We start from the raw sequence: 57671 nt of genomic DNA, 5'->3' as shown, positions 1-57671 counted from the left end.
CCCGCTGCCGCGAGTCGGTCCTGCGGCACGTCGGTGAGTTCGAGGCGCTCACCGAGCGGATGGGCTACTGGATCGACCTGTCGCACCCGTACGAGACGATGTCGCCGGAGTACGTCGACTCGGTGTGGTGGTCGCTGGCCAAGATCCACGCCGATGGTCACCTGACCGAGGACTTCCGGGTCGCTCCCTACTGCCCGCGCGACGAGACCACGCTCTCCGATCACGAGGTGGCACAGGGCTACGAGACGGTCACCGACCCTTCGGTGTACGTCCGGTTCCCGTTGGCCGCCCCCCTGCGCGGCCACGACGATGTCGACCTGCTGATCTGGACCACCACGCCGTGGACGCTGGTCGCGAACACCGCGGTGGCGGTCAACCCCGAGGTCACGTACGTGGTGGCACGCTCCGAGAAGGGCACCTTCGTGGTGGCCGAGCCGCTCGTCGGCGCGGTGCTCGGCGGCGAGGCCGAGGTGCTGGCGACGGTGCCGGGCGCCGACCTGGCCGGCCTCGCGTACCGGCGGCCTTTCGATCTGGTGGAGATCCCCGACGCGCACATCGTCGTGCTGGCCGACTACGTCACGGTCACCGACGGCACCGGGCTGGTCCACCAGGCGCCCGCGTTCGGCGCCGACGACCTCGCCGTCAGCCGCGCCAACCGGCTGCCGGTGGTCAACCCGGTCGGGCCCAACGGTCACTTCCACGACGAGGTGCCGCTGGTCGGTGGCATGTTCTTCAAGGACGCCGACCAGGTCCTGATCAAGGACCTGAAAGACCGTGCGCTGCTGTTCCGGTCCCAGCGGTTCGAACACTCGTACCCGCACTGCTGGCGCTGCCACACGCCGCTGATGTACTACGCGCAGCCGTCCTGGTACATCCGGACGACCAAGGTCCGCGACGCGCTCGCCCGCGAGAACGAGGCGACCAACTGGTTCCCCGAGCACATCAAGCACGGCCGGTACGGCGACTGGCTGAACAACAACATCGACTGGGCCGTGTCGCGCTCGCGGTACTGGGGCACCCCGCTGCCGCTGTGGCGGTGCGAGAACGCCCACGTGACCGCGATCAGCTCGCGGGCCGAGCTGGGCGGGCTGGCCGGCCAGGACCTGTCCGACCTCGACCCGCACCGCCCCTTCATCGACGCGATCACCTTCGACTGCCCCGACTGCGGGCAGACCGCCACGCGGGTGCCCGAGGTGATCGACGCCTGGTACGACTCCGGCTCGATGCCGTTCGCCGCGCTGGGCTACCCGCACGTGCCCGGCAGCAAGGAGAAGTTCGAGGCCACCTACCCGGCCCAGTACATCTGCGAGGCGATCGACCAGACCCGCGGCTGGTTCTACACGCTGATGGCGGTCGGGACCCTCGTGTTCGACAAGTCCTCGTACGAGAACGTGGTCTGTCTCGGCCACATCATGGCCGAGGACGGCCGCAAGATGAGCAAGCACCTGGGCAACATCCTGTTGCCCATCCCGCTGATGGACGCGCACGGCGCCGACGCCCTGCGCTGGTTCATGGCGTGCTCGGGCTCGCCCTGGTCGCAGCGGCGGGTCGGTGACGGGCCGCTGGAGGAGATCGTCCGGAAGGTCCTGATGACCTACTGGAACACCGTGTCGTTCTTCTCGCTCTACGCCAGCCACACCGCGTGGAACCCGGGCTCGGCCGCACCGGCGGCGGAGCGCCCGCTGCTCGACCGGTGGATGCTGGCCGAGGTCAACGCCCTGGTCGGCGCCGTCGACGAGCGGCTCGAGAGCTACGACACGGCCGGCGCCGGCCGGTTGCTGGCCGAGTTCGTCGACGACCTGTCCAACTGGTACGTGCGCCGGAACCGGCAGCGGTTCTGGAGCGGCGACCACGACGCGCTCGTCACCCTGTACGAGACGCTGGAGGTCCTCACCCGGCTGCTGGCCCCGATCGTGCCGTTCATCACCGAGGAGGTGTGGCAGCGGGTCGTCCGCCCCGCCGACGCGGACGCGGCCGAGTCGGTCCACCTGGCCGGCTGGCCCACTCAGCACGTCGACCTGCTCGACGCCACGCTGACGGCGCAGGTCAAGGCGGCCCGGGCCCTGGCCGAGGCCGGCCGCGCGGCGCGGAAGGCGAGCAGCATCCGGATCCGGCAGCCGCTGGCCCACGCCCTCGTCGGGTTGCCGGCCGGGACCGAGGTGCCGGCCGCGCTGCTGGACGACGTGGCCGACGAGCTGAACGTCAAGGAGCTGGCCCTGCTGGAATCCAGCGCCACGGTGATCGACGTGACCATCAAGCCCAACTTCCGCGAACTGGGCAAGCGCTTCGGCAAGCAGACCCAGGTCATCGCCAAGGCGATCGCCGCCGAGGAGCCCGGATCGCTGGTCGAACGGCTGCGCGGCGAGGGCAGCGCCACGGTCACGGTGGACGGCGAGCCGGTCCCGGTCGGCCCCGACGACGTGCTGGTCACCGAGGTGCCACGAACCGGCTGGATCGTGAAGTCCCAGCGCGGTGTCACGATCGCCCTGGACACCCAGCTCACCCCCGAGCTGGAGGCCGAAGGCGTGGCCCGGGACGTGGTCCGGGGCATCCAGCAGGCCCGCCGCGAGGCCGGGTTCGACGTCTCCGACCGCATCGCCGTGTCGGTCACCGGCGGCGACGCGGTGCTGGCGGCCGTGCGGTCGCACGAGGACTTCGTCAAGGGCGAGACGCTGGCCGACACGCTGACGCTGAGCACCGAGGCGTCCGGGGCGTACACGGCGCTGGTCGGCGACGGCGAAGAGGTCCGCGTCGACGTCGAGAAGGTCTGACCCGGGCGGCGGCCTGCCGGCGTACAAGAGCCGGCGGGCCGCCGAAGGGCGTGCGGTCAGCCGGCCGGGGTCAGGCGGTGGACCAGGCCGGCCGCGTCGTCGCTCAGGTAGATCGCGCCGTCCGGGCCGGGGATCGCGTCCACGCTGCGGCCCCACCGGCTGCCGTCCGGGTTCTGGAAACCGGTGACCAGCGGCTGCGACGGCGTGAGGGTGCGGTTCCGGTTGTCCCAGGGGCTGTAGACGACGTACGGCTCGCGCGGGGGCTGGCGGTTCCACGATCCGTGTGCGGTGATCAGCGCGCCGCGGGCCAGCGACCTCGGCAGGGCGGAGCCCTGGGTGAAGGCGAAGCCGAGAGGTGCGCTGTGCGCGGGCAGGCCGAGCGCGGTGCGGTCGACGGTGGAGCAGTCGAGCGCCGCGCCGTCGGGGTTGTTCGCCGGCTGGTTCACGTAGCCGATATCGGTGAGGGTCGTGTTCCCGGTGGTGTCGGGCACGCAGTAGGGCCAGCCCAGTTCCGTGCCGGGCGTGACCCTCGCGACCTGGTCGACCGGGTTCTCGTTGATGTAGGACGGGACCCGCCGGCCGTACTGGCCGGTCTCGTCGCGGAACGGGTAGGGCTGGTTGTCGGCCTGGTTGACCGCGGTGAAGAGCGTGCCGTCGGGGGCGAAGGACAAACCCGAGCCGTTGCGTACGCCGGTGGCGATGGTCCGGTTGCCGGTGCCGTCGAGTCCGACCTGGGCGATGGTGGCCCGCTCGGGCGTGGACGTACGGTCGATCGGGTTGTCGTTGGTCAGCGATCCGACGTCCTCACCTCTCATCAGCCGGGCAACGCATCGATGATAATGAAACTCCGGACCGCCCGGGGAGACCCGGTCCGGGTCCCCCTGCCGTCGCGGGACTAGGGTCGGCGGAGTCGCGTTCCGAGCAGCGCGCCGGAAGGACACTCCTGTGCACCCGCGGATCGCCGAGCTGGCCTGGGCTCCCACTCACATCGGCGAGATCAGCCTGCGCCGGCGCCTCGAACCCGTCACCAAGACCGAGGTGTACGAGGTCAAGCTCGGCGACGAATACCTGATGTCCAGCCTGTTCACGGTGGCCGAGGAGGAACTGGCCCGGCTCACCCTGGCCGTGCTGCCGGATGCTCCGGTGGACGCCGTGGTCGGCGGCCTCGGCCTCGGCTACACCGCGCGCGCCGCCCTGGCCGACGACCGGATCCGGTCCTTGACGGTGGTCGAGGCGCTGGCGCCGGTGATCGACTGGCATCGCCGCGAGCTGCTCCCGCAGGCCCGCTCGCTCACCGCCGACCCCCGCGCTGTCCTCCTGGAGGGTGATTTCTTCGCGCTGCTGCGCGACGGATCGGGTTTCGACCCGGCCGATCCCGACCGCCGCTTCGACGCCATCCTGGTCGACATCGACCACTCACCGGTCAACGTCCTGGACCCCGCCCACGCCGACCTGTACACGCCGGCCGGACTGAGCCGGCTCGGCCGCCGCCTCCGCCCGGGCGGAGCGTTCGGGCTGTGGTCCGACGACGCGCCCGACGAGGCCTTCCTGACCGTCCTGCGGCAGTGTTTCGCGACGGCGACGGCCCATGTGGTGTCGTTCGCCAATCCGCTGACCGGGGGTAGCTCGGCCAACACCGTGTACGTCGCCACCAGCGCCGGCTGACCGGCCGGTCAGCGGCGGCGGCCGGTGGACAGGGCGACCAGGAACTGCCCGCCGCCCGGCTCGACGCTCGCGGTCACCGGCAGTCCGGGCGCCAGCCGGGAGAACCGGTCGACCAGCCAGTCCGCCGCCTCCTGGGCGTCCTTGCGGCCGGGGCAGCGGGCGACCAGCTCGCGGCCGCCCTTGCGTTCGAGGCGCTCGGCCACGGCGATCAGCGGCGCCGGCTCGACCACGTGCAGGCGGTCCGGCCAGGCGATGACCACCTTGACCGCGCCCTTACGGGTGTTGCAGGCGCGGTGGGCGAGGCGCTCGGCGACCTTGGCCTTCTTGTCGGCGGTACGGCTGTCGACGCTGGGGCCACGCGGGTCGTTGACGGACATGCCGGCGTCGACCGGCTCGTCGCACACCCAGCATCGCCAGCCGTCACGCTTCGCCACGTCGTCGAGAAGACTCATCCGAGCAAGGTAGCGTGCGACACAGCGTGCTGAGCGGTGGGCGTAGGGTGAGGTGAGCTGCCGCTTCATCGGCCGCTGTCGCGGCGGGATGCTGGCGCTGGTGATGCCCGGTCCGAGCCCGTGACGGCCCGCCCAGGCAGGGCCGGAGGCCGCCGTCATGCAGGGCACCTACTCGCAACGTCGCGGCGGATCGGCTAACGATGACTGTTGTGGTCATCATGTCCAGCGTTGAGCACCGGGCCCGGGTGACCCGGCTGGTGGCCGCGCACGGTCCTGATGTCGGCCAGTTGTGTGATGCCTGCGTGGCCGGGCTGCCCGGGGTCGGCGGTGCGGGGCTGGCGGTGATGACGTCGTTGCCGGCCCAGCAGGTGCGGTACGCCAGCGACCGGGTCAGCTCGCGGGTCGAGGAGCTCCAGGTGGTGCTGGGTGAGGGGCCGTGCATGGACGCGTACGCCGCCGGCAGCCCGGTCCTGGCCACCGACCTGAACGACGCGTTCTGGCTGCGCCGGTGGCCGGCGTTCACGCCCGCGGCGATCGGCGCCGGCGCGCTTGCCGTCTTCGCGCTGCCCCTGCAGGTGGGCGCGGCGCGTCTCGGGGTGATCGACCTGTACCGGGCCGGACCGGGCGCCCTGGACGGCGACGAACTGGCCGAGGCGCTGGCCTACGCCGACGCGGCCACCGAACTTCTGCTGGCCGAGCACCTTCCGGGCGGGCAATTGCCGGGCAGCGCCCAGCTGTTCACCCACCGGGCGGTGGTGCACCAGGCCACCGGCATGGTCAGCGCCCAGCTGAGCATCCCGATCACGGACGCCTTCCTGCGGCTGCGGGCACACGCCTATGCGAGCGACCTCGGCCTCGACGACGTCGCCACCGAGGTGGTGGCTCGCCGGCTGCGGTTCGACGACGGCGACGGGGACGAGACCAACCAGTGACGACGACGGTGATCAGGAGGCGGCCATGAGCACGCCACGGGAACAGACTCTGGCCGACGCGTTCGTCGAGCTGACCGACACTCTGGTCGCGGACTTCGACATCGTGGAATTCCTGCACCTGCTGACGCGGCGCTGCGTGGAGCTGCTGGGCGTCGAGGCCGCCGGCATCATGGTCGCCGACCAGCGCGGCGCCCTCCGGGTGATGGCCTCGTCCTCGGAGCAGGCCCACCTGCTCGAGCTGTTCGAGGTCGAGTCCGATCAGGGGCCGTGCGTGGACTGCTACACCACCAGGGCGCCGGTCGCCGACCTCGACCTCGACCACCCCGACCCGAAGTGGCGGGAGTTCGCCGGCCGCGCGCGGCGATCCGGCTTCCGGGCCGTGCACGCCGTCCCGGTGCGGCTCCGCGACGAGGTCATCGGCGTGCTCAACCTGTTCTCGGCCACGCCCGGCCCTCTCGGCGACGACGCGTCCGACGCGGCCCGGGCCATCGCCAACGTGACCACCATGGGTCTGCTCCAGCACCGCGCCGTCGAGTACCGGCAGGTGCTGGCCGAGCAGTTGCAACACGCGATGAACAGCCGGGTGGTGATCGAACAGGCCAAGGGACTGCTGGCCGAGCTCCTCGGCCTGGACATGGCCGCCGCGTTCGACGAGCTCCGCCGCTACGCCGCCCTGCTCGGCCGGCGGCTCGGCGACGTCGCGGCCATGGTCGCCGCCGGCGACCACGGTCCCGACCCGGCCGAACGCGCCGGACTGCCGCGGGTGCTGCTGATCCGCCGCTTCGACATGAACACCCTGACCCGGCTGCGGGACGCGGTCGCCGCCGCCACGGCCCGGCACGGCCTGCGGGAAGCACAGGTCGACCATTTTGTGCTCGCCGTCCACGAGGCTGCCTCCAACGCCGTCCGGCACGGCGGCGGCACCGGACAAGTCCTGCTCTGGCGGCTGGACGGCGCCATCTACGCCGAGATCAGCGACAACGGTCCCGGCTTCGCCGACCGGAACCTGATCACTCCGACCGAGCCACGGATCAGCGCCCCCGGCGGCCTCGGCCGCTGGCTGATCAGCCAGACCAGCACCGTGCGCACGCTCGACACCGGCGGCGCCGGGACGCGGCTGCTGCTGAGCCACCCGCTCGACACGCCCCACTCCGGTCCGGGCGGCCGCTGACCGAACCGGCGTACTGTTAGCTGGTCCCGGTACCGATGGCACCCCGGCTGAGGGTGCCGCGACGCCGGCCGATCCCCCCGGAGGGGGACGCCATGTCGAACGACCTTGACCGGCCCGCCGAAACATCACCGGAAACGACCACCGCCACCCCGAAGCGGCACACCCGCACCGGCGCCGCCTGGTTCGGCATCTGCCTCGCCGCGGTGGTGCTGGTGGTGCTCATCGTCTTCATGCTGCAGAACACCGGCACCGTCGAGGTCACCTTCCTCTGGATGCACGGCAGCCTGCCCCTGGCGCTGGCCCTGCTCGTGGCCAGCGTCGGCACGGCCATCGCCACCATGATCGTCGGTGCCGCGCGCATCACCCAGCTCCGCCGGCAGTCCCGCCGCCAGCTCCGCTGAGGCCGGTCCGCTGAGGCCGGTCCGCCGGCCGTCTCAGTGCCGGGTGGGCCGGTAGATGAGCTCCTGGATGCGACCGTCCAGGGTGCGCTGATCGAGCAGCTCGAGGTCGAAGTCGGCCGCGCCCCGGAAGATCGGGGCCAGGCCGGTGCTGCCGGTGATGACCGGGAACAGCGTCACCTGGACGCGGTCGACCAGGCCGGCGGCCAGCAGCGCCCGGTTCATCGACAGGCTGCCGTGCGAGCGCAGCGGCACGTCGGACTGCTCCTTGAGCCGGGCGACCACGTCGACCGCGTCGCCGTGCGCGACGGTGGCGTCCGGCCAGTCGAGGGGCTCCACCAGGGTTGTCGAGACCACCGTGGCCGGGGTGTTCACCATCCGGGTGACCCACGGGTCGCGTACCTCGGAATCCTCGCTGCTCCCGGCCAGCATGCGGGTGAACTCGCGGTAGGTCGTGGCCCCGAAGACCATGCGCAGCTCGGTGCTGTACTGGGCGAGGCGGTGGTCCAGCAGCTCGGGGCCCTGCTTGCCCCAGTAGCCGGTCCAGTCGCCACGTGCGGCGCCGAAGCCGTCGAGGCTGGAGAAGACGTCGAAGGTGTACGTCGCGGTCATGTCGTGCTCCTCGGTGTTGTCGGGTGGCTGGCTCTCACCCACTCCACGAACGCCGCGCCCTCGTTTCGACACATGGGGCAGTACTTCTTTCGAGGAGTACGCGGGCCTTCGCGGTGCGTGGTTGCGAGCATGCGGCATCCTGCCTCCATGTGATCTTCGATGGAGTTCGCCGGGCTTCGTGGGCTGTTGTGGTGGTGGCGGCGCTGGTGGCCGGCTGTGACAGCGCGCCTCCGGTGAGCTCGCACGCCGTCATCGTCGACCCCGCGCCGTCGGCTTCCGCCCCGTCAGCGCCCGGTTCGTCGTCGCCCAGCAACGCGCCGCCGGTGGGGCTGCCGCCCGGGGCGGTCGCGCTGACGCCGGCCGAGCTGGCGCGGGTGCCGCAATTCGGCGCGCCCCCACCGGCCACGCCGATCGTGCTGCCCAAGGGCGAGTCCGCCGCCTGGCTGAACCGGATTCCGACCAGCCAGAAGGTCGCCTTCATCACGATGGACGACGGCTGGGACAAAGACCCCAAGGCGTACGCGCTGCTGACGGCCGCGCACGTGCCGGTCAGCCTGTTCCTCCAGGTCGACGCGATCAAATCCGACGTGGAGTACTTCAAGCCGCTGATCGAGGCCGGCGCCACCGTGGAGGCCCACACCATCACCCACAAGCAGCTCACCGGCCGCTCGTACGACTTCCAGAAGCGCGAGATCTGCGGTTCGGCCGACCGGCTCGGCCAGTGGTACGGCCGCCGCCCGCAACTGTTCCGGCCGCCGTTCGGGGCGAAGGACGCAACCACCCTGCGCGTCGTGCACGACTGCGGCATGAAGGCGGCGTTCCACTGGAAGGAGGCCACCAACAAGGGCAAGGTCTACTACCAGGAGAGGCACGTCGTGCAGCCGGGCGACATCATTCTCATGCACTTCCGGCCGGCCTTCGTCGACGATTTCCTGGCCGTGCTGAAGGCCATCAAGGACGCCGGGCTCACTCCCGCCCGGCTCGAGGACTACATTCCCGGCGCCGGCTAATAGGTCCATTTCTGGAGCGCGCTGCCGTCGCAGGTTCTGATCAGCACCACGGCCTTGTTGGCGGTCGTCGCGGCGCCCAGGCAGAGGGCCGGTTTCGCGGCCGGCCGGATGGTGCCGTCGGCGTTGAGGTTCCAGGCCTGGGCCGGCGATCGGTTGCAGGTGTAGGTCCAGATCACCCGGCCCGAGGTGAAGGCGCTCGACGGCACGTCCAGGCAGTTGCCCATCACGCGCAGGGACTTGTCGTCGGGTAGCCGTACCAGCGATTGGGCCTTGGTGGTGTTGCACGTGTAGGCCTGCAGATAGGTGCGGATGGCGATGCTCGACGCCGGGACGTCGACGCATCGGCCGGTGCTGTTCCGGACCGGGCTCATCAGCGGCTTCGGGCCCGCGGCGACCTGGACCATCCGGGCCACCGAGGGGACACCGGCGGCGTCCACGATGAACAGCATGTAGTAGCCCGGCGGAGCGACCCCGCCGGTGGGTGGTCCGGTCACCGTCAGCGTCGTGCCCGACGTGGTGAAGGCCAGCGGTACGTAGCGCTGGCCCTGATCGACGCCGTGCGTGACATCGCCCAGGCCGACCAGCGCCACCTTCCGGATGGTCGCCGCCTCCGGGGTCGACAGGGTGAAGGCGCTGTTGACGCCGACGCCGGCGGGCGCGGTGGAGATGACCGGCCGCGGGGCCGGCTGCCCGGTGCCGTCCTTCCGATAGAGGTACGGCGGGGAGAAGTACTCGATGTTCTTCTCCAGGTAGCCCTTCTGCATGCAGACCATGCAGACGCCGCCGCCGCCGGTCATCACCCGGCCGTCCGGCAGCAGCGCGGCCGTCGAGTGATATTGGCGGACGCGGCTCGCGCTGCCCAGCACCGTCCACCGCCCGGTGGCCGGATCCCAGCGCTCGGCCGCCGTGACCGCGTTGTCGAGGTCGACCAGCGGAGACTGGGCCGCGCTGCTCATGCCGCCGGTGGCCAGCACCGACCCGTCGGCCAGCAGGGTGGCGTTGAGCTGACGCCGGGGCGCCGACATCGCCCCGGTCGGCGCGAAGGCCGGCCGCAGCCCGGCGTTGTTCACCACGACCGCGCTCGACGTCGGTGGCTTCCCGCCGCCGACCACGATCGACTTCCCGATGTCGTACGTCGAGAAGCTCCCGTAGTCACGACTGATGGCATCGCGGGTCGCGGTCGCCGTGATGATCCCGTCGCCCGAGGTGTTGATCGTGTACGCGGTGGCATAGGGCCCGAAGAGCGACAGCTGGGTGTCGGGCCGCGACCCGAGGAACGGATAGAGCCGCGCGCTGAATTTCGTGAACCCGGGAAGCGCCCGAATGGCGCCGTCAGCCTGATAGACCTCGGCGGTGGCGGGCCCGCCGCCGACAATGACCTGTTCACCGTTGGCCGTTCCGGCCACCGACGGATACCACCGCGGCGCGGCCATGTCACGGCCACGGCTCCACGTCTCATTCTGCCAATCGAAAATGTACGTTCGAACCGTTCCGTCGAGCTCCGCATCGGCATTCCCGCCGGCCACCAGAATGTTGCCGCCGGGCAGGTGGGCGAACCCCGCACAGAAGATGTTCGACCCCAGCAGATCAACCCGCCGGTACGTATCGTCACTCGGATCCCACACCATGGCGCGGGTGAAATCGTGATCCGGATAGGACTCGGCCGCATTGTCACCGACCGAATCCCAGATCAGCACCTTGCCGTTGGGCAGCACCGCCTGGAACACCGGAACCACCGGCGTGTCGACGACCGGACTCCACGACCCCGCCACCCCCGGATCCGCCGCCACGGCCGCCTTGCCCCGCGCCGCCCCCGGCCTCAGCCCCGTCGCCCGCTGGATCTTCGCCGCGTTCCCGGCCGTCTGCTCCTCGATCACCCGCATCGGCGTCCCCGCCAGATCCTCGGCCGCATGCGAGTGCTCATGACGGTGGGCAGCATGATCGTGGGCCCGCCCACTGGCGAGCGCCGGACTGCCCAAAACTACCAATGTGGACAACAGCCCGAAAGCAACAAAGCGGCGTCGCGTACGCATAAGCAATTCCGCCCTGTCTACTTCGGCCGGTAGGCAGACGCTATCCCCGCGTCGATATCCCGGACAAACTCCTTCCAGTCAGGAATCGATGGCTGATCGGCCGACGAATTGTCGGATCAACGACTTGCGCCGAACCGATCGCCACCGGACCGCCCGGTCACTCGGAGGCGACGGTCGGGTCGCCGAGAGCGCCGGTGGTTTCGCGCTCCTCGTTGGTCTTGGTGTCTCGGGTGGCGCAGGTCATGCGGAGGCTCACCACGTTGGTGAGGGCGAGCTTGACCTCTTTCGGGTGACCCACCGAGACGTTGACGGGCTTGGCCAGCTTGCGGCCGTCCTGGTCGTAGAAGGTGAACTCGACGGTCTTGCCGAAGCTGTTCCCGGTGGCGTCGTCGATGCCGGCCGTGGTGCTGAAGCTGGTCATGCCGGCCACGTTCCACTGCAGGATGCTGTTGGTGACGTCGTCGCAGCCGAAGACGATGCCCCGGCCGAAGCGCTTGGCGGCGAAGGTGACCGGCTTCGGGTCGCGGTAGCCCTCCGTCGTCTCCTCGGTGTCCAGGTACTTCGTCGCCTCGGGGACGGGGATGTCCGAGGCCGGCGGGTCCGTGGGCTCGGACGGGAGGTCGGACGGGAGGTCGGAGGACGGTTCCGGCTCGGTGGGGGTCTCCGACGGGGCGGGGGAGGGGGACGGCGAGGGGGAAAGGGAGAAGGACGGCTCGGGTACGGGGGTGGTGGTGGCGCTCAGGGCCAGCACGCGTACGCCGGTGAAGGCGCCCAAGGTGATCGCCACGACCGTGATGCCGACCAGCAGGGTCAGCCACTGGCGCAGGTCGAGCGCGTGCAGGAGTTTGCCGGGCGGGACCTGGTGGCGGTCGGCGAGCATGCGGCTGCGGCGGTAGCGGCTGGTCGTGCGGGCGGCGGCCAGGATCATCAGGAAGGCCGCCAGGACGCAGCCGACCAGGAGGGGACGGCGGTGGCGAAGCTCCCGGCGTACCCGAAATAGAGGATCGCGCCACCCACGAGGGTGACCAACAGGCTGAGGAAGACGAACAACGCGGCTCTCTGACTCTTGTTCACGTTGAAGGTCTGACGGACGAGGGGCGAGCTGTCCGTCAGAGAGGGGCGTGGCCGACGAACCAGTGATCGAGACCGAGATTCACGACCGGATCAACGAGGCGCTCGCCGGGCGGCGGAGTCAGCGGTCCTTCGTCGAGCAGCTGCACGACGGGTGGGCGGCGACCGTCGCGGGGCTCGACGATCTCGCGGCGATGGTGGCCGCCGCCGACCGGACGGCTCAGCAGGAAGGGGCCGACGCCGAGGTGCGCAAGGGGTTCGGCGAGCTGAGGACGCGGCCGGGCGCCCTGCGGAAGCGGGCCGGGGACGTCGGGCGTCAGGTCGACGCGGCGGTGGCCCGGGTACGCCGGGAGACGGTCAACATCGGCGTCATCGGCAGCACCAAGGTCGGCAAGAGCACCCTGCTGCGGACGATCACCAACCTGCCCGACACCGTGGTCCCGTCCACCGAGTTCCAGCCGACCACCGCCTCGGCCAGCAGCATCTACCACACCTCGGGCGCGCCCCGCGCCACCCTGCTGCTGCACACCTGGGAGTCGTTCCGCGACGAATACCTCGCCCCGCTGCACGAGCTGGCGAAGCTCGGGCCGGCGCCACGGGACGTGGACGAGTTCCGGCGCCACCGCTACCCGGCCGCCGGCAGTGCCGAGGCCGCCGGCGCGGGAGCCGACGACTACCTGCGGAAACTGGACGCCGCGCACCGGTCGCTGGCCAGCTACGAACGGCTGCTGCTGGGTGGCGAGCGGTCGATCTCGGTGGGGTTCGCGGAGCTCCGGCCGTACGTCGCCTACCCGCGCAAGGACGACGGTGACCCGGTCGGCGTGCAGCCGTACCACGCGGTCCGCAGCGTCCGGATCGAGCAGCCGTTCCTGGCCGGCGCGGCCACCCGCCTCGGCCTGATCGACCTGCCCGGCGCGGGCGAGGCCGGGCTGGACATCGACCGGCAGTTCCTGCGCCAGGTGAAGAACGAGATCGACCTGCTGCTGATGGTCAAGCGGGCGGTGCCGACGTCGGCCGCCTACCTGGCCGAGGACTCGTACACCCGGACCCTGGCCGACTCGGCCCGCGGTGGCGTGCCGCTGGTCGACTACTACAAGGTCGTCGTCAACCACGACCGGGTCACCGACACCGCCGGGAAGTTCTTCGAGAAGACCTTCCAGAGCGTGCGGGAGACCCAGGACGAGCGCGGCATCGAGGTGCTCGGCGCCGACGTGACCGACCGTGGCGAGGTGCTGGGCCGGCTGCTGAACCCGCTGCTGCGGCACCTGGCGGCGCGGCTGGCCGAGATGGACCGGGCGGTGGTCGGTGAGGCGCTGCGCGGCGCGGCCGAGGTGGCCGGGGAGATCTCCGCGTACGCCACGGCGGCGCTGAAGCGGGCCCGTGAGCTGGAGATGCTGCTGCCGGACCAGGAGGACGAGTTCCGCACGCTGGCCGAGAAGCTCCGCAACAACCTGGCCGTCGACCTGGCCGGGCTGGTGCAGCGGTACGACGCCGAGACCGCGTCGGGCACGGCCGACGGTTCGCTGACCGAGGCGATCGGCACGGCGGTCGGCGAGGCCCGGGCGTGGGTGCGCGACGGGCTCGGGTACGGCGACCGCGCCGCGTGGCTGGAGGAGGTCCGCGGCCAGTTCGTGCACGGCGAGCTGGAGACCAAGCAGGACGAGTACTACCGGGCCAAGACCGAGATCACCACAATCTTCGGGCGGATCGACCCGTCGCTGGACGAGGCCGTGCAGCGGCTGTGGGACGAGGTCGCCGGGACGTTGCGGGCGCGGCTGACCGCTGAGGTCGTACCCCAGGGGCCGAATGCTCTGGCCGAACTGCTCGCGACGGCCGAATCGCGCCGGGCCCGCATCCTGGCCGGGGCCCTGACGTCGCTGTGCGACCTGAAGGAGGACTACGGCAGCGTCGTCCTGCGGGTGACCCAGCCGATCATCCGCGGCATCCACTGGGACCAGAGGCCGGCGCCGGCCGCCGACCCTCCATCGTGGACGCCGCCGCCGCGAAAGGCCGCACCGCCGGTCCAACAGGCCAAGCCCGGCGGCTGGGTGATCCGCCCGGACGGCTCCCGCGTGCGGTCCCAGGGCAGCGTCGTCCCGGTCGCGCCGGCCGGGAACGGGCCGATCGAGAGCCTCTACGACGAGCTCTGCGCGGTGGTGGACCGGGTCATCACAGCGCTGGAGACCGCGCTCAAGGACGAGGCGCGGCTGATGACCCGTACCCTCGCCGCGGCCGCCGACCGGTTCTTCAACACCGCGATCCGCACCAACCGCAACGAGCGCGACTACGAGAACCTGTGCCGCCCGTTCATGCGGACGATCTGGCCGGACCACTTCACCGGTGGCGCCGCGCGGCTCACCGCCGACCTGTCCCGGCTGGCCGAGCAGGCCCGCCGGACCGGCGAGCTGACCACGGCGGTGACCGGGCTGTCCACCGGCCTCCGGACCGGCCACTGATGCAGCTGGACGTCGCCGACAGCGACCTCGGCGACAGGCTGGGCGCCGGCGGCCAGGCGGTCATCCACGACCTGCCCGGCCTGCGGCTCCCGGACGTCCCGGGGCCGCTGGTCTACAAGAAGTACCGGGACGACCGGGCGCCGCGGACGCACGACATGCTCCGGCTGGTGCAGCTGCGTGAGGGGCTGACCGGCGCCGACCGGGCCCGGCTGGACGCCATCGCCACCTGGCCGGTGCGCCTGGTCTGCGACGGGCCCGACCTGCGGGGCGTGGTGCTGCCGCGCATCCCGGACTCGTACTTCCAGCCGGTGACCCTGCCCGGCACCGGCGCGTCCAAGAAGCTCGTCCGCGAGGTGCAGCACCTGTTCGTCGACCCGGCGATCGGCCGCCGCACCGGCATGCCCGAGGTGACCCGCGAGCAGCGCCTGACGATCTGCCGGGACTTCGCGGCCGCCCTGGACTTCCTGCACGGCCCGGCGATGGACGTGGTCTTCGGGGACATCAACGCCAAGAACGAGCTGTTCCGGCTCGGCCCGGACCCGACCGTGATGCTGGTCGACTGCGACGCCGTCCGGCCGCGCGGCGCGGTCACCGGTGGCCTGCAGCTCAACGCGCCGGACTGGGAGCCGCTGGGCCGGACGACCCTCAACCGGGCGACCGACCTCTACAAGCTCGGCCTGTTCGTGCTCCGATGCGTCCTGCCGCCGGGGTCGCAGACCTCGACCCGCCGCGACCCGGTGCCGGGCCTGCTGGACGACGCCGGGACGGCGCTGCTCACCCGGGCGCTGTCCCCGGACCCGCACGACCGGCCGGCCGCGGGGGAGTGGCGGCGCTACCTGAGCCTGGCCCTCGGCCCGCCGGCCTTCGTCTTCGACCCGCCCGGCTGGGCCGACCTGCCGGTGCCCATGCCGCGGCTGGGCCCGCCGCCGGTCGTCGAGCTCGTGCTGCCCGACCTGAGCCCGGTGCTCTCCCTCGACGTGCCGGCGCTCGACTTCGAACCGCCGCCGCTGACCGGCGTGACCGCGCCGGCCACGCCACCGGCGACCTACCACCCGCTGCCGACGCCGCCGATCACCCTGCCCGGCCTCGATCCCGGCGATCCGGAACCGGTCGACCTGACCGACCTTTTCCTGCCGCGAAAGGGAACGCCATGATCACACCCGGCCTGTTGCTCGGATGGCTCGGTGGTGGCCAGCCGGCCGTGCTGCGCGAGTCGCCGGCCGACGCCGCGCGCTACAGCTCGATGGGCGTGGTGCTCGTCGGCACCGCCGTGATGGCCTCGCTCTCGGCCACGTTCGCGCTGATGACCGCGGTCAAGCTGCCGATCGGCGCGGCCGTGGTGGTGGGCGTGTTCTGGGGGCTGCTGATCCTCGGCCTCGACCGGATGCTGGTGATCAGCATGTCCAAGCAGCAGGGCTTCTGGCGCGGCCTGCTGACCGCGCTGCCCCGGCTCGGGCTGGCCCTGCTGATCGGCACCGTCATCTCGGTGCCGCTGGTGCTGCGCGTCTTCGAGCCCGAGCTGAACAACGAGCTCCAGGTCATCCACAACGAGAACCTGCGGGCCAACCAGGAGAAGCTGAACGCCCGGTTCGCCGACATCGCGACCGACCAGGCCAAGGTGGACGAGCTCCAGCCGGTGGCCAACGGGCAGTCCAGCCCCCGGGTCAGCGCCGACCCGGACGTCAAGGCGGCCCAGGCGGCGGTGGACAAGGCACAGGCGGTGTACGACAAGGCGGCGGCCAACGCGCAGTGCGAGCTGACCGGCGACACCGACGGCATCTGCACCGGCAAGGCGGGCAAGGGACCGGCCTACCGGGAGGCGAAGGCCGAGGCCGACCGGGCCGAGACCCAGCTGCGCAAGGCGACCGCCGAGCGGGACCGGATCACCGCGGCCGCGGACGCCCGGATCGGTGGTGGCGCGGCCAACGCGCGGAAGGCCGCCGCCGCCGAGCTGACGACGCTGGTGCCGCGCCTGGAGAAGCGCAAGGCCGACCGGCAGCAGGCGCAGCAGGACCTGGACCGCAGCGAGGCGGAGAACACCGGTCTTCTGGTACGCCTGGAAGCCCTCGAACGGCTCTCCGACGGACACCCCACGATGTGGCTGGCCCACCTCGCCCTGGCCGCCCTGTTCGCCGCCATCGAGCTGCTCCCGGTGCTGGCCAAGCTGCTCTCCGGCCGCAAGCAGACGCTCTACGACCTGCTGGTCGCCAAGCGGGAGGCGCACGCGCTGGCGCTGGAGGACACCTACCGGGCGCAGCGCGACCAGCTGGCCGCGCTGACCGCCGAGGCCCGCGAGGAACTCGAACGGCACCGCCTCGAACTCCAGACCGAGGCCGGCAAACGCGCGCACGAGCTGCTGGCCGAGAAGTCCGAGGCGATCGCCCGGCGCTCGATCGACGTCTGGGGCCAGGTGGCCGAGAAACGCACCGAGGACGAACTGGCCCGCTGGTACCGCCAGCACACCCGCGGCGCCGCGGCCACCCAGAACTTCCCGCTCAACGGCCAGACGCCGGGAGCGGTGCCCCACCCCGCGGCACCCGCCGCGGGATCGTGACCAGGAGGGGAACCATGGAACACGCCGGAGCGAAACTGCTGCCGTTCTATCTCGTCGTCGACGTCTCGTTCTCGATGGAGGGCGACAAGCTCAGGGCCGCCAACAACATCCTGCCGGCCATCGTGGACGCGCTGGCCGAGAACCCGATCCTCTCCGACAAGGTGCGCTTCGGGCTGATCGACTTCGCCGACGACGCCAAGGTCCGGCTGCCGCTGTGCGACCTGCTCGACCCCAACCTCAGCCTGCCCGGCCTGGCCGCGCGCGGCGGCACCAACTTCACCGCCGCGTTCACCACGCTGCGCAAGGAGATGGAGGCGAACGTCGCCCAGCTCAAGGCCGACCAGTACCTGGTGCACCGGCCGGCCGTGTGGTTCATCAGCGACGGCGAGCCGCTGGACGCCGAGGCGTCGTGGCGGCAGGCGTTCGGCGAGCTGACCTCGCTGAAGGCGTACCCCAACTTCATTCCCTGCGGTGTCGACGAGGCCGACGTCAAGGTGATGGGCTCGTTGATCCACCCCGCTCAGGGCACCAAGATGATGGCCCTCTACATGATGGAGGCGGGCTTCGACCCGGCCTCGGCGATCACCGCGATGGCCGAGATCCTCATCTCCAGCATGATCCAGTCCGGGTACAGCCTGGCCGACGGCAACACCGGCATGATCCTGCCGCCGAAGAGCAGCCTGCCGGCCGGCATCAAGCAGTACGACGCGGACGACTTCGTCTGATGAGCGGGAACCTCTACCTGCTCATCGACCTGGCCGAAGGCCCCAACCGGGCGGCCGCGGCCGAGGACATCACCAAGGCCTTCGCGCCGGACATCGGCGAGCTGGGCTGGCACTCGCACACCCTCGGCCTCTACCAGTCGATCCCGGCCGCGCCCGGGCCGGGCCGTTCGTACGGCGACGCGTTCCGGCGCTTCGCCAACAACATGCGGTGCGACCGCGCCGAACGGCCGCTGCTCATGGTCGTCACCGACACCGACCCGGGGGGCGACTGGCAGGCCGAGTGCGAGGTGCTCACCGCGAGCCACCCGACCGTGGACATCCGGGTGGTGGACCATCGGGACGACCCGGCCGGGCTGTTCCGGGCGATCGCGGCCGACCGGCCGTGGGAGGGCTCGTTCACGCCGTACTCGGTGGGGGACCCGGGCAACGCCGCGCGCAAGGTGCGTGCGGTGCCGGACGCCGCAGAGTGGGACCGCCGCGACACCGTGCTGGACGGCGTGGAGATCCAGGGCGCCAACCGCCAGGCGTTGCTGCACGTGCGGGCGGCCAGCGTGCGCGGGCTCGGGCATCGGTACGCCGGGACCGTCCGCCAGGACGACTACGCGTTCCGGCGTACCCCATCGGGCCGTTTCCTGGTCGCCGCCGTCGCCGACGGCGTCTCCAACAGCGAGTTGTCGCACAAGGCGGCGTCGCTGATCACCCGGCAGGGCTGCGAGCTCCTGGCCGGGATGCTCGACACCACCCCGGCCGACCGGCTGGACTGGCCGGGCCTGATCGAGGAGCTCAGCCGGCGCATCTGCATCGTCGCCCAGCCCTTCATGGACGTGCCGGACGGCGCCGCGGTCGCCTACCGCGAGGTGGCGGCCACGATGGCCGCGACCGCGCTGTTCGGCGTCGTCGACCTGCAACCGGTCGACGGCGGGCTGCCCGCGCACGTCTTCGCGATCGGTGACTCGCCGGCCTGGGTGCTGCGGGACGGCCGGGTCTGGAAGTCGCTGCACGACATCAAGAACAGCGGCGACGGGCCGGCCTCGAGCATCACCCGGGCACTGCCCGGCCGGCGCCGCGACGAGGTGCCGCAGGAGGCGCTGCTCCGCCCGGGCGACGTGCTGGTCCTGATGAGCGACGGGATCGCCGACCCGCTGCAGGACGGGTCCGGGCCGGTGGGCCGGTTCCTGGCCGAATCCTGGCGTACGCCGCCCGCGCCGCTCGCGTTCGCCGGCCAGGTCGACTTCGCCCGGCGCTCGCACGACGACGACCGCACGGCCGTCGCGATCTGGGTGCCATGAACCCGGCCTCCTCCGAATCCCTGCCGGTCGGCCGGCTCGGCGGGCTCGGGGCGAAACTCGGGCAGGGCGGGCAGGCGGTGGTGTACGCCGCACCCGCCCTGTCCCTGCCCGACGCCCCCGGCCCGCTGGTCTACAAGGAGTACAAGCCCGGCCAGCAACCTCCGCAGGGACTGCGCCGCCTGGTCAAGGCGCGCAACGACCTCGATCCGGCCGAGCGGGCGCGGCTCGACCGGCGCGCCATCTGGCCGCTGCGGGTGGTCGAGGACGGCAGCACCGTCCGCGGCGTGGTCATGCACCTGATCCCGCCCGCCTTCATGCAGGACCGGGTGCTGCCCGGCACCGGCGCCGCCACCCGGTCCACCCGCGACGTGCAGAACCTGCTGATCCCGCCGGACCGGGCCCGGGTGGTCGGGATGCCGGTGCCGACCCTCGATCAGCGGCTCGCCCTCTGCCGCGACCTGGCCGCCGCGCTGCACCTGCTGCACCGGCACAAGCTCGTCTTCGGCGACCTCAACGCCAAGAACGAGGTGTTCAGCCTGCACCCGGACGCGGCCGTGATGCTGGTCGACTGCGACGCCGTCCGGCTGGCCGGCAGCGCCGCGGTGGTGGCCCAGCTCAACGCGCCCGACTGGGAGGCGCCGGAACGCTGGCTGACCGTCTACACCGACCGCTTCAAGTACGGGCTGTTCGTGCTGCGCTGCCTCAGCACCGGCGACCAGGTCTCGACCACGGTCGACCCCGGCCGGGCCGACGCCGCGCTCGACCACCAGGGCCAGATCATGCTGCGGGCCGCCCTCGGCCACATCCCGAACGACCGGCCCACCGCGCAGGACTGGGGCCGCTACTTCGACCATCGGCTGACCGGGCGGGCGTTCGTGAAGACCGCCTCCACCGCGGTGCCCGAGCCGCGCCACGAGGGGTGGGTGCGCGACCCGGCCACCGGGAAGATGGTGCGCCGGTGACCTCGGCGCGCTGCACGGTCTGCGGCGGCACGCCCACCGTGTGGCGGACCTCGCTGCACGACGAGGTCACCTGCGCGACGCATCCGGTGGCCGTGCGGTGCGTGTTCTGCGGGCGCGGTGACGCCGACCCGCGGGCGGCCGGCTGGCTGGCCCTGGCTGACGGGGTGCACCGCTGTCCCACCTGCGCCGCCGACGCGGTGAACACCCAGGAGCAGGCCCGCAAGCACCTGCCGGTGATCCGGCGCGACATGGCCGCGATGGGACTCGATCTGCCCGAGCGGGTGCTGGTGCGGATCGTGCCGTACGACGAGGTGGCCGGCCTGGTCGGCGGGCCGGCGAGCGGGATGCTGCTGGGCGCCACGCAACAGGTGATCGGCGGGGCCGGCGGCCGGCGGGTGGTCGAGATCTGCGTCGTCGCCGGGCTGCCCGAGCTGTACTTCGGCCGCGCGGTGGCGCACGAGATCGGCCACGCCTGGCTCGGGCTGCGCGGCGCCACGACGGTCGACGACGTGGTCGAGGAGGGAACCTGCGAGCTTTTCGCGTACGCCTGGCTGAAGCGCCGCGGCACCGCGATGGCCGAAGTGCTGCGCGAGCAGATGACCCGCAACCCGGAGCCGGTCTACGGCGGCGGCTTCCGCCTGGTCCACGCGGCCATCCGCCGGCACGGCGTCGACACCGTCCTCAATGGACTACTCTCGACCGGCCGCCTGCCCTAGCCGCCCTGGTGCCTTCCCTAGCCGCCCAGGTGCCTTCCCTCGCCGCCCTGGTGGATGAACGGTGCCCAGGCCGACGGCTCGCTCATCGCCGTGCGACATCCCTTCATCAGCGTGGGCATCGTCGACTCCAGGGCCGCCGGCACCTTCCGATCCCGGTCCGCCATCCAGAGCTGGGCCTTCCGCAGGGCGTCACGGTCGGCGAGCTTCTCCGCGGTCCGGTAGTGGTGGAACATCACCATCAGGCAGGCGGTCGTGCGGTCGTCGACCGACCAGCGCGAGCCGACCACACTGGTCGCGCCCGCCGCCAGGAACGCCGTGGCCAGGGTCAGGGCCTCGTCGTGGTCGGCCACGGTCAGGTCGCTCGAACACGCGGACAACACAACCAGGCCGCCCGGCCCGCCCTCGGCCAGGATCCGGGCCACCGTCAGGCTCTCACCGGCCAGGGCAAGGTGCGAGCAATCCGCCGAGCGGTCGGTCCGGGCGTGACAGGCCAGATGCAGCACGGCCGGATTCCCGGCCACCGCGGTCATCAGGTCGCCGGGGCGGGCGTGATCGAGGACCACAGCTTCCGGGTACGAGGTCGCGCGCACCGCCGCGACCTCCTCGGGCGCCACCGGCAGGCTGCTGGTGCGATCCGCCAGCAGGACCGCCTGGCCGGTGGCCGGTGGGCGCCGGGTGACCGCGGCGAGCTGCCGGACCGACGCGGCATAGGAGAACGCGAACCGCTCGACGGCATAACGCGGGCCGGCCGTTCGCGCCGCGTGCCACGGGACGTAGGCCAGGGCGTCGAGCGGGATCAGCACCACGCTCCCCGGCTCGCCCAGCGGAACGATCAGGGCCTCCCAGGCCCAGTCGCACACCGCCGCGAGGCATGCGCGCCAGGTCCCGTCGCGGACATCGGTGGAATGGCGGTCATGCGCGGCCAGATAGTCGACCAGGGCCGGATGGTCGAGGCGAAGCCCGGGCGCCGCCACGACCTCGAGCCCACCGTCGGGCCGGACCGTCAACAACCGTCCCGGCACCTCGTCGTGGCCGCCCAGCAGGTACACCAGCAGATCGGCGCCGGCCGCCGCGCCGGCCTCGGCCGGACTCGGCGCCGCGGCCAGGGCGCCCGCCCCGAACCGCTCGCGCAGCACGGACAACACCCGTGGCCGCAGATCGGACGGCACGACGATCGTGGCCCCGGCGAGGTGCGCGACCGCGTCGGCACCATGTGTGTCGGCGCGTCCGTGGCGGCCGGTGGTGGCCGACGTGTTGACGCCCTGGTCAAGGCCGGTGTGATGGCGCGGCTCACCCCCAGCGAAAAAGAACGTTCGTTCTTGCCCGGAACCGGGCGGCGCCAACTCCCACTCGGCGGCCAGCTCGCCGTGGCCGGCCGCCCGGAGCCGGGCCGGCACCGAGGCGGTGGTCATGGCGCTGTGCAGGACCAGGCCGCGGCCCAGCTCCAGGGCGGTGAACGCCGGCTCCGGCCGGCCGGCGGCCAGGCAGCGGTCGGCGATCCGGCGGGCGAAGCCGGCCGCCCGGCGGGCCGACTCGACCGCGTGGGCGGTGCCGGTCTGGAGCAGCACGTCGTCGCCGAACGCGCGCAGGGCGGCCAGCCCGCTCGCCGCGGCCGCGTCGGTCTCGCCGGCGAGATGAAGGGCCTCCGACCGCTGGGCGTGCACGTGCGCGGCCAGCGGGTGGGCGGACACGCCGTCGAGCGCCGCGGCCGCCCGCTCGAACCGGGCCACCACGCCGGCGAGGTCGGCGGCGGAGGGCTCACGTTCGTACCGGAGGAAGTGGATCTGGGCGCTCAGCGCGAGAAGCGCGACCTGATCGGGTGACGTCTCCCCGACGATCTCGTCCAGCCTGGTCGCGGCCTCGGCCACCGCCCGGTCGTCGTCGCGGACGATGCCGTCCAGCACCGCCGCGGCCGCCCCCGCCGCCCGCAGCGCCGGCCGGCCGGTCATCTCCACGGCCAACTCGTCGCCGGCCCGGCGCAGCAGCGAGAGACCCGTCTCGACGTCGCCCGGCCGGGACGCCCGGGCCAGATGGGCCAGGCCCAGCGCGGCGTCCAGGCGGGAGCGCCACGGGTAGTCGTCCGGCCGCTGGGTGGTGGCCAGGCCGTCGATCACGGCGTCGAGTTCGCCGGCGTCGCGGCGCTGCACGGCCAGGATCGCCCGCGACAGCAGGCCCGCGGCGTCCAGGTCGCCGCCGGCCAGCAGCTCCGCCCCCGCCTCGGCGTCGGCGATCACACCCTGGTCGAGGTAGCGGTCGTTGAGCAGCGCGCCGAGCATCCCGGTCATCGCCGGGCGCAGGTCGTCGCCGGCGTCCACGGTGGCCAGCGCGGCCCGCAGATCGTCGACGGCGGCGCGCAGGTCGGCCGGGTCACGGTTCAGCCGTCCGCGCAGCGTGAGCGCCATCCCGCGGAGGAAACGCTCACGTCCGCCGCCCTCGGCCACCAGGCGGTCGGCGGTCGCCACGATGTCGGCGACCCCGTCCGGGTCGCCGGTGTAGGCGGTGGCGGTCAGCAACATCCCGGTCAGCCGGCGGATCGTCGTCTCCCGGCCCGGGTCGTCGTCGCGCACCTGGGCCAGCGCGGTCCGCCAGGCGCCGGCCAGGCCCGCGAGCTGATCCGGCAGCCCGTCCACATGCCCGCGCCGGGCCAGCAGCGCGCCCGCCTCGGCCAGGATGATCGGCCGCAGCCGGTGCCCGGCCGGCAACTGGTCGAGCACGCGGTCGAAGGCCGGCAGCAACACCTCCGGCGGCCGTTCCCCGGCGACCCCGGTGAGCAGGTCGGCCATCGGCGCCAGCCCGCCGGCCACCCGCGGCGCCACCGACGCCAGCGCCGCGATCATGGCCAGCGGGTTGCCCGCGCCGACCAGTCCGAGCATCGCGACCAGGGCTTCCGCGTACGGGACGACCTCGGAGTCCGCCGGCTCGTGCCGAAGCACCCAGCGCAGGTGGGCCAGCGCCCGATCCCGGTCCGGGAACAGCCGCGGATCGTTCAGGGCGCCACTCATCAACGCCCCGGCCAGCGCCATCGAGCCCTCGCCCTGCGCGTCCGGACCGGGCCGCATCGGCATCACCCGGAAGAACAGCAGCAGGGCGAGCCCGACATGCACGACCGACGGCCGCTCCAGCGGCACCCCGAGCGCCTCGTCCAGCAACTCGACCGCCTCGTCCCGGTCCGCCTCCGAGCCGTCCCGCTTGAAGTACCGCTCCGCCAACTCCCGCCCGAGCGCCCAGGCGGCCCGCGCCGCGGCGGGACTCCCGGCCGGCGCCGACTCGTACGCTTCCCGATACTCCATGCCGATCCCTGACGGACAGCCGTGACTCAGACCAGGTCGAGTTCGGTACGCAGGGCGGTCAGCTGGTCCCGTGCGACCTTGGCGTGGGCCGGCAGGATGCTGCGGATGGCGGCCAGTTCCCCGGCGGCGTAAGCCAGCCGGGGATGCGTGGGATGGCCGGGCTGGGGCGGCCGGCCGAAGATCTGCAGGACGGTGCCGTGGAAGCGCAGCTCGACGCCGAGCAGCAGGCATGTCTCCGGGTCGTCGGACGGGTTCCGGAGCAGGGACTCGCCGTGATCCAGCAGGATGCGGGATGGCGGGTCGTCGGTCAGCGGCGTCATCAGGGGCAGGAATCGTTTGCGCAGCTCGCCGAGCTTGCGGCCGACGGCACGCTCGGTCAGGGCGGCCAAGCCGCGGTCACCGCCCGCGTTCGCCGCCACGATGAGCGCGCGGGCCTCGCGGATCAGGTGGCGCGGCAGTCCGCCGGACAGCGCGTGGCCGAGCGCGGTGAACGCCAGCGGATAGCCGATGACACGCCGGCGGAGCAACTCGGCCGACTGGTCGAGGGTCAGGATGCCGAGCGGCGCCATGTGCTCGAACGCGCTGTCCAAGGCGGACCGCACACCGCTCGCGCGGCCCTCGAGCTGGGTGAGCGCGTCATCCGAGATGGAGACGATGTGGGTGGATCCGGAGACGCCGAAGATGCCCTTGATCTCGTTGACGAAGCGGGCGACGTCGGCCGGATCCTCCATCTGGTCGAGTTCGTCCACGATCACGACGAGCCGGCCGCCCGCCAGCCACGTCACGATCGTCTCGGCGAAGCGCCGGTACCGCTCGACGAGTTCCGGCAGCCCGGGTGGCTGCTGGAGCAGTTGCTTGATCGACTTCCAGCCGAGGTCGACGGCCCCCTGCATCTTGACCACCAGGCCGCGGTCCACGGAGAGGTTCTGCAGGTAGGTGAGTCTGAGCAATTCGGTCCGGGCGCGCTTGCGGAGCCGCTGGTTCGCCCGTGGGTGCTCCAGCACGCCTTCGCACAGCTTCTTGAACAGGAACACGATGAAATCTTTGGCCTCGTACGCCGACGGCGCGGCGGTGGAGACGACCAGGTCCGGCGGCAGGCTTTCCCGTTCGTTCAGGAAGTGCAGCAAGGTCGTCTTGCCGGCGCCCCGGGGGCCGTTGATCATCACCGAGGTCGCGTTGAAGTCTCGCATCAGGGCGTCGACGCCGAGGAACTCGGGCCGGGTCACTCGATGCAGCCGGTTCGGGACCGCGGCGAGGCCGGGTGCGGAGGTGATCCGGAGGACAGGCGGCCGTCGGTCCTCGACGGCCTTGTCGATGGCGTCGCGGAGCACCGGCCTGATCTCGTCCACCAGCACCTTGCCGCAGTGCCGGCGCTCGGCGATCAGCTTGCGCGTGTGTCCGGCGCCGACCCAGACGAGCGGGGTCAGCAGGAGGGCGCCCATCAACGCGAGAGTCCATGGTCCGGCTGCGTTCCCCTGCGCGGCCGTGGCGACCTCGGTGGCGGTGGTGAGGGCGAAGATGATGCCGCCGAGCGTCACGACAGAGCCGGTCGCTGTGGCGAACAACGTGCGCCGGCGCAACGTACCCATCATCTTCCGGTAGTCGGCCGTGATCTCGCGGCTCTTCCCCGCGGCATCGGCGAGCACGTAGTTCACCTGCTCGTTGTCATGGAGGTAGCCGGCGAACTCCGGCTCGGCGAGGATCCGCGCGGCGGCAGCCGTGACCCGGCGCGCCAGCCGCGCGTCACGGTGTTCCACGTGATCGTCCATCGATGCGTTCTGACGGACGGGCGGCGCGCGTCCGTCAGATCACGCCATGACGTTCGGCATCGACTTTCTGTGCGAGTTCCTGGACTCGCAGGTCACCGAGCCGCCCGAGGAGAAGCCGGTGGGGATTCTGGCGGCGCTGCGGACGGCCGAGGGCACCGCGTTCGCCGAGCTGCTGGAGCGTGCCGGGGGTCAGAGGATTCCGCTGTCGTGTGACGAGATCGGGCCCGCGGCCGACGACTTCGTGCGGTTCTGGGCACGGCACCCCGAGCTGGGGTACGAGCCACGGGACTGGCCGTGCGGCACCGACCTGGAGAACCGGCTGCGCGCCCACCTTGGCGATCGGATCGAGAAGAAGGCCATCGACGCGCGGGTCGGCGGTGACGCGTGGTGGCGGCAGCTGCGGGTCAAGGACCCGTGCGGGGCGCTGGACGCCGCGATGCTCGGCGCGCGGATGGCCTCCGTGGACGGCGCCACGCGGGCCGCGATCGTCGCCGAGCAGGTCGGACGCGCGGCCGACGAGTCCCGGTTCCGGGCCTTGGGGCGGTGCCTGTGGCGCTGGGTCCCGGCCACGGCGGACGAGCTCCGGGTCTTCGTGCTCGGCGCGCCGGACGATGTCGAGATCGAACCGGCGCCGGCCGACGACTTCCTGGACGACCGGGTGCACGCCGGCACGTTGTGCGTCGCCGACCTCGACCTGATCGGGGCATTCGTGGCGGCGGGGCGGCTGCGCCCGGCCGACCTGACGGCCCGCCTGCTGGCCGCGCACACGGTGGTGGGCGACGTGATCTCCCGGCTGGGCGCGATGACCCGGCACGACGACGGCTGGCTCGCGGACAGTCTGGGTCAGGTCCATCCCGGCGTTGTCGCGGCGCACGGTGAGCGGCTGGTCCAGGCCCTGCTGGCGGTCACGGTGCCGGCCACGGTGGCGTCGATCGTGATGGTATTGCCGGCCGGCGTGCGGCGGACCTGCCTGGCCGCGGTGACCGAGCGGCTGCGCGGCGATCCGGCGCCGGCGCTGGTCGCCGCGGCGGTCGTGATCAGTGACTGGCACGACCGGGACGAGCAGCTCGACGAGGCGGTCCGCGCCTGGCTGGGCGGCGCGGCGTGTGTGCCCGGCGCGCTCGCGGCGGTCGATGCTCTGCTCGATCGGCGCGGCTCGGTCAACGCGTACGCGCGGTGGATGGAACTGCGCGGCCTGCCCGCGCCGCATCGGCGGCCGTGGTTCCGTTGCCGCCGATGATCCGGGTGGGACGGCCAAGGCCAAGGCGGAGTCACCCTCCGGGGGACGCTCTGGATCATCCCGAGCAAGCTCGCCGACTACAGCTGGGCCGGGTACGACCGGGTGTAGGCGGCCAGCTTCTCGAAGCGGGACACGTCGAGCCAGTCGGTGCCGTCGGTGTTGACGGCGCACCCGGCCGCCTCCAGGCGCTTGGCGATGCTGTGCAGGCTCTGCACCCGGCCGTTGAACCGGATCACGTTCAGGCCGGCGATGTCGGACGCCGGTCGCAGGGCGCCGATCTCGATGATCAGCGTGCGCTCGGGCTGCAGGGCCAGGGCCATGCCGGCCTCCAGCAGCACGTTCGGCCGCGGCTGGCCGGTGGTGGTGACCTCGTACGGGGGCTCGCCGTTCCCGCGCAGGTCGGGGTGCAGGTAGGCGCCGTCGTCCGGCGTCATCAGCACGATCGCCGCCTGGTTCTGCTGGAACGCCTCGCGCAACACCTCGCCGGTGTACGGGACCGTGCACCCGGTCTTGCGCACGATCTCCTCCCAGTCGAGCGGGTGCAGGTCGATCGCCCGCAGGAACGTCCACAGCGCGCGGCGCGCCTCGGAGTCCCGGCCGTGGATCACGAAGACGTCGCGAGGGTTGGGCATGCGGCCGATCGTATCCGCGGTGACCAGCTCGAACGGGTGACCGCGGCGCCGGTCCGTCAGATAGCGGTATGGACAACCGAGCAGGTCTTGATCGGGAGACCGTCGACGACGCCCTCGACGTGCTGCGCGACATCGTGCTCTGGAAGCTGACGCCTCAGCGCTGGGAACAGGTGACGCTGATCCTCGGGCGGCTCGCCGACGCGCTGGCCGCCGGCGACCCCGAGGAACTGCGCGACGCCGTGGCCGACCTGGAGCTCAGCGGTCCGACCCGGGCCCTGCGGATCGGCGGCACCGAGACCGGCGGCATTCCCGAGCCGGTGCTCGAGCGCCGCAACACCCTCGTCCACTCGCTGAGCCGCGACCAGCCCAAGGATGACGATGGCCGGCCGAGTCGTTGAGCAGGAGTTCGTCGCCCACGTGTTCGCCCCGCTCGACGGTCCCGCCGCCGCGACGGCCGAGCGGCAGGTCCGCGCGCTGTGGGACAACTGCCGGACCCAGCTGGGGATGACCCAGCCGATCCTGGGCGCAAATCTGCCCGGCGAGCTCCCGGCCGGGTTCGCCGACCTGGCTGACGGCGCCGTGGCCGGCCTTCAGGATCCAGAGATCAACTTCCAGGCTGTGGTACGCCGTGAGCACGACGTTCTCAACCTGTCGCTGGTGATGGCCACGCCCGTCGACCCGCCCCGCCGGCGCCGGTTCGGGCTGGGGACGGTGGCGCCGCCCGGCTGGCCCGAGTTCGGTCGCTGGTGGGCCGGCCTGACCTCGACCGGCACCGGGGCGTTGCTCGGCGTCGTGGCGATCCACCAGGCCAAGGCCCGCCGGCCCGGCCTGGCCGACCTGCCGGGCGGGCTGCCCGCCCGCGACGACGACGGCATCGGGTGGTGGACGCGGCGGTCCGAGCTGGACGACTTCGCGGTGTGGGAGGCGACCGCGGGCGGCGACCGGGCCGGCCGCCGGCTGGTGGTGGTGGCCCGGCCCGACGAGGACTCCCGGCTCAGCCGGTTCACCTGGAGCAACGGCGGCACCGCGCTGCCACCGCTCGGGCGCTACCTGATGCACGCGGCCAAGGTGCGGTACCACGCCCGCGTGCTGGGGGACGCTCGCGTGCTCTCGTCCGTACGCGAACGTCTTGATCGAAGTCTCGACGAGCCCCGGCCTGACCTGGCCGAGGTGGCGGCCGACGAGGCCGACCTGATCGCGTCGCTGGCGGCCGTGAAGCGGATGCGGCACAGCGTCGAGATCGCCCGGGACAACATGGACGCGGCGATGCCCGGCGGACCCCTGCCGACCGACGACGCGCTGGCCAAGTGGCTCGCGCAGGAGCTGTCCGACCAGGTCACGGTGCTGGAGACGACCCTCGAGCGGGCCGGCCGGATGCGGGCGATCAGCGCGAGCCCGTGGCCGCCGGCCGAGCCCCGGCCGGCCGCGCGGAAACCCTTCACGGGCGCGGGCTGGAGCACCGACGAGCCGACGGCCGACCTCGGGCGGGTCGAGCAGCGGCTGGCGTTCGGCGTCGACGTCGTCGGCTACAGCTCGCGGACCGTGCCCCAGCAGCACGCCGTGCAAAGGCGGCTGGCCGACGTGGCCGGGCGGGTGCTCGACCGCATCGAGGTGGCGCTGCCCGAGACCGACCGGCAGGACGCCGGCGACGGCATGATGGTGGTGCTGCCGGCCCGGCTCGAGGCCCATCGGGTGCTGCCCGGCCTGCTCGGCGGCTGGCGGAGCGAGATCGTCGCCGACAACGCGGCCCATCCCGGCGACCGCATCCGGGTGCGGCTGTCTGTGGTGGAGGGCCCGTTCGCGCGGGCGGCCATCGGCTTCAGCGGCAACACGATCATCGAGGCCGGCCGGCTGCTCGACAGCGCCCCGCTGCGCGCCGCGGTCGAGGAGCACGCCGCCGCCGACCTGGTCGCGCTGATCTCCGACCGGCTGCATGACGATGTCGTGGTCGCCGGCCATGAGGGCGTGGAGCCGGCCCACTTCACCCGGGTCCCGGTGCGGGTCAAGGACTTCAGCCGCGACGCGTGGCTGTGGCTGGGCGGCGCGCGGCCCGCGACCCCCGGACCCCAGACCGAGCCGCCCCCGCGCCGCCGCGACGTCTTCCTCATCCACGGCGCCGACGAGCAGGCCCGGCAGGCGGTCGGCGCGCTGCTCACCGACCTCGACCTGCGCCCGCTCGACTGGGACGAGCTGTCCCGCAAGACCGGTGTGACCATGCCGTACGCCGGTCAGATCCTCGACCAGGCCTTCGTCGAGAACCAGGCCGCGATCGTCGTCCTGACCCCCGGCGACGGCGCCGAGCGTGACGTGCTGTTCCGGGCGGGCATGGCCATGGCCCGGCAACCGGACCGCACGATCGTGGTCGAGCTGGGCCCGGTCCGCCCGATCGGCGACCTGGCCGGCCGCCAGACCATCCGGATCACCGCCGACGAGGGCAGTCAGCGCCTGGGCAAGGCCCAGATCATCCAGCTGCTGCGGATCGCCGGGTGCACCCCGCGGACCGACGACCCCGAACTGATCACCACCGACCACCTGGCCGGCCTGGCGGCGTACCACGCCTCGTCCTGAGCGTCACGGCGCAACCGTTCGTCCGCCCTTGATCGGGACCCTGATCGAAAACGTCCGCCGGATCGACGATGATCACTGACGGATGGGCCATCCGCCGTTCGGCTCACGATCACCATCCGGACATCACCGTCCCTCCTCGACGATCATCCGCGCGCCCGTCGGATGAAGGTGTCGAATAGGGCCACCAACCGGTGCAACCCGTGCCCGGACCCTCGCGCTCGGTGGCCGTCTCGGCAAAGCTTCAACCAACGGCGTACGGAGTCCGCTCCGCGGCCGTCCCCCCGCAGGATGATCGAAAGGAGCCCCGGTGGGCTTTTCGAGCGCGACGACGGTCCGCCTGGACGAGGCCGTGATCCGGTCGGTGCGCCGGCCGAGGAACTCCTCGCCCGGAGGCGTCTACGCCTCCCGTTCCGCCCCGTCGACGGTCGTTCCGGAGGGCGGCGAAGCACCGGTCAAGGTGGTACGCGAGCTCGCCCGCGAAGGCCGCCTGGCCGACGTGGTGGCGGTCGCCGGCGGCGCCGAGCGGGTACGGCTGTCCGGCGCCGCGTACGCCATCGTCTGGCCGATCGTCTTCGCCCGCGTCACCCGCCGCGTCGAGCTGACCCGCGGCCACCCGCACTGCGCCTCCGGGGTGGAGCGCCTCGCCGACGAGTGCCTGGACCGCTTCCACGACGACGTCGAGTCGGTGGTCGACGACCTGCTCACCAATGCTCGCCGCCCCGTGTTCAACCTGGAGGCGTGGGTCACCGGCCGCCTGAACGCGGCCACCGTGAACGGCCACCGGCGCCAGCGCGGCCGGCGTGGCGCGCTGCAACGCCCCCGGCTGCCGCAGTGGGTCGCCGCGGGCCTCGGGCACGACCCGTGGCTGATCTCGCTGGCCACCGAGATGCTGGTCTGGGTCGGCGTGGACGCCACCGCCGGCTCCGAGGTGTGGCCGCTGGAGTCCTGGTCACACCGGCGTGGCCTGCGCACCGGCGACTGGGCGGGCAGCGATCCCGGCGTGGTCGCCCGCGAGGTCGAGACCGTGCTGACCGTCATGCGCGGACGCCCGTCCTGGTTCGAGTCCTACATCGAGCGCCCCCTGGGCGTGAAGCAGGCGCCGGTCGCGGTGGCGCCGGTCGGCGAGGTGACCGGCGCGATCGTCAAGCCGCTGCCGCTGGGCGACCCCGACGGCTCCATCGACGACGAGCTGCTGGAGCTGGCGTCCAACGCGGTCCGGGCCATCGACGAGCGCCTGACCCGCGGCGACCGGGCCGAGGAGGTCGTGGTCGAGGTCGTCCGAGCGGTCTTCGGCGGCGCCTTCACCAGCGTCCTGAACCGCGCCCCGCACGCCGTGGCCGACCCCCTGGGCGGCGTCTCCGGCGCCCTGGCCAACGCCGCCACCGTGAACCGCCTGGTCACGACCGTCATGGCCATCATCGGCGACCGCCGCTCGTAAGCCAGGTCGTGCCGGGCCCGGTCGTGCCGAGCCCGGTCGTCCCGAGCCCGAGCGCGGTCGTCCCGAGCCCGGCCGCGCCGTCAGTCAGAAGGCTGACACCGACAATGTTGATCTTCGAAACGCGCGCGCACCGCCACCGCCCCCACCCCTCTGGGTGGGCGAGAATGTAGCGCGCGAATATGACGTTCTCGCGCGTTATCCACAGGCGGTCGGGTCAACGCTGCCAGGCGACGCCATAGCCGTGGCCCTGGCGCAGGTTGCGGAACAGCGCCGCCACTTCGCCCGCCCCGTCCGGTTGGAGGCGGTCCGGTCCCGGCTCGGTGGTGCACCGGTCCATCTGTCGCGGCGGCACGCCGGACACCTTCCAGGCGGCCGCCGGCGGGGCGCCGAAACGTACTCGGATCTGCCCCTGGTCGCAGGGGTCGAGCGGCACGATCGCGCAGTGGTCGCGGATGCGCCGGCCGGCCGGCACCCGGTAGTGCAGGCAGAAGCGCAGCTGCTCGTCGAGGACCAGCCGCCGGGGCAGGGTGATGGTCAGGCGGTAGTGCCGGCCCGCGTCGTGCACCTCGACACCGGTCAGCCGGGCGCCGTAGATCATGTCGATGGCCAGCGGCGGCAGGTCGTCCGGTTCGGGGCCGGTCGGTGGCAGGTCCAGTTTGATCTCGATCTGGTCGAGTTCGCGTTCGGCCACGATGGTGCGGGTCTCGTAGAGCTCGGGGGTCGGGGTGTCCAGGCGCAGCAGGGACTCAAAGGCCCGCACCCGCCAGCCGGAGCCGGGGTCGGTCACCGCGTCGGGGTCGTGCCGGTCGCGGACGGCCCGGACGAGCAGCGTGATCGCCTCGTCCACGCGGCGGCGCGCGGTTCGCTCGCTGCAGTGCATGGTTTCGGCATAGCCGCGTACGCGCTGGGTCAGCTGGCTGTTGGCCCCGTTCGCCATGGCCAGCGCCTCTTCGGCGGCCCGTCGCAGGTCGGGGGGCATGTCTTCGGCCAGTTCGGTGAGCCAGCCGCGTACCCGTTGGCGGATCTTGGCCGAGTCGCCACCGGTCGCGCCGCTCAGTTCGCGCAGCAGCGGGCCGAGCCGCCGGGCCAGCTCGGGGTCCTGCAGGGCGCGGCCGCGCTTCAGGTGGATCAGTTCGCGGTGCAACTCGTCCGAGAAGGACATCGCCGACTCCGTCCGTCAGTCCCGGGTGGAGAGCAGCCACCCGAGGGGTGACCTTTTCACGTCCGGGTGAATCCGACTCCGCTCTGTGACGGAATTCGGAGCTGCGGGAACTGTCGGGCAGCCGTCAGAACGGGCTGCTGGCCAGTTGCGCCGTCAGGCCGGCCTGCAACTGGCCACATCGGCCAGTCACAAGAGGTCATCATGGCAGCGGCCGATCTGCCCCAGCCAGGGGCGGGGCCCGGGGGCGCCGCCAAGTCCTCGGTCGGATGCATTTGACCACCGATCGGGTTCGCCTGATCCGTGGATCGAGGCTGCCGCTCCGTCGTGAGTACGCAGCGTAACCGTCAGTAATGGACAGCGAACCGCCGTTTCGCCGTCCTGGATATCGCCAACGCGGCTCACCTGCGTCCACACTCCTGATGGTTCCAGCGGTTTGTCTGCTTCGCGCACCTTGACCGCCTCTATATAGATCAGCTCAGGCACCCCCTGCGCAACCCCCTGGAAAGGTAAGTTGTGAACAGCGCAGATCAACACCGGCCGGGCGAGGTTCACCGGTTACGGGAACTCGCTTTCGCCGGTCGGCTCGCGAGCGCGGCGCTGGCCGCCACGCCCGTGCAATACGCGGCGCTCTCCGCGGCCGCCTACGAACTGGCCTGGCCGCTCGTCTTCCACCGGATCACCCGGCCGGTCGAACGCCGGCGCGGCCACTGGCGTTGCGCCAGCGCGATGACCCGCCTGGCCGACGAGTGCGTGGACGGCTTCCACGACGACGTCGAGGCGGTCGTCGCCGATCTTCTGCACAATGCCAAGGCCCGCATCATCAGCCTCGAGGCCTGGCTGACCGGCCGGCTCACCGCGTCCACGGTGGACGGCCATCGACGCCGGCGTGGCCTGCGCGGGGCCCAGCAGCGGCCGCGGATGCCCAAGTGGCTGGACGCCGCGCTGGGCGGCGACAAGTGGCTGGGCACGCTGGCCGTGCGGATGCTGGAGTGGGCCGGGGTCCCGGAGACCGCGGGCGCCGGCACCTGGCCGCTGGACAGCTGGGCGGCGTTCCGGGCCGAGGTGACCGGCGACTGGGCCGGCAGCGACCCGCGAACCGTCCTGGCCGACGTGCACCGGGTGCAGGCCGCGATGCGGCGACGGCCGGGTTGGTACGCCGACTACATCGAGCGTCCGCTCGGTGGCAAGATCGCGCCCGTGGCGTCGCCGCCGGAGGACGCCGCCGGCGAGGTCAACCCGCTGGTGGCGATGACGCCCGAGGACCGTGCCGACGACGTGCTGGTCGCGATCGCCGCGGGCGCGGTGGACGCGATCGCGGCCGGTCTGGGAGGTGGCGAGGACCCCGAGGCCCTCGTGGTGCGGGTCGTCAACGCGGCGTTCGGCGCGGGCAGCGGAAGCGACCAGCTGGATCGGCGGCCCGGCGGCGCGGACGCCTCGGACGAGCTCGTGTCAGCGCTGCTCGCCGACCCCGCCGCCCGAGGCCGGATCGTCGCGACGGCGATCGGCATCGTCTGCGGGGAGTGAACCGCCGGCGAGTTGCCCACCGGCGAGTGAAGCGCCGTCGAATGGTCCGCCGTCGAATGGCCCGCCGTCGAATGGCCCGCCGGGGAGTGGCCCACCGGCCAGTGGCCCGGCGGCGATCGGGCCGCCGGCGAGTGACTCCACCGCGCGGCGGCGTTCGTCGAGGAGGCCGGTCAGGCCGGCCGCCCCGGCGCCCCGATCGGTCGCGGCAAGTACCGCGGCGCGCAACTCGTCGGTGAGCAGTCGTTGCAGCTCAGCGCGTTGCTCGGGCGAGAGGCTCATCGTCCGGGCCGGTCGTCGGCCTTGTTGATCATCACGCCATTGTGCACCGCCGGGCCGCCGATCGGGCTCACGACGGGACGGACGGCTGTCGGTAATCGGCGCGTGCTTCGCATGTTCGTTCCTCCACCTCGCATCTCCGGATACTGACGGACAGACGTACGGTCCGTCAGATACCGGCGGAGGTGTGTGCAGATGACGAAGCGAACAGCCCGATCGGGCCGGGCAGCGGAAAATCCGCCGGTGACGGCCGGCCCGCCAGCCGAGCCGTCACCAGCGGATCTTCCGGGGGCGACTGCCGGGCGCCCCGAGCCCGCTCACCGTGCCGGCGGCGGCTCCACCATCAGATGCGACTCCACGGCGGACACTCCTTCCCACCCGTACGGCCTCCGGCCGTACCTCCGCCGGTATTGCACCGCTGATCTGGCGGACCGATTCCGGACAACGGCGGAATCCGCGCCCCGGACCGGATCGGGGTCGTGCTGATGCGCCACTTCCTCGACCGGCTCACCCCCGAGGACCGCGACGCGCTGCTCGCCCTGGGGGTGACCCGCACCGTGCGCCCCGGCGTCCACCTGCTGGTCGAGGGCGCCCGGGACACGCACGTGGAGATCCTCCGCAAGGGTTACGTGAAGGTGACCCACGCGGCCGGCGGCGTGCCGAGGCTGATCGGTATCCGTCTTCCCGGCGACATCGTCGGCGAGCTGGGCGCGGTCACCGGCGACGAGCGGCAGGCCACCGTGACCACCTGCGACGAGGTGGTGTCCACGGTGATCCGGCAGGCCGATCTGCTGCCGTTCATCGCGGCGCATCCGCGGGTGGCCAACCAGATCACCGCGACGGTGGGCGAGCGGCTCCAGTGGGCGAACACGCGGCGCTCGGAGTTCCCGGCCTACCCGGTGCACGTCCGGCTGGCCCGGGTGCTCGGCGACATCGCGGCCGCGTGCGGCGAGGCGGCCGGCGGCGGCGTGCTGATCCGCGTACGGCTGAACCAGACCGAACTGGCCGCCCTGGTCGGGTCGGCCGAGGACACCGTGCAGAAGGCGCTCCGGAATCTGCGCGGGCTCGGCCTGATCCAGACCGGCTACCGCCGGATCGTCGTGCTCGACCTGCCCGGCCTGCTCGGCCTCGCGGAGCGGGCGGAGACCGGCTGACCCTGTTGCCTATACGCGCTCAGAGCAGGCTTTGAGCGCGTATAGGCAACACCCCGGCGCCCTGTCGTCAGAAAAGCGCTGTCGTCAGAAAGGCACTGTCCGTCAGAAAGGCACTGTCCGTCAGAAGGGCGCTGTCCGTCAGAAAGGCGCTGTCCGTCAGACAAGGGGTGACGACAAGCGAGAGGGGCGCGGCGTGGACGACACTGAGCGATGTGCGCGGATCGCGTGCGCGGTGATCGGCTACGGCGACGTGACCGAGGCGATCGCCGACGTGCTGAGCCTCCCGCCCGCCCTGACGGCGCGGGGGACGCTCGCGGCCGGCCTGCTCGAGACCTTCCTGCGCTCGGCCGACCCGGCCGGCGACCTGCTCCAGATGAGGCTCGGCGACCTTCTCGAGGCGGCCGAGAGCGCACCGCCGGAGGGCGCCCGCTGGCGGCGGACCCGGGCCTGCGCCCGCGCTCTGGTGTACGCCCAGAGCGCCGCGGTCGGCGAGTTGCACGATCCGGCGGGCGCCCTGGCCGAGCTGGACCGGCTGGAGTCGGAGGTCGAGGACGACGCGGGGATGCGGATGCTGTTCGACTCGGCGCGGCTCGGGCTCAACTACGCGCGGGCGGTCGTCGACGGTGACGACGGGGCGGTGGCCCGCTTCCCGGCGGAGGTCCGCCGGCACTTCGGCCAGGGCGGCGACCTGGGGCCGGAGGCGGAGACGATGCGGACGCTGATGTCCGACTCCGCCGAGCTGATGGCCGCGGTGCAGCGCGGCGAGGAGGTCGGTGACCGCCTCGACCGGCTGCTGGAGCTGTCCCGGGCGCTGCCACCGGGCCATCAGCTGCGGGGCGTCCTGGAGGGGGCGGGGGAGTCGTTGGGCCTGATGAACCGGATCCGGGCCGGTGCGGGCGAGGGGGCCGGTGACGGCGAGCGGGCCACCGACGAGGAACTGGCCACGCTGATCGAGCTGACCGGCCGGCCCGGGCTGTCCACGGCCGACCGGGCGCTGGCGCACACCCAGGTCAGTGGCGCCGCGCTGGGCCTGGGCGAGGAGACCGACCCGGACCGGGTGGACCTGGCCGTCGAGCACCTGCGGCAGGCCGTGGAGGTGACCGGCGGCGGTGACCCGAAGCTGGTGTTCCACCTGATCGGGCTGGCCCTCGGCCTGCTCCGCCGCGGCGAGCTGACCAACGCCCGCCGCGATCTGGTCGAGGCCGGCTCGGTCCTGCAGCGGGCGAAGGAGCTGGCCCAGGGGCCCCGGCATCCCCACTGGGCGATGATCAACGGGATGCTGACCACGGTCGGCCAGCTGCTCGGCGACGAGCCCGGTTTCCATCAGGACGGGCTGGCCGGGCTCCGGGCGTACGTGTGGAAGGTTCTGGTCCAGCCCGATCTGGCCGACGCCTCGGTGGCCGTGCGCAGCGCCGCCGAGGACGCGGCCGCCATCGCCAAGCACTGTGTGACCGCCGGTGACCTGCCCGGCGCCGTCAGCGCGCTGGACGCGGGGCGCGGCCTGGCCCTGTTCGCGGCGACCGAGTTGCGCGGGCTGGCCGACCGGCTGACCGCCGCGGGCGAGGACGACCTGGCCCGGCGCTGGGGCGAGGCCGTCGCCGCCGGGGAGCCCGAGGCGCTGCCCGCGGACCTGCGCCGTGAGGTGCTGACCGCGCTCGGTGACGCGGCCGATCTGCTCGACCCGCCGGGCTTCGGCGAGATCCAGCGGGCGCTGTCCGTGGTCGACGCGGACGCGCTGGTCTATCTGGTCCCGGCCGACGTCAACGGCTCGGGGTACGCGCTCGCCGTGCCCGCGGCCGGCCCGCCCGGCTTCCTGCCGCTGCCCAACCTGACCGGCGGCCTGGCCGAGACGCCGGGCCGGGCCGAGTTGTGCGACCTGGCCTGGCGGGCGGCGATGGGCCCGCTGATCGACTCGTACCTGCCGCACCTGCCCGCGCCGCCGCCCGGCCGCCCGCACCGCCTGGTCCTGGTGCCGATCGGCGATCTGGCCCTGGTGCCGTGGCAGGCGGCGCGCCACCGCGACGGCACGTACGCGATCGAGCGCATCGCCCTGTCCCAGGCCGTCTCCGCACGCATGCTGTGCCTGACCGCCGTCCGCCCGCCGGTGCCGCCGGACGCGACCGGTCTGATCGTCGGCAACCCGGATCCGGGAGAGTCGGCCGATGACACGCTCCGCTTCGCGGGCATCGAGGCGTACGCGATCCGCGAGTCCTTCTATCCGGGCGGGCGGTTCCTCGGCCGCCGCCCCAACGGCACCGACAGCCCGTCCGGCCGGGGCACCCGCGGGCAGGTCCGCGACTGGCTGACCAGCGACGACCTCGGCGCCGGGGCCACCCTGCACCTGGCCTGCCACGGTGTGGTCGAGCCCGGCGCGGCCCACCTGGTGCTGGACGGGGGCGAGCGGCTGACCGCCGAGGAGCTGGGCCTGCTGATGGCCCGGGCGCCCGGGCGCGCGATCGAGGTGGTGGTGCTGGCCGCGTGCGACAGCGGCAAGGCGATCGGCGGGCACGACGAGGCGTTCAGCCTGGGCACCGCGTTCCTGGCCGGCGGCGCGCGCTCGGTGCTCTGCACGCTGTGGAAGGTGCCGGACGCCTCGTCGTCGGTGATGATGTACGTCTTCCACCACCTGCTGCGGCGGGACGCGTTGCCGGTCTGGGCGGCGTTGCGCCAGGCCCAGCTGTGGATGCTCGACCCGCGCCGGGAGCCGCCGGACGGCATGCCGCGGCAGCTCGCCCGGTTCGCCCGCAGCGAGCAGCTCGCCGACCTCGACACGTGGGCCGCGTACGTCCATTGGGGACGGTGACCGTGGTGGACCAGGAACTGGACCGGCTGCGGGCCAAGCTCGCCCGGCTGACCGGATCGGCCCGCAACCGGCCGCTGATCGAGCTGGGGCAGAAGCTCTTCGAGGCCTACTGGCGCTCCGGCGCGGGCCGGCCGGAGTCGCGGCCACACCTGGCCGAGGCGGCCACCGTGCTGGACGAGGCGTACGGGTACTTCGCGCCGGGCGACTTCCTGCGCGGCCAGGTGGCGGCGCTGCTCGGCCTGGTTCTCGGCGCCCGCTACGGCCTGCACGGCGCCGGCGGCCCGGAACGTGAGCGGGCGATCGGCCTGCTCGACGAGGCGCTGTCGTTCCCGCGGCTGCCGTTCGGCCTGGTGCTCAACGCGCGGCTGACGCTGGGCCAGTTGCTCCTGCACCGGGTGCTCGCGGTCATGCAGCCGGGAGAGTTGATCGCCCGCGCCTCCCGGGGCGACACGATGGTGGATCAGCGGGCCGACGCCGACCGCGCCGTCGAGTGCCTGCGCGCGGTGCGGGGCGGGGACGCCGAGGCCGTCGCCGGGCCGATGATCGAGGTCGCCGAGGCGATGCGGAACCTGATGGACGCGGTCCAGCACGGACCGGCCGCGGTCGACTTCAGCGGGCTCTTCCAGGCGATCACCGCGCTCCAGAAGGTGCAGCAGCGGTACGGCGCCGGGATACCGCGCCCCGGTGGGCTCCCGCCCCTGCCCGGCCTGAACGAGGCCGACGACCTGGCCCGGTCGTCGCCGCTGGACCGCCCGGTAGCCGTGGTGCATGGCGACGTCCCGGCCGCGCCCCACCCGGAAAGATGGCCGGAGAGCCAGCCGGAAAGCCGGACGGAGAGCCGGCCGGAGAGCCGCCGGCCGGCCGGCCCGACGGTCAGCGCCGCCGAGCTTCGCGCCGCCTTCCGTGAACGCCTCGGTGGCGCCGGGCCGCGCGTCTGGCCGCCGCTGCTCGCCCTGCTGGACGCCGAGCCGCCCGGCGTCGACCTGATCGACGGCCTGCTTGGCCTGGCCACCCGGCTGACCGCCGCGCCCGGCTCGGGCGCCGAGAACCACCTGCTGCTCGCGACCGCGCTCTATCTGCGGAGCCGGGTCGACAGCGGCGGCTGGGGCGACAGCGACGGTGGCGCCGACCGGGACCGGGCCGCCCACAGCCTGCTGGCCGCCCGGGACGCCCTGCCCGGCCAGCGCGCCGATGTGCTGAGCGTCGCCTACCGGCTGGCCGGCCTGCTCGACGAGGTCCGCACGCCCGGTGACCTGCGCTCGCGCCTGGCCGACGGCTTCACCGCGGTCACCGGCGCGCTGCGGTCGGCCGGAGCCGGCGCTCTCGCCTATCCGCAGCCGACCGGCCTGTTGTTGCTGGTCGCGGCGACCGGCCGGTTCGAGCCGGCCGCGCCCGGCGCTCCGCGGCCGGAGCGTCTCCTGGTGGTGGGTGACGGGCAGGCCGGTCCGGCGTCGGCGGCCTCCTATGTACGCTCCGCGGCCCAGGTTGTCGATCTGGCCGCCCGCCGGCGTCCGTCCCTGGCCGAGAAGCCGCTGTTCGTCGGCGTTCCGGGCGGCGACCGGCTGCGCGACGCGTTCTACCCGCGCGGGGCGGTCCTCGACCGGCCCACGGTCGACCAGGTCCGGGCCGGCCTCCCGGCCTCGATGCTGCACCTGGGCTGTGGCGTCACCGGCGGCGGCGAGCTGGAGCTGGCCGGTGGGCGTCTCCCGCTCAGTCATCTCGCCGCGGGCGGCCGCTCCGGCGGCGTGGCCGTGCTGCCGCCGGCCACCGCGGGCCTCCCGGCGCTGATCGCGGCCCTGCTCGCCACCTGTTACGCCGGCGTGGTGGCCTGGCGCACCCCGGTGCCGCCGGCCGAGGAGGCGGTTGTCCTGCACGTCCTGCACCAGCATCTGGCCGAAGGCAGCATCGGCGCCGTCCGCACCGTACGCGAATGGGCCCTTGATCGTCGCCGGAAGGCCCCGCCCGGCCTGCCCGCCGAACTGGAGCGGGCGGCCGGATCGGCCGCGCTGACCGACGCCGAGCTGATCCATCACGGTCTCTGAATCTCCGGCGACGAGCGAGCTGTCCGTCAGAGAGGGGAGAGGACCGACGACCCGCCCAGGAGCGCCTGATGACCGTGACCGAGACCGAGCCCGACCCCACACCGGAACCCGAGCCCGCCGGTGACCCGTACGCCGACGCGCTGCGGGCGGTGCACGCCGAACTGGCCGAGGGCAACGCCCGCGCCGCCGCCCGGGAACGCGTCATCGAGCGGCTGCACGAGGAGAACCAGCTGCTCAAGGCCGGTGAGCGGCAGAGCCTGCTGCGCCCGGTGGTGACCGACCTCTACCGGCTCCGCGACGACCTGCTCAAGCAGGCCGCCGAGCTGCCCGCGGACTTCGGCGCCGAGCGGGCGGCGGCGCTGCTGGAGTCGTACGGGCAGACCGTCGAGCTCGCCCTGGAACGCGCCGGCGTGCTGCCGGTCCGCCCGGACGTCGGCGACCGCTTCGACGCCGGCGCCCACCGCGCCTCCGGGGTGGTGCCCGCGGCCACGCCCGAGGCCGACGCCACCGTCGCCGGGATCGTCCGCGACGGCTACCGCGACACCGTCACCGACCGGGTACTGGCGCCCGCCACCGTGCTGGTCGCCCGCTGGACCCCGGCGCCCGAAGCCGCCTGACCTCCCCACGAAACCGGCAGACGAAGGAACACGATGGACACCTACTTCGGCATCGACCTCGGCACGACGTACTCAGCGATCGCCTACATCGACGACACCGGCCGGCCCACCCCGGTGCGCAACTCCATGAGCAACGAGGACACCACGCCGTCGGTGGTGTGGTTCGAGAGCGCCGACAACGTGGTGGTCGGGCGGACCGCCAAGGACGTCGCCCAGCTCTACCCGGAGCGGGTGGTCAGCCTGGTCAAGCGGTACATGGGCAAGGAGGAGGCCTGGGAGTTCGACGGCCGGCCGCACACCGCCGAGTCGATCTCCGCCCTGATCCTGAAGCAACTCGCCCAGGACGCCGCGACGTACACCGGCCGGGAGGTCACCGACGTGGTGATCACCGTGCCGGCCTACTTCGGCATGCTGGAGCGGGACGCCACCCGCAACGCCGGCCGGATCGCCGGGCTGAACGTGGTCGGCATCGTCCCCGAGCCGGTCGCCGCGGCCCTGCAGTACGAGGTCGACGGCGACCGGACGGTGCTGGTCTTCGACCTCGGCGGCGGCACCTTCGACACCACGGTCATCAAGGTGTCGGCCGGCGCCGTCGACGTGCTGTGCACCGACGGCGACCAGGAGCTGGGCGGCGCCGACTGGGACGCCCGGCTGGCCGACCACCTGGTGCAGCAGTTCATCGACAAGGCCTCGCCGGACGGCGACCCGCGCGACGACGAGCAGTTCCTGCAGGAGATCGCCCGGATCGCCGAGGACACCAAGAAGATGCTCAGCCAGGCCGAATCGCGGCCGGTGGCGATCCGCTACGGCGGCGGCTCGGCGATGATCGAGGTCAGCCGGGCCAAGTTCAACGAGCTCACCAAGGACCTGATGGACCGGGCCGTGGAGTACACCCGGCGCACCATCGAGACGCTGAAGTCCAAGGGTCACCCGGGCACCATCGACGACGTGCTGCTGGTCGGCGGGTCCAGCAAGATGCCGATGGTCGCCGAGCGGCTGACCGACGAGTTCGGCTGGACGCCCCGGCTGCACGACCCCGACCTGGCGGTGGCCAAGGGCGCGGCCCGGTTCGCGCTCAGCCGCGCGGTGTGGGACTGGCCCGGCGGCGCCGAGGACCGGATCGAGCAGATCGCCCGGAACACCGGGATCGCCCCCGCGGCGATCGAGGCGAACGCCAACCGGAAGATCACCAACGTGCTGCCGAAGGCGTTCGGCGTGAAGCTGGTCGACAGCGAGAACCCGGACTGGGAGCGCGACCCGGACGCCGCCTCGTACATCCACCACCTCGTGCACGCCAACGAGTCGCTGCCCAGCGGCGCGCGGCCGCTGCAGGCGCAGACCGTGGCCGAGGGCCAGACCGCGATCACGATCGAGATCTACGAGCAGGCCGGGTCGGTGGAGAGCCGGGACCTGTCGGCCAACGCGGCCGTGGACAAGGGCGCCGGCGAGATCTCCGGGCTGCCGCCGCTGCGGATGGGCTCGCCGATCGCGATCAGCATGCAGGTGGACGAGGAGGGCACCCTCTCGGTGCACGCGGCCGAACCGTCGACCGGCAAGGACCTGACGATCGACGTACGGGTCAGCGTGCTCAGCGAAGAGGAGGTCGTGACCGCCCGCCAGGCCGTCTCGGCCATCACCGTGCGGGCCTGAGCACGATGAGCTTCGACCAGGAGGCGTACGAGCGCGAGGTGGTGCGCCCGCTGCGCGGCAAGCGGGGCAAGCTGCCACCTCCGCCGGTGATGTACGCGGTCCGGCCGGACCTGCGCGACCGGGCCGCGCTGGAGGCGCATCTCAAGCGGGTGCGCGCGTTCTGGGGCCAGAAGGCGCGCGGCAACACCAACGCGGGCGCGGTGTGCAAGCAGTTCATCGCGGCCGACGAGGAGCTCAAGCGGACGGCCGGCGGCCGGCTCGCCGACCCGCTGTGGTGGCAGGACCAGTTCCGGCAGTCGGCCGACGACCAGAAGGCCGCCCGTACCGAACTGGTCCGGAAGCTGCGCGAGGCCTACGGCGCGTCCGGCCGGATCACCCGGGCCCAGCTCACCGCGATCGCCCAGCACGTCGGGGGCGGCGAGGTGGCCCAGGCCGAGGCGGCGGCCCGGGAGGCCGGGCTGACCGTGATCGACGTGCTCGAGCTGCCGGCCGACTGCGGGCTCAGCCGCACCCAGTACGACCAGCTGCGCGATCGGCTGGCCGAGGCCGGCGCCCGGACCGTCGTCCACCTGCTCCACCCCGGCCTGACCGTCCCGTTCGCGATCGCGCGCGGTTTCACCGTGGCCGGCCGGCCGCAACTGGGCCTGGGCCCGGAACGGATCACCGAGCAGCTCGAGCAGGCCGAGAAGGCCGCCGACTCGACCGCGACCCGGGCCCGCAAGACGGCGCTGGCGCTGCTGCGCTCGGCCTACACGAAGGTGCCCGACCTGGCGGCGATCGCCCTGTTCCACATCGTCGACCAGGTCGGCGACGCGCACCGGGCCGGGCTGGACACCAAGTTCGTGGCCGCGCAGATCGCCGAGCTGGGCGTGACCGAGGCGGACGCCCAGCTGATCGCGATCAGCCTGCCGTCGACCGGTGGCGGGCCGGAACGCGGGCTGGACCGGATCCAGAAGCTGATCGAGGGCCGGCGGCTCGGCGAGGCGCGGGCGGCGCTGGCCGCGCTGCCCGGCGACCACCCGGAACACGCGGCCGCCACCGAGCTGGTGACCAAGGCGGTGGCGGCCTTCGACGACCTGCTGCGCCAGGCCGCCGACGCGGAACGGCGGCACGACGTGGCCGGCGCCGCCCGGCTGCTGCAGCAGGCCGGTGAGCTCGACGCCGACAACGCGCAGGTGCTGGCCGCGCAGGAACGGTTGCCCGCCCCCGACCCGGCCCAGCTCAGCCTGGCCGAGCACGCGTCGCCGCCGGGCGTCCGGCTGTCCTGGGCGGCCGGCCCGGGCGCGCCGGGCGGGCTCACCTATCGGGTGGTGCGCGGCGACGACCGGCCGCCGGTGCACGAGACCGACGGCGTCCGGGTGGCCCAGTCGGCCGACCGGGCGGCCGTCGACGCCGGTGTCACGCCCGGCCGCCCGGCCCACTACGCGGTCTTCGCCAGCGCCAACGGGACCGTCTGGTCGCGGCCGGTCACCGGCTCGATCACGGTGCTGCCGCGGGTCGGCGAGGTGACGCTGGACGCCGACGAGACCAGCGTCAGCGGCAGCTGGCAGCAGCACCCCGCGGTGATCGAGGTCCGGGTCCGCCGGACCCGCCCCGGCCCGGGCACGCCGATCCGGGTCACCGGGCACGGTTTCCGCGACACCGCGGTCCGGGTCGGCGAGCCGCACCACTACGAGCTGACCGCCGTCTACCCCGGGCCGGGCGGCCGCGAGCAGCTCGCCGAGCCGGTGGTCGCCTCGGCCACCCCGCGCGGCGCCGCCCGGCCGGTCGGTGACCTGGCGGTCGAGCCGCTGACCACCGCCGACGGCGCCCTCCGGGTCCGCCTGACCTGGACCGCGGGCGAGCACGACGAGATCGAGATCCGCCGGTCGGACCGGCCGCCCGCGTGGGGAGCGGGTGAGCAGGTGCCGGCCGCCCGGGCGCGGTCCTTCGGCGCCGTGCTGCCGGGCGTGCCCGTGGTCCGTGGCGGCATGGCCACGATGGACTGCGCCGTCCCGCCGGGCCAGCACGTCTACGTCCCGTTCTCGTACGGCGCCGGCGGCGCGGCCGTCGGCCGGGCGGTGGCGATGGGCGTCACCGCGCCGGTCACCTCGCCGCAGCTGCGCCGCACCGGCGACCGGATCATCCTCACCTGGCTCTGGCCGGACGACGTGGGCCTGGCCGAGGTGCGGTGGGACTCGCCGCGGGCCGGTGCCACGTTCACGATCAGCCGGGCCAAGTACGACGCCGAGAGCGGCTGCCCGCTGACCGCGCCGACCGGCGGCGGCAGCGCCGAGATCCGGGCGATCGCGGTCGGCCCGACCGGCACCGCCCAGTCGCCGCCGGTCACCTGCTCGATCGGGCCGCGCGCGACCCGGGTCGCCTACACCGTGGCCCGCCCGCAGCCCCCGTCGGGCAAGCCGCTGCTGGCCAAGCTGCGCGACCGGGTCCGCGACCGGGCCCGGGTGGTCGCCCTGGCCAGCGAGGACGAGTGCCACGACCTCGAGGTGGTCGTGGTCGCGGCGGCCGGCGTGGCCATGCCGATGCGCGCCACGCAGGGCACCGAGCTGGCCCGGGAGAGCGGTGTGCACCTGCGTCCCGGGGTGCCGTACCCGATCGCGATCGAGGTGCCGGCGTCGTTCGCCCGCCCGTACTGGATCCGCTGCTTCGTCGAGAAACCCGGTGGATACGCCGTCACGGATCCGCCCGTCGACCAGATGAAGGTGTCCTGATGTCCCGCTTGGCCTGCCCGTACTGCTATCACCGCATCCCCGCGAACCGGCTCTGGTACCAGTGCTCGGGCCAGAGCGCCCCGGGCTTCAAGGCCTGCACGGCGGTACGCGACCCGGACCGCGAACGCGAGACCGGGCTCAACGTGATGTCCCGCCCGGCCTACGGGCCGCAGCGCAAGCTGATCCCGGCGCCCCGCAAGGAGGTCTGCCCGGCCTGCCACGGCGCCTCCGGGATCCGGGTCTGCCCGTGCTGCCACACGCCGCTGTCGGTGAACTTCGCCGAGTCGACCAGCCCGCTGATCGCCATGGTCGGCGCCAAGAACACCGGCAAGACGGTCTACCTGACCGTGCTCTCGCAGGAGCTGCGGACCGGTCTGCGGCGGCGCTTCGGCGCGGACGTACGCGTCTCCGGGGACCAGCCGTCGCCGACCAACACGGCCGACCTCTACAGCAACCGCAAGCTGTTCGAGCAGACCGCCAAGTCCAACGACGGCCGCCGCGACCCGCTGGTGTTCGAGTGGCGGCAGGAACGTCAGGTGCTGCGGCGCAACACGTTCAAGACCAGCTTCCTGTCCTTCTACGACACCGCGGGCGAGGACCTGATCCGCCAGGACCACGTGCACGACCTGCAGTACCTCGGCGCCGCCGACGCGCTGATCCTGCTGCTCGACCCGTTCATGCTGCCCGAGGCGCGCGACCGGGTCCGGCTGCCCGACGAGGCGGTCAAGACCGGCGAGCCGACCATCGAGGTGCTCAGCCGGATCACCGAGAAGCTCCGGGTCACGCACGAGGTCAAGGCCAAGAACAAGATCGCCATCCCGGTGTCGGTGGCGTTCGCGAAGATCGACGCGTTCTACGACGAGCTGGGCAGCGACCACCCGGTGCTGCAGACGCCGCCGACCGGCCCGGAGTACGACGACGTCAGCGGCCAGGCCGTGCACGAGCACATCCGGGCCCTGCTGCACGAGTGGGGCGCCGACGACATCGACACCCACCTGCGGTTCAACTACGCCAACTTCCGCTACTTCGCGGTGTCGGCGCTGGGCGCCCAGCCGAACTACGCCACCAAGGAGATCGACCCCGGTGGCATCCGGCCGCACCGTGTCGACGAGCCGCTGGTCTGGCTGCTCAGCAAGTTCGGCGTGGTCCCGGTGCGGGGGCAGCGATGAACGACTTCGGCACGCTGATCTACACCGACTGCCGGCCCGGGCAGGGGCTCAGCGGCGGCGCCGGGCTCCAGTTCCAGGCCGCGTCCTCCGACGTGGACGGCGACGCGATGGCGATCGTGCAGCGGCACCTGCTCTACGAGCCGCCGTCCACCTGGATGCGCGACCAGCGCCCGGTCGGCGACTACCCGCCGTCGTTCGCGCACGTCGGCGGCGACCGGTACGCCACCGCCGCCGGCGTCTACCTCGGCCAGGAGGCCAACGGCACCCGCGAGGGCAACCAGCTCACCCACGCGGTCACCACCGACGACCCCAGGGCGTACGGGATCCTACGCCCGGCGCAGCTGTTCGGCGCCTCGTTCTGGACCAGCAAGCCGGCCGGCGCCACCCGCTGCGAGGCGGTGCCGGCCGAGCCGCCGCCGGGCGTGCTGGACACCGAGGCGGTGCACGAGTTCGTCCGCCGCCACCCGGACGGCCCGCGGCTGCTCGCGGCGCTGCTCAGCGTGCTGTCCCGCCCCGACGACGGCCAGGCCCAGCAGGTGCTGTTCGTCGCCGACCAGGTCGAGCCGGTGCTCACCTGGGTCGCCGCGGCCACCCTGCTGATGCCGCACCGGCAGGCCCTGGACATCGGGTTCAAGGTGTTCACCACCACGCCGTCGCGGTCGTCGCAGCGGGTGCTGGCGGTGCACCCGGGCTGGGACGAGCCGCCCGCCTCGGCCGACCGGCCCGGCGGCTACCTGGTGGTCGACCTGCTGGCCGGGCGGTGGAGCGAGGCCGTGACCACGCCGCTGGCCGAGGCGTGGGCCGAGACGTTCTGCGCCGCCGACGACCCGTTCGACGTGACCGACGCGGTCGAGCTGGCCGGGGCGAGCCGCCTCGAGCCGGAGGAGGGCGCGGCCCTGGCCCGGCTGGCGGTGCTGGGGGAGCAGCTGGCCCCGCGGCACCATGGGCGCATCGTCGGCTGGCTCACCGACGGGCCGCCCGACCAGGTCGAGACGTACGGGCCGGCGGTGGCCGCCACGTTCGCCGAGCACGTCGCCGACCTCCGGGTCGAGCTGCTGCGCGAGCTCGACCGGGCCACGCACGCCGGTCGGTTCCCCGGCCAGGCGGTTCCGGTCCGGATGGCGCTGCTGAACGCCGAACTGCGTGACGCGGCCGCGCTCCGCCCGCCCCGGCCGGACGTGGTGCCGAACGTGGCCCGGCAGGAGTGGACCGACCAGGACACCCACCACGCGCTGCGGGCCACCCTGGAGGCGCTGCGGGCGACGACCGGGCCGGCCTTCGCGGCGACCCTGACCGTGGCCGGGGACTACGGCGTCCCGGTGCGCCTCGGGCTGATCGGGCCGCAAGCCTTCGCCTTCGTGAGCCACTGGGCGCGGAACCCGCTCGCCGCCTACTCGATCTCGAGCTGGCCGGCCCGGCTGGAGTTCCTCGACGCGCTGCGGGACAGCCTCGACGAGCTCGTGGAGACCGACCCGCGAGGCGTCGGCGAGGCGTGGTGCCGGCGGCTGACCCCGATGGACGCGACCGCGCGGCTGGACGGGGTCCTGATCGGCGCCCGCATGTCCACCGCGGCCGGGCCGGAGCGGCTCACCGTGGTCGGCGAGCTGATCCGGATGGCCGCCGCGCACCACGACCCGGTCGAGCAGTTCACCGCGCTGGCGGCGAACCTCTGGCGGTTCACCCAGCCCGCCCGGCCGGAACTGGACGAGCTGCGCAGGGCGATGCCGCCGGGCGCGGCCATGCACGCGGGCGCGGTCGAGAAGTACCTGATGTTCCGGGTCCAGTCCGGGGCGCTCGACCGGGCCGACCTCGACCTGGCGCATCGCCTCGCCGACGACCGCCGGCTGAACCCGGCGCAGTACACCCGCGACCTGATGCGGGAGGACGCGGCGATGCGGGACGTGTGCGGCCGGCTGACCGATCCGGACACCAAGGACGCCGCCGTCCTGCGGGCCATCGACCAGGTCTCCGCCCCGATCCGACGACTGCACCAGGCCTCGCTGGTCGACGCCCTGCTGTCGGCCGGCTCGGCCGCGACCGTGGTGGCCGTCCTGAACAAACTGCCTCCGGTCGCCCAGCGGCGCTACGCCGACCTCGCGGTGGAGGTCCTCAAGGACAAGCCGGCGCCGCCGTTCGTGGCGACCGCCATGGCCGTGGTCGTCGGTGCGAAGGACGTGCAGGCCCAGGACACCGTCTGGGCGGCCGTCAACAAGTGGGCCCGCTGGGCGCCCACCTCGCAGGTCGACGGCGTCTCGACCGCGCTCGACGAGCAGGACCTGACCACGGCCCTCGACCAGTGGCACAAGCTGCTCGACCACAACAAGATCCGGCGCGGCCGGGCCTGGCTGCGCCGCTCGAAAGGCAAATGATCATGGGCTATGTCCTGGCGGCCATCGCCGGCCTCGTCGCCGTCGGCCTCTACCTGACCCTGTGCTTCTACGTCTTCCTCTACGTCGCCCTGCCGGTCAGCGCGATCACCGGCGTGATCGGGGTGGTCGGCGGCGTGGCCACCGCGGTGGTGCTCGCCGGCCTGGGCTGGGGCGGCAAGAGCAAGCAGATCGTGCTGGTCGGCCCGGCCGCCGTGATGAAGGGCGCGATCGGCGGCCGTCCGGTGCCGCCCGGCCGGCCCCGGCGTGACCCGGCCTGGCCGACCTACTTCGTCACCCAGTACCGGCGCGACCTGGCCGGCATCATCGCCTGGTTGCGGGAGTCGGTGCAGGACTCGTGGCAGGTCTGCGGCCGCGGCGCCCGCAAGGTCAGCCGCACGTCGATGTACCTGTGGCTGCTGGTCTGGCCGGCCGTGCCGGTGGTCCTGGCCTTCCTGAGCATGCTGAGCCTGGGCGCGGTCCTCGGCGCGCTGTTCTGCGCGCTGATCGTGGCCGTGGTCACCGGGCTCGCGTGGGCCGTGGGCGGCGCCGTGGTGTGGATCCTGCGCGGCGCCGACCACGCGTGGCAGGTGGTGTTCCGGGCCGCCGCCTCGTGCCCGCGCTGCTACTACGTGACGCGGCTGCCCGCGTACCGATGCTCCTGTGACGACCTGCACCGCGACATCCGGCCCGGGAAGCTCGGGGTGCTGTGGCGGCGGTGCGGCGGGCGCAGCGAGACCTGCGGGCGGCGGCTGCCCACCATGGTGCTGCGGGCGGCGCGGGTGATGACCCCGGTGTGCCAGCGCTGCGACGCCGACCTGCACGCCAACGCCGCGGTCGCCACCGACATCCGGATCCCGGTCTTCGGCGCCACGATGGCCGGCAAGACCCGGCTCATCGCCGCCGGCCTGGTGCTGCTCAAGGACGCGTTCGGCGGGCAGGCGTCGTTCGTCGACAAGGAGAGCGAGCGGACCTACCGCAGCCACAAGACCGACTTCGACGGTGACCGGCCGATGCCGAAGACGGCCAAGACCAACCCGGTGGCCACCACGATCGACGTGCACACCGGGCGCCGGCACGCGCTGGTGCACATCTTCGACGCGGCCGGCGAACTCTACGTGGAGCGCAAGGCCAACGCCGAGCTCTCCTACCTGGATCAGGCCCGGACGCTGATGTTCGTGCTCGACCCGTTCTCGGTGCCGGACGTCCGGGCACGGCTGACCGGCCCGCACACCGCCACGCTGGCCGAGGCCAACGCCTCGCCGCACGACACCGAGGCGTCCTACAACTCGACCGTCCAGCGGCTGCGCGACGCCGGCGTGGAGACCGGGCGGCGCCGGCTCGCCTTCGTCATCAGCAAGGCCGACCTGCTGCAGAAGCTGCCCGAGGACCTGGGGCTGCGGATCACCGACCCGGAGGCCTGGCTGCACGACCGCGGGCTGGACAACCTGCTGCTGAGCGCGCGGCGCGACTTCAGCGACGTACACATCTTCATCGTCTCCTCCATGGCCCGCACCACCAACGGCGTGGCCACCGCGCTCGACCCCCTGCGCTGGCTGCTGGCCGGCGAGGGCATCACCGTCTGAAGTGGAGTAACCGCATGCCTCCCTCGTACGCCGCGTCCCGCATCACGCTGCTCGTGCTCGTCCTCCTGACCGCCGGTGGGCTGCTGGTCGCGGCCCAGCTGCCCGAGCTGTGGGCGCAGGTCACCGCGTCGGTCGAGCAGCTCGTCGACGAGGCCGCCGGGGCGGGCCGCTGATGACCGCGGTCGGCATCGATCTCGGCACCACCTACTCGGTGATGGCCTCGGTGGACGCCGCCGGACGCCCGGCCGTGGTGGCCAACGGGCTCGGCCGGCTCACCACGCCGTCGGTGGTCTGCTTCGAGGCACCCGGCTCGGTGCTGGTCGGCGAGGCGGCGAAGAACGCCATGCCGGTGCTGCCCGACCGTACGGTCGCCCTGATCAAGCGGGACATGGGCACCGACCGCCTGCTCTACTTCGACGACGACGAGCACACGCCGGAGTCGGTCTCGGCGCTCATCCTCAAGGCGGTGACCTCGGCGCTGACCGCGCGCGGGGAGGTGGTCCGGGCGGTCGTCACGGTGCCGGCCTATTTCGGCGTACGCGAGCGCGAAGCGACCCAGGAGGCCTGCCTGCTGGCCGGTCTCGAGGTCCTCGAACTGGTCAGCGAGCCGGTGGCGGCGGCCATCCACTACGGCCTGACCGGGCTGGACGCCGACCGCACGGTTCTCGTGTACGACCTGGGTGGAGGCACCTTCGACGCCTCCGTGATGGTCACCGGCCGGTACGCCCGGGTGGTCGCCACAGACGGCGACACCGAGCTCGGCGGCGCCGACTGGGACCGCCGGCTCGTCGGGTTCCTGCTCGGCCGGTTCCTCGACCTGACCGGCCTCGACCCGGGCGACGACGAGGCGTTCGTCGCCGAGCTGACACTGACCGCGGAGGACGTCAAGAAGGACCTCAGCACCGCCACCACGCGGGTCGTGCCGATGCGGCACGGCGGGGCGACCGCCTCGGTCCGGGTCAACCGCGAGGAGTTCGAGGAGATCACCCGCGACCTGGTCGAGCGGACGCTGGACTGCGTGCGGCGGCTGCTGTCGGCCGCGGCGGACAAGGGCGTCACCCGGGTCGACCAGGTCCTGCTGGTCGGCGGCTCGAGCCGGATGCCGATGATCGCCGCCGCCCTCGGTGAGCTGCTCGGCTGCCCGATCGCGTTGCACGATCCCGACTTCGCGGTGGCCAAGGGCGCCGCCCTGCGCGCGGCCGAGCTCGCCGGCGCCGGGGTCGGCCGCCGGGCCGTGCCGAGCGCCTCGGTGGTGTCGCGCGGCTTCGGCCTGCTCGTGCACGACAGCCACGACGACCCGTCCGGACTCGGCAAGCTCGTGCAGCACGTGATCCACCGCAACGACCCGCTCCCGGTCACCGGCAACGACCTCACCGTCGCCACCATCCTGGACGGCCAGCGCAGCGTGAAGATCGAGGTCTACGAACAGGCGGGTACGACCGAATCGCCGGCGCCCGGCGACAACCGGCGCATCCTCTCCGGCGAGCTGACCGGCCTGCCGGCGAGACTGCCCGCCGGGTCGCCGATCGACATCCGGTTCGAGCTGGGCCTCGACGGCCGGCTGGCGATCTCGGCCACCGAGCCGCGGTCCCGCGCCCGGCTCACCATCGAGGCGTGCATCGAGGGCGTGCTGGACAACGCCGACCGGCTCCGGCTCGGCAAGGTCATCGGCGGATTGGCGGTACGGCAGTGAGCGCATGGGTCCGGCGGGAGTTCGGCGGCATCGGTGTCACGCAGCACAAACCCGGGCGGCACCTGAAGGCGGTGCAGGAGCCGTACCAGGGAAAGGTTCTGCTCTGCATCGACGTCAGCGGCTCGATGAGTTTCCGCGACGGCCTGCGCACCCGCCTCGACGAGGCGAGACGCGGCGCACGGCAGTTCGTCGAGGAGGCGCTGGCCGCGCACTACCGGGTCGGCCTGGTGCTCTGGCACCACGGCGTCGAGGGCCACGTGCCGCTCGCGACCGACCCCGGCAAGCTGCACCGCATGCTGGACGGCGCCCGCGCCGACGGCGGCAACAACATCGTCCCGACCCTGAAGCTCGGCATCCGCGAGATGGGCCACTTGACCGGCGACCGGGTGATCGCCATCTTCGGCGACGGCGACCTGGGCGCGGTCGACCCGGCCGTGCGGGCGGCCAAGGAGGTGACCCGGCACGGCATCCGCATCGTCACCCGAGGCCTGGGCCACGCCTCGGCCCGCTCCCTGTCCGTGATCGCCTCCGACGAGGTCACCGAGTCCATCGAGCCCGGCGACATCGCCTCCGGCATCGCCGCGATGGTCAAATCCGTGACGGTCCGGCCTTAGACGCCGCCATCCCGCCGTACGGAACCCGATCATTGGGGGTGGCCACTCTTAGGTTAGGCTGCCCTTATGAACTCCGGCCCCGGTGCTGACGCCCTCCGCGGCAGCGATCTGACGCTGGCCTACGACGGGCGGACCGTGGTGCACGGCGCCGGCATCGAGCTGCGCGCCGGGCACGTCGTCGCGCTCGTCGGCCCCAACGGCTCCGGCAAGTCCACCCTGCTCCGGGCGCTCGCCCGCCTGCACCCGCCCCGGTCCGGCACGGTGCGGCTGCCCGACGCCGACGCGCTCGCCCTGCGCCCGAAGGAGTTCGCCCGGCGGGTCACCCTGCTCACCCAGTCGCGGCCGACGCCGGGCGGGGTGCGGGTCAAAGACGTCGTCGGGTACGGGCGACACCCGTACCGCGGCCGGTTCGGCTCCGGCGACCCCGACGGCCACCAGGTGGTCGACCGGGCGATGCGGCTGACCGGGGTGGGCGCGATGGCCGAGCGGGCCGTCGACGAGCTGTCCGGCGGCGAGCTGCAGCGCGTCTGGCTGGCCACCTGCCTGGCCCAGGACACCGGCGTGGTGCTGCTCGACGAGCCCACCACCTTCCTCGACCTGCGCTACCAGGTGGAGATCCTGGACACCGTCCGTGAGCTGGCCGACGACCACGACGTGGCGATCGGCGTGGTGCTGCACGACCTCGACCAGGCCGCCGCGGTGGCCGACCAGGTGGTCCTGCTCGACCAGGGCACGGTACGCGCGAGCGGGCCCCCGGCCGACGTGCTCACGGCCGACCTGCTCACCGAGGTCTACGGCCTGCGGATCGACGTGCACGTCGACGACGACGGACGCGTCCGCACGCAACCCATCGGCCGGCACACCCAGCGGCCGGTGGCTCGATGAAGAGAAGGGGAACCCCCATGGTCCTGACCCGCCGAGCGTTCGCCGCCGCGACCGCGGCCGCGCTCACCGCGATGACCCTCGCGGCCTGCGGCACCACCGAGGAGCCGACCGACGCGTCCGCCCCGTCCGCCCCGGCGGCGACCGGCCCGGTGGATGTCACCGACGAGCGTGGCCCGGTGCACCTCGACAAGCCGGCCGCCGCGGTCGTCTCGCTCGAGTGGGGCCTGACCGAGAACCTGGTGGCGCTCGGCGTGAAGCCGGTGGGCCAGGCCGACGTCAAGGGCTACAACGCCTGGGACACGGTGATGCCGATCGACGCCAAGACCCCGGACGTCGGCCTGCGCGGCGAGCCCAGCCTGGACGCCATCGTGGCGCTCAAGCCCGACCTGGTGGTCACCACCACCGACGTGCCCGAGAACGTGCTCGGCCAGATCGCCAAGCAGGTCCCGGTGATCGCGCTGAAGGGCTCGGACGGCAGCGACCCGATCGGCTACATGAAGAAGACGGTCACCACGCTGGCCAAGGCCACCGGCACCGACGCGCAGGCCACCAAGCTGATCGCCGACTTCGACGCCAAGGTCGCGGCCGGCAAGGACGCGCTGGCCCAGGCGGGCAAGACCGGCGCGCCGTTCACCATGTCGGACGGCTGGGTCGACGCCGGCAACGTGAGCCTGCGGATGTACACGCCGGGCTCGTTCTTCGGCAGCATCGGCGCCCAGCTCGGCCTGCAGAACCAGTGGACCACCGGCGGCGACAAGGACTACGGCCTCGCCCAGACCGACGTGGAGGGCCTCACCAAGATCACGAACAAGGACAACACCTTCGTGTACGTCGCCAACAAGGCCGACGACGGCGAGGCGTACGTGAACGCGCTCCAGAAGAACAAGATCTGGACCGGGCTGGGGTTCGTGCGGTCGCAGAAGGTCAAGCGCATCCCGGACGGCATCTGGATGTTCGGCGGCCCGGCGTCCGCGGGCGCCTACGTCGACGCGCTCGTCGCCGCGCTCACCAAGTAGTCCCATGACCAGCACGATGACGGCGCCGCCGGAGCAACGGCCGGCGCGGGGCGGCGCGCTCCGGGCGTACCCCATCATCGGGGTTTTCATCGGCGCCGTCGTGCTGCTGGTGGCCCTGGCCGCGGTGCACCTGACCCAGGGCACCGCGAGCCTGGGGCTGGGCGAGCTGATGCGGGCGATCCGGCCCGGCGGTTCCACCGACCAGGCCGTCGCGGTGCTGATCGAGAGCCGGCTGCCCCGCCTGGCCGCGGCGGTGCTCGTCGGCGTCGGCGTCGGCGTGGCCGGCGCGGTGCTCCAGTCGGTGGCCCGCAACCCGCTCGCCGCCCCCGACACCCTCGCGGTGAACGCCGGCGCCTGGGTGGCGGTGGTCGCCGTGGCGGCGTTCGGGATCTCGCTGCCGTTCTTCGTGAACGGGCTGGTCGCGTTCGCCGGCGGGCTGCTCGCGGCCGGCCTGGTGCTGGCCGTGGCCCGGGCCGGTGCGGCCGGACCCACCCGCCTGGTGCTGGCCGGTTCCGCGGTGGCGCTGGCGTTGCAGTCGCTCACCTACCTGCTGCTGATGCTCTTCCAGGCCAACACGCCCGGCCTGTTCGGCTGGGGGAGCGGCACCACCGTCCAGTCCGGAACCCGGCAGGTCACCCTGGCGGCGCCACTGATCGCGGTGGCGGTGCTGGCCGTGCTGCTGCTCGCGCACCGGCTGGACGTCCTCGGGCTCGGCGACGACTCGGCCCGGGTGCTGGGCGTGGATGTCCGGCGTACCCGGGTGATCGCGGTGATCCTCGCCGTGATGCTGGCCGCGCTCGCCGTGACCGTGGCCGGCCCGATCGGATTCGTCGGCCTCAGCGCGCCGGTCATCGCGCGGCTGATCGCCGGCCGCATCCCCGGCATGGGCCGACACCTGACCCTGCTGCCGTTCGCCGCCCTGATCGGCGCGCTCATCGTGGTCGGCGCGGACGTCCTGCTCCGCCTGATCCTCCCCAGCGAGCGCGCCATCTCGGTGCCCACCGGCATCCTGACCACCCTCAGCGGCGCGGTCCTGCTGGTCTGGCTGGCCCGGCGGTTGCGCGACGGCGGCACCACCGCACAGACCCAGGGCACGGTGCGTACGCGCGGCCGGGTCATCGCCGTCGGCATCGTCCTGGCCGCCGCGGTGGTCGCCGCGTTCGTGTCCGCCCTGCTCCTGGGCGACCGCATCGTCCTGCTCGGCGACGTCGCCAACTGGCTCTCCGGCACCTCCGGCCGCGCGGTCACCTTCGTGCTCGACCAGCGCTGGCCGCGGGTGCTGGCGGCGCTGCTCGGCGGGGCGGCCCTCGCCCTGGCCGGCTCCATCGTGCAGGCGGTGTCCCGAAACCCGCTCGCCGAACCAGGCCTGCTGGGCATCACCCCCGGCGCCTCGGTCGGCGCCATCGCCGTGGTCCTCCTCCTGCCCGGCGTAGGTGTATGGCCGGTCATGGGCGTCGCCACAGCTTTCGCCCTCGGCACGTTCGCCCTGGTCTACCGCCTGGCGGCCGGCCGCGCCCCCACCTCGGACCGCATCGTCCTGGTCGGCATCGGGGTCAGCGCGGCGGCCACGGCACTGACCACCCTGACCGTCCTGGTGGTCTCGCCGTGGAACACCAACCTCGCGCTGACCTGGCTGTCCGGGTCGACCTACGGCCGGTCGTCGTCCCAGATCCTGCCCGTGCTGATCGTGCTCGCGGTCGCCCTGCCAGTGGTGATCGCGGGCTCCCGCACCCTCGATCTGGTCTCACTGGACGAGGACGTGCCCCGTGTTCTCGGGGTGCCGTTGGGGCGGGCGCGGCTCGGCTACCTGTCACTGGCGGCCGTGCTGACGGCCAGCGCCGCCTGCGCGGTGGGGGCGCTCGGGTTCGTCGGGCTGGTCGCCCCGCACGCCGCCCGGGCGCTCGTGGGGGCGCGGCATGCCCGGTCGGTGCCGGTCGCGGTTGGGCTGGGGGCGTTGCTGGTGTCGGTGGCGGACACGTTGGGGCGGACCGTGCTGGCGCCTACGCAGCTGGCTGCCGGGTTGGTTACGGCGCTGATCGGGGCGCCGTACTTCGTGCTGCTGCTTTGGCGGACGCGGCCGGCTTGAGCGTGGTTCCGGGTCGGGTGCTCGGCTGGCTTGGGCGTGGTTCCGGGCCGGTGCTCGGCTGGCTTGAGTGCGATTCCGGGCTGGCGCCCGGCCGGTTTGAGCTTGATTCCCGGCTGGCCTGGGCATGATCCCCGGCTGGCTGGGCCTGGTTCCCGGACAGCGCCGGCCGGCCCGAGCTCGACTCCGCTGGCGCCGGGCGAGGCGGATCTGCCCACCACGCAGCAGCGGCCACCTCCGTCATGGAGATGGCCAGAGTCTCGCCCGAATTCCGTCGCGGCGTCCTTTTGGATCATCGCAGGTTCCGCCGCCTCCCCCGCCCCGATCACTGGGTGGGCGCCAACGTAGCCGGGCGGTCCGGCCGTTTCGGGCGTTATCCACAGGCGACGGAGTGCCAATGTTCGCTTCGGGGTCACCGCCAGGCAGCTTCCGCGTTGAAGGTCAGGCCATCCGTGCTGGCCATCCGTGCTGGCCATCCGTGCTGGCCATCCGTGCTGGCCATCCGTGCTGGCCATCCGTGCTGGCCATCCGTGCTGGCCATCCGTGCTGGCCATCCGTGCTGGCCA

Annotated in this window: 44 protein-coding genes (1 of these 44 only partly in view); 33 read left to right on the top strand and 11 right to left on the bottom strand. The window is 73.0% G+C overall.

The features are described from left to right. On the top strand, nucleotides 1-2771 hold the 3' portion of the coding sequence (ileS, locus tag AB0M54_RS30560) for an isoleucine--tRNA ligase (protein WP_364475126.1). It extends 376 nt beyond the left edge of the window; 2771 of the gene's 3147 nt are visible here — the last part of the coding sequence; its start codon lies off the left edge, out of view; the stop codon is at nucleotides 2769-2771. Nucleotides 2772-2827: 56 nt separating this feature from the next. Here ileS and AB0M54_RS30555 read toward each other — a convergent pair whose 3' ends face one another. After that, on the bottom strand, nucleotides 2828-3586 hold the full coding sequence (locus AB0M54_RS30555) for a hypothetical protein (protein WP_364475124.1): 759 nt from the start codon (nucleotides 3584-3586) through the stop codon (nucleotides 2828-2830). A 130-nt stretch (nucleotides 3587-3716) separates the two neighbouring features. Here AB0M54_RS30555 and AB0M54_RS30550 point away from each other — a divergent pair, with 130 nt between their 5' ends. Next, nucleotides 3717-4436 (top strand): spermidine synthase, encoded by a 720-nt coding sequence (locus tag AB0M54_RS30550; RefSeq protein WP_364329169.1) that lies wholly within the window; start codon nucleotides 3717-3719, stop codon nucleotides 4434-4436. Nucleotides 4437-4444: 8 nt separating this feature from the next. Here the strand turns inward: AB0M54_RS30550 and AB0M54_RS30545 are convergent, their stop codons facing one another. Continuing rightward, a complete protein-coding gene (locus tag AB0M54_RS30545) occupies nucleotides 4445-4888 on the bottom strand; it encodes a hypothetical protein (RefSeq protein WP_364329166.1) in 444 nt (147 codons plus the stop codon). A 218-nt stretch (nucleotides 4889-5106) separates the two neighbouring features. On the opposite strand from AB0M54_RS30545, the gene AB0M54_RS30540 reads away from it, so the two are divergent. The 3 genes from AB0M54_RS30540 to AB0M54_RS30530 all read left to right on the top strand — a co-directional run bounded on the left by AB0M54_RS30540 (nucleotide 5107) and on the right by AB0M54_RS30530 (nucleotide 7392). After that, entirely contained in the window at nucleotides 5107-5820 is a 714-nt protein-coding gene (locus AB0M54_RS30540) for a GAF and ANTAR domain-containing protein (RefSeq protein ID WP_364329163.1), read from the top strand. A 25-nt stretch (nucleotides 5821-5845) separates the two neighbouring features. After that, on the top strand, nucleotides 5846-6991 hold the full coding sequence (locus tag AB0M54_RS30535) for an ANTAR domain-containing protein (RefSeq protein WP_364475122.1): 1146 nt from the start codon (nucleotides 5846-5848) through the stop codon (nucleotides 6989-6991). A gap of 92 nt (nucleotides 6992-7083) precedes the next feature. Beyond that, the gene (locus tag AB0M54_RS30530) at nucleotides 7084-7392 is read left to right on the top strand and encodes a lipopolysaccharide assembly protein LapA domain-containing protein (RefSeq protein ID WP_364329158.1); all 309 of its coding nucleotides are present in this window, start codon (nucleotides 7084-7086) and stop codon (nucleotides 7390-7392) included. A gap of 33 nt (nucleotides 7393-7425) precedes the next feature. Here AB0M54_RS30530 and AB0M54_RS30525 read toward each other — a convergent pair whose 3' ends face one another. Beyond that, a complete protein-coding gene (locus AB0M54_RS30525; RefSeq protein ID WP_364329155.1) occupies nucleotides 7426-8001 on the bottom strand; it encodes a dihydrofolate reductase family protein in 576 nt (191 codons plus the stop codon). A 149-nt stretch (nucleotides 8002-8150) separates the two neighbouring features. Here AB0M54_RS30525 and AB0M54_RS30520 point away from each other — a divergent pair, with 149 nt between their 5' ends. Then, on the top strand, nucleotides 8151-9011 hold the full coding sequence (locus AB0M54_RS30520; protein WP_364329152.1) for a polysaccharide deacetylase family protein: 861 nt from the start codon (nucleotides 8151-8153) through the stop codon (nucleotides 9009-9011). On the opposite strand, the gene AB0M54_RS30515 is transcribed toward AB0M54_RS30520, so the two are convergent. From AB0M54_RS30515 to AB0M54_RS30505, 3 genes are all read right to left on the bottom strand, one after another. After that, entirely contained in the window at nucleotides 9008-10894 is a 1887-nt protein-coding gene (locus AB0M54_RS30515; RefSeq protein WP_364475120.1) for a galactose oxidase-like domain-containing protein, read from the bottom strand. The two genes, AB0M54_RS30520 and AB0M54_RS30515, sit on opposite strands and share 4 nt — an antisense overlap. 307 nt (nucleotides 10895-11201) lie before the next feature. Then, nucleotides 11202-11972 (bottom strand): NPCBM/NEW2 domain-containing protein, encoded by a 771-nt coding sequence (locus tag AB0M54_RS30510; RefSeq protein ID WP_364475118.1) that lies wholly within the window; start codon nucleotides 11970-11972, stop codon nucleotides 11202-11204. Then, a complete protein-coding gene (locus AB0M54_RS30505; RefSeq protein WP_364475116.1) occupies nucleotides 11972-12118 on the bottom strand; it encodes a hypothetical protein in 147 nt (48 codons plus the stop codon). Before AB0M54_RS30505 ends, AB0M54_RS30510 begins: the two co-directional genes overlap by 1 nt. 47 nt (nucleotides 12119-12165) lie before the next feature. Here AB0M54_RS30505 and AB0M54_RS30500 point away from each other — a divergent pair, with 47 nt between their 5' ends. Genes AB0M54_RS30500 through AB0M54_RS30470 form a run of 7 tightly spaced genes read left to right on the top strand, consistent with a single transcriptional unit; the run spans nucleotide 12166 to nucleotide 20817 of the window. Then, nucleotides 12166-14571, top strand: coding sequence for a hypothetical protein (locus tag AB0M54_RS30500; protein WP_364475114.1), 2406 nt, complete (start codon nucleotides 12166-12168; stop codon nucleotides 14569-14571). Beyond that, nucleotides 14571-15725 (top strand): hypothetical protein, encoded by a 1155-nt coding sequence (locus AB0M54_RS30495; protein ID WP_364329141.1) that lies wholly within the window; start codon nucleotides 14571-14573, stop codon nucleotides 15723-15725. The genes AB0M54_RS30500 and AB0M54_RS30495 overlap by 1 nt, the downstream gene beginning before the upstream one ends. Next, nucleotides 15722-17125 (top strand): DUF4407 domain-containing protein, encoded by a 1404-nt coding sequence (locus AB0M54_RS30490; protein WP_364475112.1) that lies wholly within the window; start codon nucleotides 15722-15724, stop codon nucleotides 17123-17125. Before AB0M54_RS30495 ends, AB0M54_RS30490 begins: the two co-directional genes overlap by 4 nt. Nucleotides 17126-17139: 14 nt before the next feature. Next, a complete protein-coding gene (locus AB0M54_RS30485; RefSeq protein WP_364475110.1) occupies nucleotides 17140-17850 on the top strand; it encodes a VWA domain-containing protein in 711 nt (236 codons plus the stop codon). Beyond that, complete coding sequence (locus tag AB0M54_RS30480; RefSeq protein WP_364475108.1) at nucleotides 17850-19139, top strand: protein phosphatase 2C domain-containing protein; 1290 nt, start codon at nucleotides 17850-17852, stop codon at nucleotides 19137-19139. Before AB0M54_RS30485 ends, AB0M54_RS30480 begins: the two co-directional genes overlap by 1 nt. Next, nucleotides 19136-20101 carry a hypothetical protein gene (locus tag AB0M54_RS30475; protein WP_364475106.1) on the top strand — a complete coding sequence of 322 codons (966 nt, stop codon included), beginning with the start codon at nucleotides 19136-19138 and terminating at the stop codon, nucleotides 20099-20101. Before AB0M54_RS30480 ends, AB0M54_RS30475 begins: the two co-directional genes overlap by 4 nt. After that, entirely contained in the window at nucleotides 20098-20817 is a 720-nt protein-coding gene (locus AB0M54_RS30470) for a protein DA1 (protein ID WP_364329126.1), read from the top strand. The genes AB0M54_RS30475 and AB0M54_RS30470 overlap by 4 nt, the downstream gene beginning before the upstream one ends. A 17-nt stretch (nucleotides 20818-20834) precedes the next feature. Here AB0M54_RS30470 and AB0M54_RS30465 read toward each other — a convergent pair whose 3' ends face one another. Further along, complete coding sequence (locus tag AB0M54_RS30465; protein WP_364475104.1) at nucleotides 20835-24107, bottom strand: CHAT domain-containing protein; 3273 nt, start codon at nucleotides 24105-24107, stop codon at nucleotides 20835-20837. 26 nt (nucleotides 24108-24133) lie between these two features. Next, nucleotides 24134-25876 (bottom strand): P-loop NTPase fold protein, encoded by a 1743-nt coding sequence (locus AB0M54_RS30460; protein WP_364475102.1) that lies wholly within the window; start codon nucleotides 25874-25876, stop codon nucleotides 24134-24136. 46 nt (nucleotides 25877-25922) lie between these two features. On the opposite strand from AB0M54_RS30460, the gene AB0M54_RS30455 reads away from it, so the two are divergent. Beyond that, nucleotides 25923-27116, top strand: coding sequence for a hypothetical protein (locus AB0M54_RS30455; RefSeq protein WP_364475100.1), 1194 nt, complete (start codon nucleotides 25923-25925; stop codon nucleotides 27114-27116). A 77-nt stretch (nucleotides 27117-27193) separates the two neighbouring features. Here the strand turns inward: AB0M54_RS30455 and AB0M54_RS30450 are convergent, their stop codons facing one another. Continuing rightward, entirely contained in the window at nucleotides 27194-27748 is a 555-nt protein-coding gene (locus AB0M54_RS30450) for a nucleotide-binding protein (RefSeq protein ID WP_364475098.1), read from the bottom strand. Nucleotides 27749-27816: 68 nt separating this feature from the next. On the opposite strand from AB0M54_RS30450, the gene AB0M54_RS30445 reads away from it, so the two are divergent. The 3 genes from AB0M54_RS30445 to AB0M54_RS30435 all read left to right on the top strand — a co-directional run bounded on the left by AB0M54_RS30445 (nucleotide 27817) and on the right by AB0M54_RS30435 (nucleotide 31754). After that, nucleotides 27817-28146, top strand: a complete 330-nt coding sequence (locus AB0M54_RS30445) for a CATRA system-associated protein (protein WP_364475096.1) — start codon at nucleotides 27817-27819, stop codon at nucleotides 28144-28146. Continuing rightward, nucleotides 28127-30316, top strand: coding sequence for a CATRA conflict system CASPASE/TPR repeat-associated protein (locus tag AB0M54_RS30440; RefSeq protein ID WP_364475094.1), 2190 nt, complete (start codon nucleotides 28127-28129; stop codon nucleotides 30314-30316). The genes AB0M54_RS30445 and AB0M54_RS30440 overlap by 20 nt, the downstream gene beginning before the upstream one ends. 307 nt (nucleotides 30317-30623) lie before the next feature. Then, nucleotides 30624-31754 carry a hypothetical protein gene (locus AB0M54_RS30435; protein WP_364329105.1) on the top strand — a complete coding sequence of 377 codons (1131 nt, stop codon included), beginning with the start codon at nucleotides 30624-30626 and terminating at the stop codon, nucleotides 31752-31754. A 214-nt stretch (nucleotides 31755-31968) separates the two neighbouring features. Here AB0M54_RS30435 and AB0M54_RS30430 read toward each other — a convergent pair whose 3' ends face one another. Beyond that, nucleotides 31969-32916: a hypothetical protein gene (locus AB0M54_RS30430; RefSeq protein ID WP_364475092.1), complete on the bottom strand. Its 948-nt coding sequence runs from the start codon at nucleotides 32914-32916 to the stop codon at nucleotides 31969-31971. 513 nt (nucleotides 32917-33429) lie between these two features. On the opposite strand from AB0M54_RS30430, the gene AB0M54_RS30425 reads away from it, so the two are divergent. Then, nucleotides 33430-34440 carry a hypothetical protein gene (locus tag AB0M54_RS30425; RefSeq protein ID WP_364475090.1) on the top strand — a complete coding sequence of 337 codons (1011 nt, stop codon included), beginning with the start codon at nucleotides 33430-33432 and terminating at the stop codon, nucleotides 34438-34440. On the opposite strand, the gene AB0M54_RS30420 is transcribed toward AB0M54_RS30425, so the two are convergent. Continuing rightward, nucleotides 34366-34719 carry a hypothetical protein gene (locus AB0M54_RS30420; protein WP_364329096.1) on the bottom strand — a complete coding sequence of 118 codons (354 nt, stop codon included), beginning with the start codon at nucleotides 34717-34719 and terminating at the stop codon, nucleotides 34366-34368. The genes AB0M54_RS30425 and AB0M54_RS30420 overlap by 75 nt on opposite strands. A gap of 482 nt (nucleotides 34720-35201) precedes the next feature. Between AB0M54_RS30420 and AB0M54_RS30415 the strand changes: the two genes are divergently transcribed. The 15 genes from AB0M54_RS30415 to AB0M54_RS30345 all read left to right on the top strand — a co-directional run bounded on the left by AB0M54_RS30415 (nucleotide 35202) and on the right by AB0M54_RS30345 (nucleotide 57108). Then, nucleotides 35202-35870, top strand: coding sequence for a Crp/Fnr family transcriptional regulator (locus AB0M54_RS30415; RefSeq protein WP_364329093.1), 669 nt, complete (start codon nucleotides 35202-35204; stop codon nucleotides 35868-35870). A gap of 193 nt (nucleotides 35871-36063) precedes the next feature. Further along, a complete protein-coding gene (locus AB0M54_RS30410; protein WP_364475088.1) occupies nucleotides 36064-38673 on the top strand; it encodes a CHAT domain-containing protein in 2610 nt (869 codons plus the stop codon). Between the two features lie 5 nt (nucleotides 38674-38678). After that, entirely contained in the window at nucleotides 38679-40715 is a 2037-nt protein-coding gene (locus AB0M54_RS30405) for a hypothetical protein (RefSeq protein ID WP_364475086.1), read from the top strand. A 68-nt stretch (nucleotides 40716-40783) separates the two neighbouring features. Continuing rightward, complete coding sequence (gene grpE / locus AB0M54_RS30400) at nucleotides 40784-41332, top strand: nucleotide exchange factor GrpE (RefSeq protein WP_364475084.1); 549 nt, start codon at nucleotides 40784-40786, stop codon at nucleotides 41330-41332. A 33-nt stretch (nucleotides 41333-41365) separates the two neighbouring features. Next, a complete protein-coding gene (locus tag AB0M54_RS30395) occupies nucleotides 41366-42982 on the top strand; it encodes an Hsp70 family protein (RefSeq protein ID WP_364475082.1) in 1617 nt (538 codons plus the stop codon). A gap of 5 nt (nucleotides 42983-42987) precedes the next feature. Then, the gene (locus AB0M54_RS30390) at nucleotides 42988-45693 is read left to right on the top strand and encodes a hypothetical protein (protein WP_364475080.1); all 2706 of its coding nucleotides are present in this window, start codon (nucleotides 42988-42990) and stop codon (nucleotides 45691-45693) included. Next, nucleotides 45693-46862 carry a hypothetical protein gene (locus tag AB0M54_RS30385; RefSeq protein ID WP_364475078.1) on the top strand — a complete coding sequence of 390 codons (1170 nt, stop codon included), beginning with the start codon at nucleotides 45693-45695 and terminating at the stop codon, nucleotides 46860-46862. Before AB0M54_RS30390 ends, AB0M54_RS30385 begins: the two co-directional genes overlap by 1 nt. After that, the gene (locus AB0M54_RS30380) at nucleotides 46859-49231 is read left to right on the top strand and encodes a GTPase-associated protein 1-related protein (protein WP_364475077.1); all 2373 of its coding nucleotides are present in this window, start codon (nucleotides 46859-46861) and stop codon (nucleotides 49229-49231) included. The genes AB0M54_RS30385 and AB0M54_RS30380 overlap by 4 nt, the downstream gene beginning before the upstream one ends. 2 nt (nucleotides 49232-49233) lie before the next feature. Beyond that, on the top strand, nucleotides 49234-50814 hold the full coding sequence (locus AB0M54_RS30375) for a hypothetical protein (protein WP_364475075.1): 1581 nt from the start codon (nucleotides 49234-49236) through the stop codon (nucleotides 50812-50814). A 14-nt stretch (nucleotides 50815-50828) separates the two neighbouring features. Then, a complete protein-coding gene (locus AB0M54_RS30370; protein ID WP_364329066.1) occupies nucleotides 50829-50987 on the top strand; it encodes a hypothetical protein in 159 nt (52 codons plus the stop codon). Then, nucleotides 50987-52507 (top strand): Hsp70 family protein, encoded by a 1521-nt coding sequence (locus AB0M54_RS30365; protein ID WP_364475073.1) that lies wholly within the window; start codon nucleotides 50987-50989, stop codon nucleotides 52505-52507. Before AB0M54_RS30370 ends, AB0M54_RS30365 begins: the two co-directional genes overlap by 1 nt. Further along, nucleotides 52504-53121, top strand: coding sequence for a VWA domain-containing protein (locus tag AB0M54_RS30360; RefSeq protein ID WP_364329060.1), 618 nt, complete (start codon nucleotides 52504-52506; stop codon nucleotides 53119-53121). Before AB0M54_RS30365 ends, AB0M54_RS30360 begins: the two co-directional genes overlap by 4 nt. A 66-nt stretch (nucleotides 53122-53187) precedes the next feature. After that, on the top strand, nucleotides 53188-54006 hold the full coding sequence (locus AB0M54_RS30355) for an ABC transporter ATP-binding protein (RefSeq protein WP_364329038.1): 819 nt from the start codon (nucleotides 53188-53190) through the stop codon (nucleotides 54004-54006). 17 nt (nucleotides 54007-54023) lie between these two features. After that, nucleotides 54024-55022, top strand: a complete 999-nt coding sequence (locus AB0M54_RS30350; RefSeq protein WP_364475071.1) for an iron-siderophore ABC transporter substrate-binding protein — start codon at nucleotides 54024-54026, stop codon at nucleotides 55020-55022. A gap of 4 nt (nucleotides 55023-55026) precedes the next feature. Beyond that, a complete protein-coding gene (locus AB0M54_RS30345) occupies nucleotides 55027-57108 on the top strand; it encodes an iron ABC transporter permease (RefSeq protein WP_364475069.1) in 2082 nt (693 codons plus the stop codon). Nucleotides 57109-57671: the final 563 nt, after the last annotated feature.

It is taken from the genome of Actinoplanes sp. NPDC051470, from assembly GCF_040682035.1.
In the GTDB taxonomy this organism is placed as follows: Bacteria; Actinomycetota; Actinomycetes; order Mycobacteriales; family Micromonosporaceae; genus Actinoplanes.
The sequence above is the reverse complement of the archived record's forward strand: the minus strand, read 5'-3'. Positions and strand labels throughout refer to the sequence as shown.

Coding starts and splice junctions, on each gene's coding strand:
- AB0M54_RS30415 (WP_364329093.1), top strand. CDS start 35,202: ATGCGCCACTTCCTCGACCGGCTCACCCCCGAGGACCGCGACGCGCTG.
- AB0M54_RS30375 (WP_364475075.1), top strand. CDS start 49,234: ATGGGCTATGTCCTGGCGGCCATCGCCGGCCTCGTCGCCGTCGGCCTC.
- AB0M54_RS30530 (WP_364329158.1), top strand. CDS start 7,084: ATGTCGAACGACCTTGACCGGCCCGCCGAAACATCACCGGAAACGACC.
- AB0M54_RS30465 (WP_364475104.1), bottom strand. CDS start 24,107: ATGGAGTATCGGGAAGCGTACGAGTCGGCGCCGGCCGGGAGTCCCGCC.
- AB0M54_RS30445 (WP_364475096.1), top strand. CDS start 27,817: ATGGACAACCGAGCAGGTCTTGATCGGGAGACCGTCGACGACGCCCTC.
- AB0M54_RS30535 (WP_364475122.1), top strand. CDS start 5,846: ATGAGCACGCCACGGGAACAGACTCTGGCCGACGCGTTCGTCGAGCTG.
- AB0M54_RS30455 (WP_364475100.1), top strand. CDS start 25,923: ATGACGTTCGGCATCGACTTTCTGTGCGAGTTCCTGGACTCGCAGGTC.
- AB0M54_RS30510 (WP_364475118.1), bottom strand. CDS start 11,972: ATGATCCTGGCCGCCGCCCGCACGACCAGCCGCTACCGCCGCAGCCGC.
- AB0M54_RS30345 (WP_364475069.1), top strand. CDS start 55,027: ATGACCAGCACGATGACGGCGCCGCCGGAGCAACGGCCGGCGCGGGGC.
- AB0M54_RS30350 (WP_364475071.1), top strand. CDS start 54,024: ATGGTCCTGACCCGCCGAGCGTTCGCCGCCGCGACCGCGGCCGCGCTC.
- AB0M54_RS30525 (WP_364329155.1), bottom strand. CDS start 8,001: ATGACCGCGACGTACACCTTCGACGTCTTCTCCAGCCTCGACGGCTTC.
- AB0M54_RS30370 (WP_364329066.1), top strand. CDS start 50,829: ATGCCTCCCTCGTACGCCGCGTCCCGCATCACGCTGCTCGTGCTCGTC.
- AB0M54_RS30475 (WP_364475106.1), top strand. CDS start 19,136: ATGAACCCGGCCTCCTCCGAATCCCTGCCGGTCGGCCGGCTCGGCGGG.
- AB0M54_RS30540 (WP_364329163.1), top strand. CDS start 5,107: ATGTCCAGCGTTGAGCACCGGGCCCGGGTGACCCGGCTGGTGGCCGCG.
- grpE (WP_364475084.1), top strand. CDS start 40,784: ATGACCGTGACCGAGACCGAGCCCGACCCCACACCGGAACCCGAGCCC.
- AB0M54_RS30555 (WP_364475124.1), bottom strand. CDS start 3,586: ATGAGAGGTGAGGACGTCGGATCGCTGACCAACGACAACCCGATCGAC.
- AB0M54_RS30355 (WP_364329038.1), top strand. CDS start 53,188: ATGAACTCCGGCCCCGGTGCTGACGCCCTCCGCGGCAGCGATCTGACG.
- AB0M54_RS30490 (WP_364475112.1), top strand. CDS start 15,722: ATGATCACACCCGGCCTGTTGCTCGGATGGCTCGGTGGTGGCCAGCCG.
- AB0M54_RS30440 (WP_364475094.1), top strand. CDS start 28,127: ATGGCCGGCCGAGTCGTTGAGCAGGAGTTCGTCGCCCACGTGTTCGCC.
- AB0M54_RS30380 (WP_364475077.1), top strand. CDS start 46,859: ATGAACGACTTCGGCACGCTGATCTACACCGACTGCCGGCCCGGGCAG.
- AB0M54_RS30485 (WP_364475110.1), top strand. CDS start 17,140: ATGGAACACGCCGGAGCGAAACTGCTGCCGTTCTATCTCGTCGTCGAC.
- AB0M54_RS30395 (WP_364475082.1), top strand. CDS start 41,366: ATGGACACCTACTTCGGCATCGACCTCGGCACGACGTACTCAGCGATC.
- AB0M54_RS30430 (WP_364475092.1), bottom strand. CDS start 32,916: ATGTCCTTCTCGGACGAGTTGCACCGCGAACTGATCCACCTGAAGCGC.
- AB0M54_RS30365 (WP_364475073.1), top strand. CDS start 50,987: ATGACCGCGGTCGGCATCGATCTCGGCACCACCTACTCGGTGATGGCC.
- AB0M54_RS30385 (WP_364475078.1), top strand. CDS start 45,693: ATGTCCCGCTTGGCCTGCCCGTACTGCTATCACCGCATCCCCGCGAAC.
- AB0M54_RS30450 (WP_364475098.1), bottom strand. CDS start 27,748: ATGCCCAACCCTCGCGACGTCTTCGTGATCCACGGCCGGGACTCCGAG.
- AB0M54_RS30390 (WP_364475080.1), top strand. CDS start 42,988: ATGAGCTTCGACCAGGAGGCGTACGAGCGCGAGGTGGTGCGCCCGCTG.
- AB0M54_RS30495 (WP_364329141.1), top strand. CDS start 14,571: ATGCAGCTGGACGTCGCCGACAGCGACCTCGGCGACAGGCTGGGCGCC.
- AB0M54_RS30460 (WP_364475102.1), bottom strand. CDS start 25,876: ATGGACGATCACGTGGAACACCGTGACGCGCGGCTGGCGCGCCGGGTC.
- AB0M54_RS30420 (WP_364329096.1), bottom strand. CDS start 34,719: ATGAGCCTCTCGCCCGAGCAACGCGCTGAGCTGCAACGACTGCTCACC.
- AB0M54_RS30480 (WP_364475108.1), top strand. CDS start 17,850: ATGAGCGGGAACCTCTACCTGCTCATCGACCTGGCCGAAGGCCCCAAC.
- AB0M54_RS30545 (WP_364329166.1), bottom strand. CDS start 4,888: ATGAGTCTTCTCGACGACGTGGCGAAGCGTGACGGCTGGCGATGCTGG.
- AB0M54_RS30515 (WP_364475120.1), bottom strand. CDS start 10,894: ATGCGGGTGATCGAGGAGCAGACGGCCGGGAACGCGGCGAAGATCCAG.